Below are 57,671 nucleotides of genomic sequence, written 5' to 3' on the forward strand. Positions count from 1 at the left end.
GCATCGCCGCCAAGCTCAACGGGCGACCCCGCAAGACCCTGGGCTTCAAGACCCCAGCCGAGGTCCTCGCCCGACTACTCTCCGAACATCAACAAGCCGGTGTTGCGACGACCAGTTAAATCCGCCGGCTGCTTTTCCGCGGAAAAGCGGGGTCAGGAGGCGGCGGCGTCGCGGCCGAGGCGGCGCAGCATCTCGTCGGGCCGGTCGGTGATCACGGCGTCCACGCCGAGCTCGCGCACCAGGTCCATGTCGGCGGGGCGGTTGACCGTCCACACGTGCACCTGCTTGCCCGCCGCGTGCGCGTCGGCCACGAAGTCCGGGTCGGCGCGGATGATCCCGATCCCGGGGCCGACCGCCATCGCGTTGCCGAGCAGCACCTCCCGCCGCAGCGGCCGCAGCCGCTTGCCGATCAGCTGCACCGTGGGCACGCCCGGCGCGAGGTCGGCCATCCGGCGGACGGCGAGCTGGGAGAAGCTCATCATCCGGACGGCGGGCCGCCCGGCCCACTCGACGGGGCGCCCGTCGGTGAGCAGCCCGTACCGGCGCAGGCACTCGACCAGCGCCTCCTCGACCTTGCGGGTGTGCCGGGTCGGGTGCTTGGTCTCGATGGCCAGGCGCAGCGAGCCCGGCGAGGCGGTGATGTAGTCGAGCAGCCGGTCCAGCGTGAGCACCAGCCCGTTCTCGACGTCGGGCTCGTCGGTCACCGACACGATCTCGTCGTCGGCCCACGGGGTGCGGCCCCGCGGACGGCGCGGGCCGAACTGGTACTGCTCCAGCTCGGCGAGGTGCAGGGCGGAGACGACGCCGCGCCCGTTGGAGGTGCGCCGGATCTGCCGGTCGTGCACGCAGACCAGCACGCCGTCCCGGGTGAGCCGGACGTCGCACTCGACGGCGTCGGCACCGACCGCGGCCGCCTGGCGGTAGGCGGCCATCGTGTGCTCGGGCGCCTCGGCGGTGGCGCCGCGGTGGGCGACGACCTCGACGGCGGTCAACGGGGCGGGGCGGGACGAGCGACGAGCACGGGTCGATCCTGCCCCGAGCCCCGGCGGGCGCGCGACAGGGATCGCCGTCGGCAGCGAATCGGTCAGCCGGCGAGGTCGGCCGCGCGCGCCCGGTACTCGGGCACGGTGGCCATGGGCGGCCGCTCGTCGAGGGCGACGGCGGTGCTGCGCGGGACGAACCCGGTGCCGTCGTGGCGGAACTGGGTGAGCAGCCCACCTGCAACGGGCGAGGCGGCGCGGGCGAGCGCGGTGGCGACCACCTGCCCGGCCATCACCCCGAGGGCCTCCTGGCTCTGCGAGCTGTGCCGGCGGACGCCGAGGTCGACCTGGGCGAGCCCGCCGAGCCCGACCAGCTCCAGCAGGTCGATCAGCAGCCCGATCTCCACGCCGTAGGCCCCGGCGAAGGGCACCTGCTCCAGCACCGACCGGCGCCCGGCGTACTCACCGCCCAGCGGCTGCACGACGCCGGCCAGCTCGGGCCACAGCGCGTTGAGCAGGGGTCGGGCGGTCAGCTCGGTGACCCGGCCGCCACCGGAGGGGACGGTCACGCCGTCGATCTCCAGCGGCCGGGTGTAGCAGCCCTTCACGTACTGCACCTGCGGGTCGGTGAGCAGCGGTCCGAGCAGCCCGGGCACGTAGTGGCTGACGTCGCCGGTGAGGTCGGAGTCGAGGAAGACGACGACGTCGCCGGTGGTGGCGGCCAGCGACTTCCACAGCGCCTCGCCCTTGCCCGGCCGGCTGCCGTGCGCCGGCAGCACGTCGGAGGCGGCGACGACGTCGGCCCCCGCGGCGCGGGCCACCTCGGCGGTGGCGTCGGTGGAGTCGGAGTCGACGACGAGCAGCTCGTCGACCAGGTGCACGCGGTGCATCCAGCGCTCGACGACGTCGGCCACCAGCAGGCCCACCGTCTCCTGCTCGTCGCGGGCCGGCAGGACGACGCTCACGCTGGTGCCGCTGCGCCGCTTGGCCGCGATCAGCCCGTCGACGTCGATCGCGTCGAGGGAGCGGGCGGTGGTGGTCCGGCCGGAGAACCAGGCCCGGGCGTCGGGTCGCATCGCCACACTGTCGACCACGCGGGGGCTGCTCACCACCGTGCTGTGAGGGTGTTCACCCGGCCGTTCCGGTCCCGTCAGCCCGGCGTCACCGGCCCGGCGCGCGGGCTAGCGGCCCTGGCGTTCGCGGTAGCGGGCCGCCCGCTTGGCCGCGGCGGCCCGCCGGCGGACGCTGTCCTCGGCCTCGCGCACCCGGGCGGCCTCCTCGCGGACGGTCGTCGCCGTGCCCACCGGGTAGCCGGCCTGCTTGACCCGGTGCTCGGCGGCCTCGGGCATGTAGGCGACGGAGTAGAACATGCCGAGCAGCAGCCCCCCGAGCGCCGCCATCCCGCGGATCCAGAACTCGCCGGGCAGGAAGATCAGCACCGCGCCGATCGGCACCATCATCTGCACGAACGCCCGGGCCATGTGCCGCAGCACCCAGGTGCGGGTGGTGGTGTCGTGCAGCACCCAGGCGCTGTACCGCCGGGGCAGCCGTCCGCCGAGCGCGTACCAGAGCCAGCGCAGCGGGTCGGGACGGCGGAGCGTCGTCGGCTCGCCGCCGGCGGGCTGCTGCTCGGTCACCGTGCGTCTCCGTCCTGCAGGGCGCGCCGGGAGGCGCCGATCAGCTGGGTCAGTGCGGCGTGCAGGGCGGTGAGCTCGTCGAGGTCCATGTCCAGCCGCCCCACGATGCCCGCGGGGATGCGCTCGGCCCGGGCCCGGAGCGCCCGCCCCTCGTCGGTCAGCGCGATGGCCAGCAACCGCTCGTCCCGGGGATCGCGGTCCCGCCGGACGAACCCCGAGGCCTCCAGCCGCTTGACCAGCGGGGAGAGGGTTCCGGGGTCGAGCTGCAGCAGCTCGCTCAGGCGCTTCACCGACAGCGGCCCGTGCTGCCAGAGCGCCAGCATGACCAGGTACTGCGGGTGGGTCAGGCCCATCGGCTCGAGGAAGGACCGGTAGACGGCGACCACGTTGCGGGCGGCGACGGAGAGCGCGAAGCAGACCTGGTCCTCCAGCTGAAGGGTGCCGGGGGCCTCCGTGGTGCTGCTCATGGGTCCATCGTAGGCATCGATTGGGGCACCAATCGTCCGCAGCGCTCACAGGGAACGTGCGGCTGCCGTCCAGCTGCACGACGGGGTGGCGCTCCTACGGTCGCCCGCAGCCGACTTCGAGGAGCACCGCATGAACCGCATCCCCCGGCCCGGCGCCGGATCGACGTACGAGGGGCGCCCGCTGCCGCGGCCGGAGGAGGAGGTGGTCGATCAGGGCCTGCGCTTCGACGTCGAGACGCTGCTGAGCCGTCGGCGTCTGCTGGCCGTGCTGGGCATCGGCACCGCGACGGTGGGGCTGGCCGCCTGCGGGGGTGGCTCGAGCACCGCGGCGTCCTCGTCGTCCGCGTCGTCCTCGTCGACCGCGGCGTCCGCGGCGGCCGGCGAGATCCCCGACGAGACCGCCGGCCCCTATCCGGGCGATGGCTCCAACGGCCCGAACGTGCTGGACCAGAGCGGCATCGTGCGCAGCGACATCCGGTCCAGCTTCGGCGAGATGAGCGGCACCGCCGAGGGCGTGCCGATGACCCTGGAGCTCACCGTCGCCGACCTGGCCAATGGCGGGGTGCCGTTCGCGGGGGTCGCCGTCTACGTCTGGCACTGCACCCGCGAGGGCGGCTACTCGCTGTACTCCGACGGGATCACCGACCAGAACTTCCTGCGCGGCGTCCAGGTCGCCGACTCGGCCGGCAAGGTCTCGTTCACCAGCAACTTCCCGGCCTGCTACGACGGGCGGTGGCCGCACATCCACTTCGAGGTCTATCCCGACCAGGCGAGCATCACCGACTCGACGGCCGCGATCGCCACCTCGCAGGTCGCGCTGCCGAAGGACGTCTGCGACACCGTCTACGCGCAGGAGGGCTACGAGGCGTCGGTGTCCAACCTGTCCCAGGTGAGCCTGACCAGCGACAACGTCTTCGGCGACGACGGGGGTGCCAGCCAGCTGGCCACGGTGACCGGCGACGTGACGAACGGCTACACCGTCTCGCTGCCGGTGCGCATCGACACCACCACGACGCCGACCGGCGGCGGGATGGGCGGCCCCGGGGGTGGGCAGCCGCCGAGCCGGCCTACGTCCTGACGACGCCGGGAGCCGGCCGAGAGACCCTCGCCAGCGCGGTGGGGCTCTGCTCGCCGACGGCGGCGCCCTCGCCGGTGGGTTCGGGATGGCCCAGGTCGGTGAGCCAGCCGCGCAGCACCCGGTGCAGGTGCTCGGCGCCGACGACCGTCCCGGGCGGTGCCCAGGCGGCGGGATGGGCGAGGAAGCCGCGCTGCTGCGGCCCGCCGAGCCCGCCGTGCGAGCCCACGTGCGGCTCGAAGGCCGACGCCTCGTCGGTATCCGGGTCGTAGCGGCTGTTGATCACCAGGTCGGGGCAGTGCGGAAAGGTCGAGGTCCGGGCGACGAGGGCGGCCGCGTGCTCGCCGTAGGGCAGCAGCGGATCGGTGCCCAGCACCACGCCCGAGCGCAGCCGGTGCACGCCGTCGGAACCCAGGACGACGGGGCCGAACTCGGCGGAGTGCACCAGCACGAAGCCGACGCCGGCGTGGTCGACCAGCCCGGGGAGCAGGTGCGGCCAGCGCTGCTCGATCTCCTCCAGCGACGCGCGCCCCGGGATGCCCGGGAACGACACCGACGCGGCGTGCCCGGAGACCGCGCAGACGACGCCGGGCGCGACCTGGGGCACCGCCGACTCGCCGGGTGCCAGGGGCGCGGTGTGCCGGGAGGCGGCCTCCTCGGCGCGCTGCCGCAGCCGGCGGGCGATCGGCCCGCTGCCCTCGGCCATGCCCGCCCCGACCTGCCAGCCCTCGGTGGCCCGCCGGCTGTCCTTGGGGCCGGAGAGGTGGCGCTGCCGGCCCTCGACCGGGTGCCCGCACAGCGAGCCGACCAGCTCCTCGACGGAGTAGCCGAAGCGGTCGGCGAACGCCCAGCCCTGCGTCTGCCCGTGGTCGGAGAGCAGCACCAGCTCGTACGGCCGCGGGGCCAGGGCGCTCGCGCGGTGCAGCCGGCCGATCTGCTGGTCGATGCTGCGCAGCACCCCGAGGGTGTCGAAGCGCTCGATGCGGAGTGGTGGGACACCTCGTCGTAGCCCAGGAAGTCGGCGTAGACCACGGGGCGCCCGGCGAGCATGTCCTCCAGCAGCGCCGAGACGACGACGTCGCGCGCGAGCACCGTCGTCCCCGCGCGGGCCAGCGGGTACAGCCCGCCGCGCGGCACCCGCGGCCGGACGTCGGCGCGCCGCTGCCGGGAGGCGGCGGACAGCTCGCGGGCGACGTCCATCAGCGCGACGCCCAAGGTGCGGACGGCGTTGCCCGGGTTGGCGAAGTAGGCGTAGTAGCCGGCCCCCACGCGTTCGCGGTGCCGACGCCGCCGCCGCGACCCCGCCGGCACGACGTAGGACAGCGAGCTCATGGTGAGGCTGACGAAGCGGGCGTCGCCGGTGAACAGGTTGCCCCGGCCGGCGCCGTCGCCGGCGAGCAGGCCGCGCCCGTCGGAGTGCCGGCGCTCGATCTCGGCGGCGTCCCGGGGGTTGGACACCTGGACCAGCCGGTCGGTCTCCTTCTCGTACCAGCGGAAGGCGGGGACGTCGAAGTTCGAGCCGTGCAGGATCCCGCAGACGCTGGCGCCGGTCTGCGAGCTCCAGTCGGTGTGCCACGAGGTGAGCGTGTGGCTGCCCGACCGCAGCCAGGCCGCGAGCGTCGGCATCGAGCCGTCCCGCACGGCGCGGCGGGCGGTGTCGTGGCCCAGGCCGTCGATCTGCAGGAACAGCACGCCCGGCGGGAGCGGTTCGGCCGACGCGGTGACCGGCGCGCGGCGGCGGGCCCGGCGGAAGAAGATCTCGTCCTCGTCGACGGCGAGCAGGCTGTTGATGACGCCGGACACCCCGGCCATGGCCACGGCCACCACGACCGTCGTCGCGAAGCTGTAGACCTCGACGCCGGGGATCACGTCGAAGACGACGAGCACGCCGGCCCCGAGCAGCAGGAACCCGCCGATGCCGAGGGTGAAGAAGGCCAGCGGCAGCGCGACGCGGAGGACGAGCGGCCAGACGCCGGCGCTGAGCAGCCCCAGCAGCAGGGCGGCCACCGGTGGCTGCCACCACGAGCGCATGGCGAAGCCGTCCAGCCACCGGTCGAGGGCGATCAGGGCGCCGGTGGCCAGGGCCCAGGTGAGCAGGATGCGAGCGAGGGTCCGGCCGGCCCGCAGGACGCGCCCCCCGCCGGAGGGCGCGGTCACCGGGTCTCGCAGTGCTCGGGGTCCGGCTCGGCGTCCGGGGCCCGGCGGCGGCGGGCGGCGACGAGGTTGAGCACCGCGCCGACCACCAGCACGAGCACGGTGGCGAGGAGGACGGCGATCAGCGGGGAGTCGAAGATGCCGCCGCTGGCCACCCCGAGCAGCGCGTAGGCCACCGCCCACAGCAGCGCGGCGACGAACTGGGCGGGCACGAGCCGTCGCCACGGGTAGCTGAGGGCCCCCGCGGCCAGGAGCACCGGGATCCGCCCCGCGGGCAGCAGCCGGCCGGCGACGATGATCTGCCAGCCGTGCTGCCGGAACTGCCGGCGCACCTCCTCGAGCCGCTCGGTGTGCTGGCCGCGCGCCACCCAGCGCACCGCGGCCGGCCCGCCGGACCGGCAGACGGCGAAGGTGACCAGGTCGCCGAGCAGCGCGGCGAGCGTGGCGAGCGCCAGCACGGTGGGCAGCCCGAGCTCGTCGCTGCTGGTGGCGAAGGCCGCCGCGGCGCCGACGACCGCGCCGGTGGGCACGACCGGCACGACCGAGCCGAGCAGGACGCCGCCGAACAGCAGCGGATAGCCGACCGACGACGCCTCGACGGCGGCGTCCAGGCCGCTCACGGCGTCACCCACGGCTGCAGGGGCACCGGCTCGCCGGGCCGGGCGACGACGACGTCGGTGGGCAGCCCGCGGGCGGCCACCGCGCGGGCGAAGGTGAGCGGTGGCTCGACCAGCAGCCGGCGCATGCGGGCGCGCAGCGGAGTGGGCAGCCGGGTGGTACCGGCGGGCGCGAGCGTTCCCCAGTGCACCGGGACGGCGGTCCGCGGGCGCAGCCGGGCCACCGCCTCGGCGGCCTGCACCGGGTCGAGGTGGCCGGGGCCCAGGTCGATGCCCCACCCCCACACCGGCAGCACGGCGACGTCGAGGCCGCGCTCGCCGAGCAGGTGCATGCCGTCGTGCAGGGCGGTGTCGCCGCTGACGTACACCGTGCTGCCCCCGCCCTCGAGCAGGTGGCCCACCGCGCAGGCGTCCGGGCCGCCGGTGAAGCGCGGGCCCCAGCGGTGGCCGCTGTGCTCGGCGTGCACGGCGGTGATGCGCAGCGCGCCGTCGGCCAGCGTCTCGCCGGGCGCGAGCTCCTCGACGCGGCGGAACCCGCGCCGGCGCAGCCACCTCCCGGCACCGCGGGGGACGACGAAGCGGACGCCGGCGGGCAGCATCCGGAGCGAGCGCAGGTGCAGGTGGTCGGCGTGCAGGTGGCTGAGCAGGACGACGTCGACCCCTGCCCACAGCGCCGGATCGGGCACCGGCACCACGCGGCGCAGCGGGCCGACCGAGGCGGTGAGCAGGGGATCGGTCAGCACGGTGCGCCCGGCCAGCTCGACGCGCACCGTCGAGTGGCCGAGGAAGTGCAGCCCGGGTCTGCCCACCTGCCCAGTATTCGGGGCGACGGGGACGGAACACATGCGTGCGCGCCCCGAACGGGGGTGATCCCTGACGAGAACCGGGGCGAACCCCGAGCTCCGGGTCAGCGGACCGGCGGCGCCGGGTCCAGCGCGTCGGCGGCGAGCACGATGCCGCGGGCGAGCGCCTCGGCCTCGAGCGGGCGGCAGAGCAGGAAGCCCTGCAGGTAGCGGTGCCCCATGTCCCGCAGCAGCGTGAGGGTGGCGGCGGTGTTGACGCCCTCGACGATGACCGGCAGGCCGAGGCTCGAGCCGAGCTGCAGCACCGCCCGGCACATGGCGCGGCGGGCCGGGTCGTGCTCGACGTCGGCGAGGAAGTACTGATCCATCTTGAGGACGTCGACGGGCATGCCGACCAGGTAGGCCAGCGACGACCACCCGGTGCCGAAGTCGTCGACGGCGATGCGGACGCCCAGGCCGCGCAGGGCGGCGAGGTCGTCGATGACGTGGGCGTCGTCGAGCAGCACCGACTCGGTGATCTCGACGAGCAGGCGGGAGGGGTGCAGGGCGCTGTCGGCGAGCGCGGCCAGGACGTCGGGGACCAGCTCGCCGCTGCGCACCTGGCGGGCGGAGACGTTGACGGCGACGTTGAGCGCCTCGGTGCCGGGGCCGCCGCCGTCCAGTGCGGCGACGGTGCGGCACGCCTGGCCCAGCACCCAGCGGCCGACGTCGGTGATGAGCGCGGTCTCCTCGAGCAGCGGCACGAACTCGACGGGGGAGACCTCGCCGAACGCGGGGTGCCGCCAGCGCAGCAGGGCCTCGACCGTGACGGTGCGGTGCAGGACGGCGTCGACGACGGGCTGGAAGACCAGCCGCAGCTCGCCGCGGGCCAGGGCGCCGTCGAGGTCGGCGCGCAGGGCGGTGCGCCGGTCCTGCTCGGTGCGCAGCGCGTCGTCGTACCGGTGGACGGCGCCGGCGCCGGCGCGGTGGGCGCTGCGCAGGGCGAGGTCGGCGCGGCGCAGGGCCTCGCCGGGGTCGACGTCGGCCGACAGCTGGCTGACGCCGGCCGCCGCGGTGACCGGAAGGGTGCCGGTGGGGGTGGTGAGCGGGCCGACGGTGGCGATGAGGCGCTCGGCCACGGCCTCGGCGTCGGCGACGCTGCCCTGCACGAGGACGACGAAGTCGCCGTCGGAGCTGCGGGCCAGCCAGTCCTCACCGCGCAGGACGCGGGAGATGCGGGAGCTGAGCGCGCGCAGCACGGTCGCCTCCTCGCCGGGGGAGAGGACCTCGCTGCAGAGGACGCCGACGACCGCCATGGCGTAGGAGCGGTTGCGCGGGCCGCGCTGCACCGCGCCCAGGCGGCGCATGAGTGCCGTGCGGTTGGGCAGGCCGGTGACGGCGTCGGTGAGGGAGAGCTCGAGGGGCTCGGAGTCGGCGCCGGGGGCAGGGGCGCTCGGGCTCACGTCGCGGCAGTGCAGGACGAGCGCACCGATGTCGGGGTCGGCGCGCAGGTCGCGCACGGTGGTCTGGACCAGGCGCCACCCGCCGTCGGCGGAGCGGATCCGGGCGGTACGGACGGCGGCCTGGCCATCGCCGTCCAGGGGCCCGGCCAGACCGGAGCGGTCGTCGGGGTGGACGGTGTCGAAGACGTGCACGCCGACCAGGTCGGTGACGCCGAGGCCGAGCAACGAGCCGGCGGCCTCGGAGGCAAAGGTGATGCGGAGGGAGTCGTCGAGGATCACGACCGGGTCGACGCTGCTGCGCACGAGGGTGCGCAACGAGTCCTGGCTGCGGCGCAGGGCGCCGGAGAGCCGGTGCTGGCGCTGCCAGAGGGCGACCTGGAGGGTCAGGAGGGCGAGCAGGCCGCCGGTGGCGACGACGACGCCGTCGGGGGCGCCGATAGCAAGCAGAACGGTGACCAGCGCGGTAACGGTCAGGGCGGCGGCGAGCACGCCGAAGCCGGCGAGGCGCCCGTGGCGGGGCACGGCCGGGGACGGCTCCTGGCCGGGCGCGTAGCTCACCCCGTTGTCATCGGGAGCGGTGTGGTCGGGCTGCAGGGGGCAGGAGGGGCGCTCACCCGATGGAGGCAGTGCAGCCGTGGGCGTGACCTCCGGTCACGGTTTCTCGTTGGCCCCTGGCTGGTTCGGTGGCGCGCGATAAGAGCGCCTACGTCGTACAGGGAGGGCTCGGGCCGTGGTGAGCGACAAGGTCACGTGGGAGACGTGTCCGGCGTGCGAGGGCGCAGTGGCGCTCGGCTGGGTGGAGCACACGGTCACGGAGATCGATTGCGCAGCCGGATGCGAGCTGACCGACACGCACCGGGAGTCCGTCCGGCACTCCGCCACGCCGCCCGCCTGAGCCGTCGTCGCCCAGCACCCGGTTCCGGGCCGGGGCCTAGGGTTGCCCGCCGTGACCACCCCGCCCGTGCCGCGCATCCGCCCGGCCATCCCGGACGACGCCGCGGCGATCGCCGGCATCTACGCGCACTACGTCGAGCACAGCGTCGCCACGTTCGACCTGACGGCGCCCGACGTGGCCTTCTGGACGGCGAAGGTCGCGGACCTCGCCGGCGCCGGGTGGCCGTTCCTGGTCGCCGCCGACGAGGGCGGGATCGCCGGGTTCGCCTACGTGGCGCCGTGGCGGGTGAAGCCGGCCTACCGGCAGACCGTCGAAGACACCATCTATCTGGCGCCCGGGCGGACCGGCCGCGGCATCGGCCGCGCGCTGCTGGGTGCGCTGCTCGATGCGGCGCGCGCGGCCGGGGCGCGCCAGGTGATCGCGGTGGTCGCCGACGGCGGGGACGAGTCGTCGGTCCGGCTGCACGGTGCCTGCGGCTTCGTCGAGGCCGGGCGGCTGCGCGCGGTCGGGTTCAAGCACGGCCGGTGGCTGGACACCCTGCTGCTGCAGGCGGATCTGACCGACGCCTGACAAACCCCGGATCTTGCGGGTTCCTTGCGGAACCCTCGGGCTGCGCGTGCGGATCGGGCTCCATCGTCGAGGGCGACACAGGAGTGGAACGGCCGCTCCGTCAGCCCGGAGGAGTCCGAGCATGAGCACCACCACCAGCACCACCGGTCGGCGCAGCGCCGGCCGGGTGGTCGGTTCGATCGTCGTGGTCGGGGCGGCGGCGGCCGTCGCCGGCATGGGGACGTTCGGCTCGTTCACCGACAGCACCTCGGCGGTCGACGCCGCTGTGGACACCGGTGTCATGAACATCGACGTCACGTACGGCGGCACGACCGTGCCGGTTCCGGTCAGCACCGTCAACCTGCTGCCGGGGGACAAGGTCGCGGCTCCGCTGGACCTGCGCAACGCCGGCGACGTCGACCTGTCGTCGCTCACGCTCGACTCCTACGCCGTCGCCTCCAGCCTGCTGGACACCGACAGGGTGAACGGGCTGCAGCTGCGGCTCGAGTCCTGCGACTCGGCGTGGGTCCGCTCCGGTGCGGACTACTCCTGCGCCGGCGGGGCCGTGCCGCTCTACGCGGGTCCCGTGGTGGCCAAGAAGGAGCTGACGGGGCTGCGCAGCCAGACGGCCGGGAGCACCGACCGCCTGCTGGCCACCGTCTCCTTCCCGACCACCGGCGGTGACCTGATGCAGAACCAGCGCAGCTCGCTGGAGTTCGTCTTCACCGCTGCGCAGCGCGCCGGCGGCGCCCGCTGACCTGCGGGGAGCGCCGGTTGGGGGACAGGCGCTCCCCGCACACTCGCCAACCGTTCCCATCGGGGTGACCACGGGGTGCCCCGATGGGAACGGTGACGAGTCAGGTGCGGTCTGCACCTCGCGTCACATCCGCACCAGCCGCCGGGCGCGTCGCTCGCGGGAGCAATAACTTCGCCCCTTGCGAACGACGAAGGGGGTAGCCGTGGAGCAGGAACTGCAGCATCCGCCGGCCGAGGCCGTGCGCCGCTACCTCTCGATCGGCTTCTGGCTGATGGCCGCCGGCGCGGCCGCCGCCCTGGGGCTCGACCTGGACGGCGACGTCCTGGCTTGAGCCGCTACGACACAGAAGTCGTGGCCATTCGGGGCCCACGGTGGTTCGCCGGTATCCACTCGAATGTCTCGCTGCCAGAGGGTCTCGTAGGGCGCGTGAAGCGCCCCCTTTCGGCGAACTGTCAGTCGATCAGCGCTTCAGCTGAATCTGGTGCCACCATGGGCATCGATGTGATGACCAGCGGAAGGCGAGCGACTTCACGGCCAGCCACGCGGACGCGGACCCAGGAGCGCCCTTCGTCCCAGGCGTCGAGGGTGAGCTCCTGCCTGACCGTGATGGCCTGCACGCCACGACGGTGGTACGGATGCCCCGTCGCCGGTGGGGCAATGTCGAACCGGATGACGCCACCCTCGTCTCGAATCGCAGCAGTGGGGACAGGGCCGTCGGACAACAGGTCGATCTCGATCGTCCGGCTACGACCCACGTCACGCGGGCTCCGCAGCAGCCGGAGGACGACGTTCAACACTTCTGTGGCGGGCAGCTCAGCTTGGTTGATGCCAGACAACCCGACGAATTGGCCGTGCCACGGCTGCGCACCGCCGTGCCACTCGACGCGGTAGATCAGGTGGGCGTAATCGAGCCGGCCGCCTTCGGGCTCAACGTGCAGCTCCAGCCACTCCTCTGCGCGAGGTAGCGAGAGGAGGTCCTTGGCCACGGCGAGGACGAACGCTTCCGCCACGACGGGGGCGATGTCCTCGAGCATCGGCACGCTGTTGAGCTCCAGGAACACCTCGGCCGCCGCCCACGCGGTGCGCTTGTTGCCATCCTGAAAGCCCTGCGTTGACGACAGCCCATGTAGCAGGGCCGCTGCCTTGCTCAAGAGCGTGGGGAACGTCTCGACGTCGCCGAAGCCGGACTGGGCGCGGCCTACGGCGGCGTCAACCAAGCCCAAGTCTCGGACGCCGCCCTGCGCCCCGGTGACGACCGCGTTGAGCAGGACGACCTGCTGGGTCGTGAGGTAGCGCGTCATTCCGCCAGGCGGCGGAACAGCTCTTCCCGGCGTTGGGCGATTTCGCGGCCGAGACTCAGCACTTCCTCGTCGGTCACGGGCCGGTCCACGTCGACCGTGGAGGAGGCGCTGGCCGACCTACTGGTCTCGCCGTCGCGCATCGTCTGCCTGGCCATGCGAAGAAGCCTACGCACGATTGGGCGATACGGCCCCTGGCTCGCCCTTGCGGGTTACATAGCCGAGCCTCAGCGATGCTCTCGGGCGGCGAGCCTGAGGGGTGGTGTTGACCCGCGGCGACGCCTTTGGCCGTGGCGGCAGCTGCGACGTTGGCGGCACCCGGAAGGCCTCCCTTACGGCGGGCCTGCGTCGGTCGCCGCGGCCGGGGTGGCTGCGTCACTGAGCAGTTCTCGAACGAAGGGCTCGATCTGGTCGGCGAGGTAGGCGTGCCCGGCGTCGTTGGGGCTGATCAAATCAGGGCCGATCAGGCCGACGTCGTCGAAAAACCAACGCTCGGCGAGGGGGTCGACGAAAGTCACGCCAGCCGCCAGGGCGGCCTGACGGACGGCGTCACGCACCGGTGGCAGCTCCGGCGGCACGGCCGCATCGGTCCACGCCGGCCCGATGACCAGCAGCTGAGTGCCGGGCGCGTTCGCCCGGATGATGTCGAACGTGCGCGTCGCAGCAGCGGTGATGTCCGCTTGGGGCGCCTGGAAGTCGTTCCGGCTGCCGAAGACGATGGTGATGTCGGCGTCGGGCTCGGGTTGTTGCGCCGCGATGGCCTCGTAGGTGAGGCCGCCGAAGATGGACCCCGCCACGTAGCCGGTGTCGATGGCGCCGTGCGGCTCCGTCGCCTGCGCACCGAGCCGCTGGCTCACCAGGGCCGGCCAGCCGGTGGGCCCGAGGCCGCCCAGCTGGGTGCCGACGACGTACCGGTCGCCATAGAAGGCGAGCACCGGCGCATCTGCGGCGGCGGGGGAGGGAGCCGTCGTGCCGCCCGCGTCGGGAGGGGCCTCGAACTCCGGGATGTTGCGGTTGCTCGCGTACCAGGCCGCGAGACCGACGCCGATCGCCGTCACCAGCAGGAGAGCTGCGATGACGAGCCCCTCGGCGCGGCTGGGTAGCGGCAGGCTCCGGAAGAAGCCCGGCCGTTCCGGTGCTCGCGCCACGTCCGGGAAGGTACCGCCCGCTACGGCGCGCCGCCGCGCCGACGCGATCCGCATCCGGTGACGGTGTCGGCCCGTCCGACGAGCCGGACGGCGTCGCGGGTGGCAGAGTTCGCACGGTGAAGACCTGGCTCGACAGCTGGCCGGTGTACCGGCAGCTCACCGGTCCCGATCCGTTCGGGCGTGGCAAGGCCGCGCGCAGCAAGGGCACCGAGGCGACGGTGTCCCGCACCGCGACCGCCGACCGCGTCGTGAAGAGCGTCTGCCCGTACTGCGCCGTCGGCTGTTCGCAGAACGTCTACGTGAAGGACGAGAAGGTCGTCCAGATCGAGGGCAACCCGGACTCGCCGATCAACCGGGGCCGGCTGTGCCCCAAGGGCAGCGCCAGCAAGCAGCTGGTCACCAGCCCGACCCGGGTCACCACGGTCAAGTACCGCCGTCCGTACGGGACGGAATGGGAGGACCTGGACCTCGACACGGCCATGGAGATGATCGCCGACCGCGTCCTGGAGGCCCGGCGCAAGGGCTGGCAGGAGACCGCCGGATCGGCCGACGACCGGCGCCGGGTCAACCGGACCATGGGGATAGCGAGCCTCGGAGGGGCGACCCTCGACAACGAGGAGAACTACCTCATGAAGAAGCTCTACAGCGCCATGGGCGCTATCCAGATCGAGAACCAGGCGCGCATATAGCACTCCGCCACGGTGCCCGGTCTGGGTGCCTCGTTCGGTCGTGGCGGTGCCACGAACTTCCTGGAAGACCTGGCGAACTCCGACTGCATCGTCATCGAGGGTTCGAACATGGCCGAGTGCCACCCGGTGGGTTTCCAGTGGGTCGGTGAGGCCAAGGCGCGCGGCGCCAAGATCGTGCACATCGACCCGCGGTTCACCCGCACCAGCGCGATCGCCGACCTGCACGTGCCGCTGCGCATCGGCACCGACATCGCGTTCCTCGGCGGGCTGATCAACTACGTCCTCACCAACGAGCTGTACTTCAAGGAGTACGTCGCCGCGTACACCAACGCCGCGGCGCTGGTGGGCGAGGAGTTCGTCGACTCCGAGGACCTCGACGGCCTGTTCTCCGGCTTCGACCCCGAGCACCGGGTGTACGACGAGTCCAGCTGGCAGTACGAGCCGGAGGAGCCGCCGCACTCGGGCTCCGACCACCCGGAGGAGGCCGCGCAGCAGGAGAGCGCCGAGCAGCACCCCGACGTCAAGAAGTCCGACCGGGCCCAGGCGGCCGGCAGCGGCGGTCCGCCGATCGCGGCCAAGCCCAAGCGCGACGAGACGTTGCAGCACCCGCGCTCGGTGTTCCAGATCCTCAAGCGGCACTACGCCCGCTACACCCCGGAGATGGTGTCCGAGGTGTGCGGCGTCGAGCCGGAGGTGTTCGAGCAGGTCGCGAAGTGGGTCACCGAGAACAGCAACCGCGACCGGACGACGGCGTGGGTGTACTCGGTGGGCTGGACGCAGCACAGCGTGGGCGCGCAGTACATCCGCACCTGCTCGATCCTGCAGGCGCTGCTGGGCAACATCGGCCGGCCGGGCGGCGGGATCATGGCGCTGCGCGGGCACGCCAGCATCCAGGGCTCCACCGACGTCCCGACGCTGTTCAATCTGCTGCCCGGCTACCTGCCGATGCCGCACGCCTTGCAGCACCAGAGCCTCGACCAGTACGTGGCCGACGCCGCCGGCAAGGCCGGCTTCTGGGGCAACAAGCGCAACTACATGGTCAGCCTGCTCAAGGCCTGGTGGGGTGAGCACGCGACGGCGGAGAACGACTTCTGCTTCGACTACCTGCCCAAGATCGACGGCGACCACAGCTCGTACCAGACGATCGCGGCGATGATCCGCGGCGAGGTGTCGGGCTACTTCCTCGTCGGCGAGAACCCGGGCGTCGGGCACCCCAACAGCCGGATGAACCGGTTCGGGCTGGCCAACCTCGACTGGCTGGTCGTCCGCGACCTCCAGATGATCGAGTCGGCGACCTTCTGGAAGGAGGGCCCGGAGCACGAGACCGGGGAGCTCGCCCCGGAATCGATCGGCACCGAGGTCTTCTTCATGCCGGCGGCCACGCACGTGGAGAAGGACGGCACGTTCACGCAGACCCAGCGCGTGCTGCAGTGGCGGGACAAGGCGGTGGAGCCGCCGGACGACGCCCGCAGCGACCTGTGGTTCTACTTCCACCTCGGCCGGATCCTGCGCGAGCGGCTGGCGGGCTCGGACGACCCGCGGGACCGTCCGCTGCTCGACCTGACGTGGGACTACCCGACGCACGGCGAGACGCAGGACCCCGACGCCTCCTCGGTGCTGCGCGAGATCAACGGCACCGGCCCGGACGGCCGGGCGCTGTCGTCCTACCTGCAGATGAAGGACGACGGCTCGACGACGGGCGGCTGCTGGATCTACTGCGGCGTCTACGCAGACGAGGTCAACCAGGCGCGGCGGCGGAAGCCCGGCAAGGAGCAGGGCCCGGTCGCCTCCGAGTGGGGCTGGGCCTGGCCGCTCAACCGCCGGATGCTCTACAACCGCGCCTCGGCCGACCCCGACGGCAAGCCGTGGAGCGAGCGGAAGAAGTACGTGTGGTGGGACGAGGACGCCGGTGAGTGGACCGGCCTCGACATCCCCGACTTCGAGAAGAACAAGCGGCCGGACTACGTGCCGCCGGACGGCGCGAAGGCGCAGGACGCGTTGGCCGGCAACGACCCGTTCGTCATGCAGGGCGACGGCAAGGCATGGCTGTTCGCGCCGGCCGGCGTGGTCGACGGCCCGCTGCCCACGCACTACGAGCCGCTCGAGTCGGTGGTCGAGAACGGCCTATACAAGCAGCAGGCCAACCCGACCGTCGAGAAGATCGACGGCCCGTGGAACCGGGCGAACCCGGCGCGCAGCGACGTCTTCCCGTTCCAGGTGACCACCTACCGGCTGACCGAGCACCACACGGCCGGCGGGATGAGCCGCACGCTGCCCTACCTCGCCGAGCTCCAGCCGGAGTTCTTCGTCGAGGTGAGCCCCGAGCTGGCGAAGCTCCGCGGGCTGGCGAACAACGAGTACGCGACGCTGGTCAGCGCCCGCACCGCGGTGGAGGCCAAGGTGCTGGTGACCGAGCGGATGCGGCCGATCCGGCTGCGCGACGGCACCGTCGTCCACCAGATCGGCATGCCGTACCACTGGTCCTACGCCGGCATCTCCACCGGAGACGCGGCCAACGACCTGCTCGGCATCGTGATGGACCCCAACACGCACATCCAGGAGTCGAAGGTGAGCTCCTGCGACATCATCGCCGGGCGGCGTCCGCGCGGACCCGAGCTGCTCGAGTTCGTCGAGGGCTACCGGCAGCGGGCCGGCGTGGAGTCGGGCAAGGTCGGCCTCAACGGCCGCGACCCGGTGGCCGCCGAGGCCGGAGAGGGCTCGAACCTGTGACGACGATCAGCTCGGCGAGCGCGGCCTTCACCGGCCGCGATCCCGGCAACCGGCTGTACGGCCCGGTGCCCGACGTGACCGAGCAGGCGGGTTACGTCGAGGAGCACCCCAAGCGGGTCGGCTTCTTCACCGACACCTCGGTCTGCATCGGCTGCAAGGCCTGCGAGGTGGCGTGCAAGGAGTGGAACACGCTGCCGATGGACGACTCGCACGGCGTGCGGGACGCCATCGGGCTGTCGGGCATGTCGTTCGACAACACCGGGCAGCTCGGCGCCAACTCGTGGCGGCACGTGGCCTTCATCGAGCAGAGCCGCACCGTCGACCTGCCGATGCCGACGTTCGGCCGCCCCGGTGACGACCGGCACGACCACGGCCCGTCGGTGGCCGGCTCGGGGGACCACGACAGCCTGGCCACGGCACAGCAGAGCAGCGTGCTCAACGCCGAGGCGCTGAGCGAGTTCGATCCGCAGACCGGCCAGAGCGGGGCCGACAAGCAGGTGCGGTGGCTCATGAGCTCCGACGTCTGCAAGCACTGCACGCACGCCGGCTGCCTCGACGTCTGCCCCACCGGAGCGCTGTTCCGCACCGAGTTCGGCACCGTGGTGGTGCAGGGCGACATCTGCAACGGCTGCGGCTACTGCGTCGCCTCCTGCCCCTACGGCGTCATCGACCAACGCAAGGGCGATGGCCGGGTCTTCAAGTGCACGATGTGCTACGACCGGCTCACCGACGGGCTGATGCCCGCGTGCGCGACTGCCTGCCCCACCCAGTCGATCCAGTTCGGCGACCTGGACGAGCTGCAGGCCCGCGCCGACGCGCGGCTGGCGACGCTGCAGGGGCAGGGCGTGGAGACCGCGCGGCTCTACGGGCGCGACGAGAGCGACGGCGTCGGCGGCGTGGGGGCGTTCTTCCTGCTGCTCGACGAGCCGGAGGTCTACGGGCTGCCCCCGGACCCGATCGTGACCACCCGCGACCTGCCCGCCATGTGGAAGGCGGCCGGCAAGGCCGCCGCGATGATGGTCGGGGTCGCCATGACGGCGATCCTCGGCTCGCGGCGCTCATGACCGGCGGGATCACCACCCCGGGCGCCGGCTGGCGGCAGGCCGACCGCGGGCCGGCGACGCAGCGGACGACCACGAAGCGCCGCAAGCGCGGTGGCGGTCGGGGTCGCGGCGAGGTCTCGATGGTCGACGACGTCGAGTTCACCTCGTACTACGGCCGGCAGATCGTCAAGACGCCGGTGTGGAAGTCGCCCGACGTGCCGCTCTACCTGTTCCTCGGTGGCGCCGCAGGTTCCTCGTCGATCCTGGCGGCGCTGGCCGACCTGACGGACCGTCCGACGCTGACCCGGGTCGGCCGGATCACCGCCGGTGGTGGGGCGATCCTGTCGGTGGTCGCGCTGGTGCACGACCTGGGCCGGCCCGAGCGGTTCCTGCACATGCTGCGGGTGTTCAAGGTGACCTCGCCGCTGTCGGTGGGCACCTACATCCTCTCGCCGTTCAGCGCGGCGGCCGGCGCGACCGCGGCGGTGGAACTGCTGGGCTGGTTCCCGCGGCTCAAGCGGTTCGGGGGAGTGGTGGCCGCGATCTTCGGTGGCCCCCTGGCCACCTACACCGGCGTGCTGCTGGCCAACACGGCCGTGCCGTCGTGGCACGCGGCCCACAAGCAGCTGCCGTTCGTCTTCGGCGGCTCGGCCATGGCGGCCGGCGGCGGGATCTCGATGATCTTCACGCCGGTCGACGAGGCGGGTCCGGCCCGGAAGATGGCCGTCGCGGGCGCGGCGATCGAGCTGGCCGTGGTGAACAAGGTGGAGATCGACCACGGCATCCTCAGCGAGCCGTTCCACGAGGGGCAGCCGGGAAGGCTCATGCGCGCGGCCCGCGCGTGCACCGCGGCGGGGGCGGGACTCACCGTGCTGGCTGGGCGCAACCGGTGGGGAGCGGTTGCGTCAGGAACGCTATTGGCGGCCGGCTCGCTGCTGACCCGGTTCGGCGTCTTCGAGGCCGGCATCGCCAGCACCAAGGACCCGAAGTACGTCGTCGTCCCGCAGCGCGAGCGGCTGGCCGCGAGGGCGGCGAATGAGCTCAACGACCCGGGCGAGGCCCGCTCCATCACTCGCTGACCCACACGGATGGCCCTTGTGCCGTGAATGGGGTACTTGGCGGCGGTTCCCGTGAACCCTGCCCCAGGGGATTCTGGCTGCGGGCGGTCCGGTCCGCGGACGCCAATCGACGGGGACGGGCATGGACCTGCGGGGAATGGCACAGGACGCACGCCGGCTGGGCGCCGGGCTCGGGGCGAAGGCGACCAGCTCTGTGTCGGCGAGCCCGCTGGCCGGCGTGCTCGAACGGCATGGTCTACCGGACGCCCCGGCAGCCAGCGAGTGGGAGCTCTCCATCGGGTCGCTGGTTGCGGGCGCCGGTCGGGTAAACCCTGTCGCACGCCAGGCCCTGGATCTCTTGGACCGGTTCGGTCGCGTGGCCGTCGGGCCAGCATTCGTCGGGCTCGACAATGAGGACATTCCCTGGACAGCGGTCACCGGGCTTCGGGCGGCCACGGTGGCGCAGGTGCTCACCGAGAGCGCGCTCGATCGTGAGATGGACCGGCTGCGGGTAGTGCTCCCCCCGGTGCCGGGTCGCCGCTGGGTGCTGGGTCGGGTCGGTGACGTGGTCGGCAGCCTTCTGGACTGGGTCTTGTCCGACGAGGGGCGGCTGGGCGCCGAAATTGTGACGGCGGTGGACCACAAGAAGCGGCTGGGCCGTGCAACGACGTCCACCGTCGGTTTCTTCGGAGTGCTGCTCCTGACGGCGCTCCCGGACGTAAATCGGTCCATCTGGTCTACGGCCGCGGCTCGGGGCGCTACCGTCCCGCCCGCGCGGGCGCCTTCGTCCGATGCCGCGCCATTGCGAGCCGAGGCAGGGGACCGTCGAGCGGCGCTCGAGCGTCGTCTCACCGGGCTGTTCACTGAGCCCTAACCGGCCCAGGGAGGACAATCACGAGGAGCGTGGCATGCCGGAGTGGCGCGAGAGCTACCCCGAGCCCTCGGGTGACGTCCCCGATCGGGGGCCAGACCAGGCGGGACGACTGGACGGCTCGGAGAACCGCTCCGGGCGCCCGGACTTTCCCGGCGACCACTCGGCGGAGGGCGCGCAACGCGCACTCGGTTGGCTGGCGGTGCGTGATCAGGCCGAGGCTAAGGCGGACTGGTCGCCGGACGAGGTTCTGAACCTGACCCGGCCCGGTGCAGGGTGGGTGGACACCCGGGGCTGCGGGATTCACGACCTGGGCGGGGTCGCCGTGCGGGCTGCCGACGCCCAGCCCCCGCCCGGGGAGTCGGTTCGGCACGAGTGGGCCGAGCGGCAGCTGGCCGACCTGGACCTCGAGGCGTTGCGTAGGACGGGGATCGGCCCCGGCCGGTTCAGCGAGGCGCGGATTACGTGGGTCCCGGTCGACCTCATCGAAGCGACCGATGAGGTCCGAGGGGAGCCGTTCAAGGGCGGCGAGCCCACCAGTGGGTACGCCGCAGAGCTGGCGCGGCTGCACGCGGAACGCGAAGCTCGCTCGACGCTGGGCTCGGTGGATCCACGGCACGTGGGTGATCATCGGATCCGTCTCTGCGAGAACCCGGACACCGGCCTGCTGTCGGTCACCAACGGCCGCCACCGCGTCGAGGCGGCGCGGGAAGCCGGGATCCCCGCCGTGCTCGCCGAGGTGCTCGTCCTGCGTGAGACCGCTACACCTGACGACGGTGAACGGCAGCGCCGGCCGCCCGGCAACGGATGGAAGGCCGGGTGAGGGTCAGGACGGGTCGGTTGTCCGGCCCGCCGCGCGCCGGACGGCCTCGGCCAGCAGAGGTCGATTGTCGGATCCCTCGTCGATGAACGCCTGGTCGCGCACCGAGAGCTGCACCGCCGTGCAGTAGGCCAACGGGACATCACCACCGCTCTCGGCCACCACGACGTCCACGAGCTCGGGGACGGCACTGGACCCCTCGGCCACGGCGACCCGCCACGCGCGAGCAGCTTGGGACCCGATGCGGTCCGCCGCCCGTCCAGCCGCCCGTCGGAGCGTCGGTCGGCAGCCCTCCGTGCACACGGCGGTGCTGCACAGGCGATGGGGGAGCAGTCGAGCCACGTCGCCGCGGTAGCCGGCCATGGCGGCCTGAAGCACACCATCGTCGACCATCCGGCCGCTGTCGATCGAAGGGTCGGGCTGGATCCGCACCAGACCGGGTTCGTCCAGGGCGGGCCACCGGATCACGGCTTCACCGACGAAGAGGCTGGCCGCGGCCCTCCTCAGCGCCTCGTCCGCATCGATGTCGTCGAGCATGAGGGCCCGGTCCGCCGAGCTTTCCATCCGGTGCAGGATGCGGGTGCCGGTGTTCGCGACGGCCACCTCGGCCAGCGCTGACGGGCTCTGCGTGCTGAGCACGAACCCTTCGCCGAGGGCGCGCAGTTCCGCGATCGCCTCGCAGAAGGCCCGCACGGACTCCGCCCGGGCCTGGTCGCCGCTGGCCGCATCGCCGCTGTTCTGGCCGCTGCGCCCGAGCAGGCGGTGCGCTTCCTCGAGAACGGTGACGTGCCGAAGCCGACCGCCGGAGCTACCGCGGGCCTTGGCGGCGGCGCGCACCCGTTCGAGCACGAAGGCCGCCAGCACGGCGCGTTCGTCGACGTCGGCGATCTCGTTCAACTCGATGACGACGGGGGCGCGGAGCAGCTCGTCGAAGTCGACGGACTCGACGGTGTCCAACATCTTGCCGCGTCCCCCCTGGAGGAGGCTCTCCAACCGGACCTGGAATGCGAGGCCGATGTTCCGAGCCTCGCCCTGGTAGCCGATGTCGTCGAACACCTGGCGGAAGGAGCGGAGGAGGTCGCGCAGCGTCGGTGGCCGGATGCCGTCCTCGAGCACGGTGTCCTCATCCCACCCGGCAGCTGCGTAGGTGTGCGTCAGCGCCTGGGACAGGATCTGCGGCAGCGGGGGTGGCAGGGGCAGGGCGAGCTTCAGCGCCGCCAGCACCCCGCCCATGTGGACCTCGCAGCGCACGCCGGCCGGTGGGGCGAGCGGGTTGAGACGCAGCGGGGCGATGTTTTCGTTGCCCAGGGTCAGCACCCGCAGTCCCCCCAGGTCGGGGTGGCCGAGCATCGACCGGTACTCGGTGAGCACGGACTCCACGACGAGGAAAGGGATCCGGTGGTCGCGCCACAGCCCCAGGAGTAGGTGGAGCACCGTGCTGGTCTTCCCCGACCCTGGCGCGCCGACGACGAGGGTGTGCCGGTTCACCGCGGTCAGCGGCAGGACGACGTCGTCCCCCGTGGCACCGCGGTGGAGCGCGGCCCCGAGGCGCACGCCGTCGACTGGCGGGTCGTGGCGCACGGCGGCCCGGTGGGAGGCCGAGCGGCGGGCGCGGGCCAACCCGGGCACCCCGGCGTGGTCGGGCACCGGCAGCACGAGGAGCCCGCCGGCATCTTCTTCTGAGAAGAAGTGCGGCATTCGTTCGAGTGCGATCGGCGCCTGCTCGGGTGGGAGGTGCCAGACCGGGTGCCGCCCCCGAGGCAGGACCAGACCCAGGGTCGAGGTTTGCCACGCCTCGAAGTGGTCGACGTCGTCGACCAGGGTGAAGCGCGATGCGGTGTCGGACGCAACTATGTCCGAGCCCCCGGTGACGACGGCGCCAATCTGGGCGGCCAGACGGCGCACGTCGTCGGGAGAGCTGGCGATGCCGATCCGGGCGAGCAGGCCCTGGCGCCCCGGGAACCGACTCCAAGCCTCGACGACGTCCCGGGCTGCGGCATCGGCCGGGGTGGAGGTGGCGTTGCCGAAGAAGTCGTAGCCCTGCTGCGGCTCGGACAGGTGCCGGGTGAGCGTCAGGACGTGGTCGACGGCCAGCCGCTCGCGCTCGGTGAGGGCGGTGGGCACGAGCGCAATGCTGAGAAATCCAGGCGAGGTTGCCCGGGTGAGGACGTGCGGCAGCGTCGGCCACGCCGCTCCGTCCCCACCTAGCGGATGGACCAGGTAGTAGTAGTCGGCCAGCCCCGGGGGGACGAATGGGCCGGGGCTGCGCACTTCTTCGACTCGTTGAATCTCGGCCCAGGCGTCGATGTCGGAGGGCAAGTTTCGCTGGAGCGGCCCAAACTGGTAGCCCGCCGGGAATTGGTCGACGACGGTGTGCAGCAGGTGGCCCGCCCACTGCCGAGCGCTGTCCATGCTCCGACCAGCTGCGCGGGCGACGAGCAGCACGCGTAACTGCCCGACGGGGTCCCCCCACACATAGCGGAGCTCCAAGCTGCCGGCGTTGGTCCACGGCTGGAGGCTGCGGACGACGCGTCCGGCCAGCTGGCGGTGCTCGCGCGCCGTCGCTGCGGGGTCAGCGCTCTCGGGAAGACCGGGTGCGGCGATCAGCTCGGCGACCGCCGCGCCCCAACTGTGCTCGGGGGCTTCGAGTAAGGCGCCGTCACCGACCCACACCGGCGGGCGGTCCGGCCATTCCAGGCCGGCGATGCTGGCGGCGCGCTCCGCGGGCAGGCTCACGAGACATTCCGCTCACACGTTGTCGAACGGGTTGCTGATCCGAGAGCTCGGGGAGCCGGTGGCGGTCGGCGGAGCGACCTGCTGGGCCGGGTCGGCCGGTGCCGGGATGCGCTGCGCCGGCCCCCCAGAGCCGCCGATGATCCGGTCGGCGGCGGCCTGGCGCTCGTCCTCGGCCGCCGCGGCGGCCGAGCGGCCCGCGAAGTGGCGATACACGAAATAGGGCCACCCGAATCCGAGAATCATCGCGCGCAGTCGCCGCTCGAAAGGCGACATCGAACGGTTGGTGCGCTTGAACCAGAAATATGGCCAGGCGATGAGGAGGGCTCCCCAGAGGTAGACCCCACTGATGAAACCGAGAACCGCGGTCATCGCTCGTTCCTTTCGTGGAATGCGGTGGGGTCACACCCCGAAGAAGCCGCCGGACTGCTGATTGCCGTACTGGACGCTGTCGGCGAGTTGCTGGATCGCCGGCACGACTGCGTAGGTGTGCACGATCTGGACGATCGACATGACCTCGTCGACCTCCAGGTCGGAGGGGGCGCCGAAACTGAGGATGCCGATCTGGCGGCCACCCGCGCGTTCCCTGCCGACGAGGTGCCAGCCGACGCGAAGGCTGCCCCCGGATGGCACGGCATAGTGCGCCGTCTTGAAGGGGCGGAGTCGCGGTTCCGTCGGCTCGACGACGAGGCACTGGATCTGCTGCGCGCGGAAGCCGCCAGAGTGGAGCGTGTCGATGGCCATGCTGACCGGGGGCTCGTACTCCTGCACCCCCTGCGCGACGGCCCGCAGGTAGCTCTCGGCGTGCGCAGCCGCGCGCGGTACGACCTCTTCGAAGGACTGCAGCACGCTCGCGTCGTGGATGCTGATGGACACCGTGACTCCCTGGATCGCTCGAGCCATCGACCACGCAGGCCGACGACCGTCTTCGAGAGCCGAACGGTCGACCGATTCTCAGCAGTGGTGCGTCAAGCAAATCTTCCTGATTGCTGCGAGCAGAATCCCCCGTGCGGCGTGGTCAACAGTAAGAACGGATGCGCCGAGCGAAAAGGGCTGGAACGCACTGGGTGCGGCTGAGCGCGTCACGTGTCCGAGGTACACGGCAGGGGATGTTCTGCGCCGCCTCTCGTGCTATTAGCGTCCGCTCGTGGCGCTACGCGGACGTCAGCTTCCGCCGATCAAGGCGGGCATTGTCACTCGCAGACGGGGACGTCGAAGTCGGTGTTGTGGATGTACGGCCCGCCTGGTACATCGCCGTTCATGAAGCTGTTCGCAGGGGACCACAGGCCGTTCCACTCCGCCGTCTCGATCAGGTACCAGAACCCGTCAGGGGTGACGCTCGGGACGCTGGGCGCGTAGTAGCGGCACCGCACCTCTAGGACGGTGTTCGGCGGGATGGCGGGTCCGCCGCCCTCGAGCGTGCGCGGGTCGGCGTAGGTGTTGGCGCCGATGCTCCCGGCTTCCTCCTGCCGCAGCCGTCCGTCGCCGGTGCTCGGCAGCGGCAGGTTGACGAGCTCGTTGGCGGCCGCAGTCCCGTCGGGAGCAGCCGCGCTTTCCTCCTCGTCGACGACGAGCAGGGTTACCAGCACGGCGGCGCCAATGACGGACAGCTGGGCGGCGGCCATCAGCGCCCACCGGCGCCAGCGCCGGCTTGGGGGAGCGGTCGGCTCGTCAGGGACAGGTCGGATGACCTCGTCGGCGACGACTGGGCCACCGTTCCGGCTCGCGGGACCGCAGGACTCGATGAGGGAGGGGACGCCGGCCGCCGTCGGATAGCCGGGCAGCTGCGTCCGTGCCCACATGTCCAGCTCGCGCACCGCGCCGGTGACCTTGGTGCGGGGGTAGTTCCCTGCTGTCCAGTTGTCCAGGGTGCGGACGCTGACCAGCCCCCCGCTGCGCTGGGCCAGCTGCTCCTTGCCACCGGTGACCGCCACCAACCAGTTGACCTGGGCGACGAAGGCATCCCCCGGCACCACCGTCGAACCTGCAACGTCCGCCGTGTCCGTCATCGCAATCCCCGTGCTCCGTCGTCCCGAAGGTGGGGTATTTATCGCACGACATTGCGCTTTTCTGGACTGGTTGCGCGCGAGTGCGTCGTGACGCATGCGCCAACCTGCGGTGGCTAGCGCTGAACCTGCCTTGCCGCAGCCTGCCTGGCGCCACTTCAGTGGAGTTGCCGCCGAGCGATCCCGGGTGCTGCCTCTGCCCTGACCCCGCGAGGCCGTCCCACTTCTCATGGAGAGCTGATGCCACAGTGCCCGGACCGACTTGGCGGTTGCCCACTGCGAGACGGCCGGTCGCCCGCCCACTCAATGCCGACAACGCCGACGGCGGACGACACCCCGATGAGAGTGACCCTCGTCGGCGGAGACGAGGAGCAGCGACAACGACTGGCCGGCCTGCTCGCCCAGGTCGCCGGCGTCGAAGTGACGGGCTGGTCGGACACGCCTCGGTCGCTGACGGTCCTGAAGGCCATGTCGAGCGTCGACGTGTGCATCGACGCTCCTAGTTCGCCGCCGCTGGCGGAGCTGCGCAGACCGTATTTCGCACCGCGGCAGCTGCAGGTTCTCATCGCCTACTCGTCTGGTAACGAACTGCTCGAGGTAGCCGCGCGCCGAGCCGGGATGAATGCAGAGACGTTCAAGACGCACCTGCGCCGCATCCGAGCCAAGTATCGGGAGGTCGGGCGAGATGCTCCGACCCGACTGGACCTCTACGTGAGGGCCATCCAAGACGGATTCTTGTCGCCGCCGTCCTAAGAAGGGGCGGCCGACCCAGGGGGTCGCCGGCCAGTCATCCCGGCGTGCTGGCGGCTAACACCGCGGTGCCGTCGTCGCGAGTTCGTCGCAGTCCTGGACGACGGCAAGCGTGATGGCGACCGCCATGTCGGTAGCGATCGCGGCGGCGGCGGCGAGCAGGGCTACGAGGTTCGGAAACCAGGCCCGCGGGAACGTTCTCCCGGGCTCAGCCGCGGGGGCGGAGGGGCGACTAGCAGAGCCTCCACTGACTCGACGGCCTCGTCGACGGCGGCTGCCCGCGGAGGCCCGCAGGAGTCGATGAGCTGGGGTGCTCCGCCACCGGGAAAGCCCCGGGCCTACGCCGACGCCCAGCCGGTACAGGTCTCGGACAGCACCGGTGAGGCCTGCCCGGATAGGAGCTTCGGGCCGGGTTGGCGGGTTCGAACGCTCACTCGCCTGTCCAAGGCTCGGCACGAACTTTGTTGCCTCCAACGGTCTTAATCAATGGAGTGATCGGGCGAACTGTGGGACGGAACGTGCCGCTGAGCACGGCATTCGCGGGTTTGCGCAGGTTGCGCTGACTTGCGTTCCGGCCCATCTCGTGGCCGTGCGTCACGTTTATCTAACGCAGGATGACGGCTCGACGGTCTATCGCCCGATGAAGCGATCTGAGTCATCACGCAGCGTGATGAACCAAGAAGTGTGCCTTTCAAACACTGCCCAGTCCCATTACTCTCACACCTGCCTCGTGACGCGCTGTGACGTCCAGGCGGTGCGCGGACCGGACGATCGGAACGGTCTGCTTCTTGAGCGGGGGCTCCAGTTGGATCTAAAGGACGTGCTGCAGGCGGTGCGTTCTGGCTGGTGGTGGCTCGTCACCGGGCTGCTGGTCGGCCTTGCGGCGGCGGGACTGCTCAGCTGGCTGACCACGCCGCTCTACTCGTCGTCAACACAACTGTTCGTCGCCGTGGCCGGCTCGACGGACACTTCCGCGGCTCAGGCGGGCAACCTCTTCTCCCAGCAGCGAGTGACCTCCTACGTTCCGTTGCTCACCGGTAAGTCTCTCGCCGGCGAGGTCGTCGACGAACTAGACCTCGACCTGACGCCTGGGCAGGTGGCCGACAAGGTCTCGGCCGAGGTTCTGCCCGAATCGGTCGTCGTCCAGGTCACGGTCACCGACACGTCCGCGGAGCGCGCCCAAGCCATCGCTGCGGCGATGGGGCGACGTTTCAGCGAGCGGGTGACCGAACTGGAAGCCGACGTCACCGCCGTCCGGGTAACCACCACCGAGCAGGCCGAGGTCAACCCGGAACCGGTCAGCCCCGCGATGAACCGGAACCTTGCCCTCGGTGGCGTGCTGGGTCTCCTGATCGGGCTGGGTCTCACCCTGCTGCGCAGCCGGCTCGACAACACGGTGAAGACGGGCGACGACGTGCAGACGCTCACCGGGGCGGGCGTGATCGGCACTGTGCTCGAGGACCCGAAGCTCGACGACGAGCACGTCGTCACCGCGCGTGATGGACACTCGTTGTCCTCTGAGTCGTTTCGCGCCATCCGCACGAACCTGCAGTTCCTCAATGTCGACAGCCCGCCGAAGGTCATCGTCGTCACCAGCTCCGTGCCGGGTGAGGGCAAGTCGACGCTGGCGGTGAACCTCGGGACGGCGCTTGCGCAGTCGGGCAGCCGGGTGATCCTGGTGGAGGCGGACCTGCGCCGGCCCCGGGTGACCCGATACATGGGGTTGGTCAGCGGTGCCGGCCTAACCAACGTCCTGGCCGGCACTGCGGACCTCGCCGAGGTAACGCAGCCGTGGGGTGATGGAAAGCTGTCGGTGCTCGCGGCCGGACCGATGCCTCCCAATCCCAGCGAGCTCCTCGGCTCGGAGCACATGCGCGCCCTGCTGGAGGAGCTCCGCCAGGAGCACGACTTTGTCGTCATCGACACGCCGCCCTTGCTGCCGGTGACGGACGCAGCCGTGCTGAGCGTCGCCGCCGACGGCTGCCTAATCACCACGCGCCACGGCGTGACCCGGCGGGAGCAGCTCGCGGAGGCGTCCAGCGTGCTGGCCAGGATCGACGCGAGGCTGCTGGGCGTCGTGCTCAACCGGGTGCCGCAGTCGGCCGCCATCGCCCGCGGCTATGGCTACGGGTACGGCTATGCGCCCGACGCCGGGCGTATGTCCGTGGCGGAGCCGAGAGGGCGAGCCGCACGTCGGCGGGCCAGGGCTGTCGAGCCGCCTCCGTCTCAGCACGGGTCTGGCGGGGGTGCATCGTCCTGAGCCGCTCCAGTGCGACCGACGCCACCGTCACCCGAGCCACGCCGGTCCGTTGTCCTGACATCCCCGCTCGTCCCCGCCGGTGTGCTGTCGGCCTGAACCCGGACTGGAGACGCACACGGTGATGCCGCGATCTGGCGCCTTCTTCAAGCTCGCGCGCCTCGCGATGGTGGTGGCCGACCTGTTCTCGCTGCAGGCCGGGTTCGTCCTGGTGGTGGCAGCCAGGTACGACGGCGACCTCGACCGGGTTCGTTTCGCCGGTCTGCTCACCGTCACTGCGGTCGGGGGGCTTGCACTCGTCCTCGTCTCCTTCGCTCTGCGGCTGCACCAGGGGCGGTACGCGGTGGGCGGCGTGGACGAGTTCAAGGCGCTCGCGGCCGCGGTGGCAACGGCCGGGCTCGTCGCCTTTGGTGTCGCTCTGGCCGCGGGCTTGCCTCGGCTGGTACCGCTTTCGGTGCCGCTGATTGGCTCAATCGTCGCCCTTGTCGTGATGGCCACGTACCGGCTCGCGATCCGCAGCCAGCGGGAAGGGGCAGTGCGGCCACGCGAGGGCCAGCCGACGCTCGTTTTCGGCGCGGGCAACGCGGGCGACCAACTGATCCGATCCATGCTCGGCGACCCGGCGAGCCCCTACGTGCCGGTCGGTCTTCTGGACGACGACCCGGCCAAGCGGCATGCGCGGATCCGGGGCGTCCGCATGCTGGGCGGCCGTGACCAGATCGGTGCCGCAGCCATCGCCATGAACGCCGAGGTCCTGGTGCTGGCCTTGCCGTCTGCGGACTCGGCGCTGGTGCGCGATCTCTCGCAGCGGGCCACCGACGCCGGACTCACGGTCAAGGTGCTGCCCACGCTGTCCGATCTCCTGACCAGCCGCATCGGCATCCGCGACATCCGCGACATCGACATCGCCGACCTGCTCGGTCGGCACCAGATCGACACGAACATCGGCGAGATCGCGGGCTACCTCAAGGGCAAGCGCGTGCTGGTCACCGGCGCCGGAGGCTCGATCGGTTCGGAGCTGTGCCGCCAGATCCACCGGTTCGGTCCAGCCGAACTGATGATGCTTGACCGCGACGAGTCGGCCCTGCACGCAGTAAGCCTGAGCATCCACGGCGAGGCGCAGCTGCACTTGCCCGAAGTCATCTTGGCAGACATCCGCGACGCCGAGGCGCTGCGCGAGCTGTTCCTGCGGCGTATGCCGGACGTCATTTTCCATGCCGCCGCGCTCAAGCATGTCAACATGCTCGAGCAGTACCCGGGTGAGGGTTGGAAGACTAACGTGCTGGGCACCCGCAACGTGCTCGACGCAGCGGTCGCTGTCGGCGCGCGGCACTTCATCAACATCTCGACGGACAAGGCCGCCGATCCGGTGAACGTGCTGGGCCGCACCAAGCGGATGGCTGAGCGACTGACGGCCACCTACGCGCGGCGGAGCGAGGGCCGGTTCCTCTCGGTCCGCTTCGGGAACGTCCTGGGGAGCCGGGGCTCGGTGCTGGAAACCTTCGCCGCACAAATCGCGCGGGGCGGCCCGGTCACTGTTACCGACCCCGACGTGACGCGGTTCTTCATGACCATCCCCGAGGCCGTCGAATTGGTCATCCAAGCCGGCGCTATCGGCACCGGTGGGGAAGCGCTTGTCCTGGACATGGGCGAGCCCGTGCGAATCGCGGACGTGGCCACGCAGCTCATCGCCATGGAGGGCCGCCCGATCGAGATCCGGTACACCGGGCTACGGCCGGGAGAGAAGCTGCACGAGGAGCTGTTCGGCCGCGAGGAGCTGGACAGCCGGCCGGTGCACCCACTCATCAGCCACGTTCCTGTGCCTGCTGTCGAGGGCGATCTCCAGGCCTGGCTTGAGCGTCCCTTTCCGCCGCTGGAGGCGATCTTGCAGGTGGATGCCATCGAGACCCGGCTCGTCCAGTCAGCGGGGCAGCAGTGACGACGGACCGGGCTCTAGGCCGGGTGCTGCTCTCGCCGCCCGACGTCGGCCCACTCGAGGAGGAGATGGTCGTCGAGGCCGTGCGGTCGGGCTGGATCGCTCCGCTCGGGCCGATGGTCGAAGCCTTCGAGGCGGTCATCGCTGAGCGCTGCGGACGCCAGCACGCGGTGGCGCTCTCCTCGGGGACGGCGGCGCTGCATCTGGCGCTGCTCGAGGTCGGTGCCTGCGCGGGCACGGTCGTGCTCGTTCCGGCGCTGACCTTCGCCGCGACGGCGAACGCCGTCGTCTACACCGGCGCCGAGCCGGTGTTCGTCGACTGCGAGTCGAAGTCCGGCAACCTCGACCCCCACCTGCTCGAGAGCGCCCTGCGTCAGTTGCAGGGCGAGGGCGTGTTTGTGGCCGCCGTCGTGCCAGTGGATCTGCTTGGACGCTGCGCGGACTACACGCGGATCCTGCCGATCTGTGAGCGCTACGGAGTGCCGGTCGTGTCGGACGCCGCTGAATCGCTCGGGTCGAGCCACGAGGGCCGGCCCGCGGGCTCGTTCGGCCAGATGGCAGCCCTGTCGTTCAACGGCAACAAGATCATGACAACCAGCGGCGGCGGCATGCTCCTCACCGATGACGCCGCCACTGCCGACCGGATCCGCTACCTCAGCACCCAGGCGCGCCAGCCAACCGTGCACTACGAGCACACCGAGATCGGCTACAACTACCGGCTCAGCAACGTCCTCGCCGCCCTGGGGCTGGCCCAGCTGGAGCGGCTCGACGAGATGATCGGCCGCCGGCGAGCGCTACGACAGCAGTACGTGGACCTGTTTGCCGGGCAGCCCGGCGTCACCGTCTTTCAGCACCCCGGCGAGGAGGCGGACAACTGCTGGCTCACTGCGGTCTGCATCGAGCCGATGGAAGCCGGCTGGTCGGCCGACGACCTGCGGAAGGCCCTGGACGCGGTTGATATCGAGTCCCGACCAATCTGGAAGCCGATGCACCAGCAGCCTGTCTTCGCGGGCGCGCGTTCCTTCCTCAGCGGCGAGTCGGACCATGTTTTCGCGACGGGCCTCACGCTCCCGAGCGGCTCCGCCCTGAAGCCCAAGGATGTCGATCGGGTCGTGGCGACAGTCCGAAAGTTCCTGGGCGCATGACGCGCACCTCGGCATACCTGCCCGTCAAGCGGGCCTTCGACGTGGTGGTCTCGGGTGTCGCCCTGGCCGTGGGCGCACCGGTGATGGCCGCGGTGGCGGTCGCTGTTCGGCGGGATCTCGGCTCCCCGGTCCTGTTCAGGCAACAGAGACCGGGACGGCACGGCGAACCGTTCGACCTGGTCAAGTTCCGGACGATGCGTAGTCTCGGCAGCTCGGACAGCGTCGCCAACGACGCGGAGCGACTGACGTCTCTTGGACGCTGGCTGAGGAGCACGAGTCTCGACGAGTTGCCGACGCTCTGGAACGTGCTGCGGGGAGACATGAGTCTGGTGGGCCCCCGGCCGCTGCTCATCGAGTACCTCGAGCGCTACACGACCGAGCAGTACCGGCGGCACGAGGTGCGTCCGGGGGTGACCGGCCTGGCTCAGGTGCGCGGTCGCAATGCCTTGACGTGGGAAGAAAAGTTCGCCGCCGACGTCGAGTACGTAGATCGGATCAGCCCTCTCATGGACATGCGGGTTCTATGGGCCACGGTCACGGCGGTCCTGCGTCGCACAGGGATCTCCGCACCAGGTGTCGAGACGATGCCTGTCTTCCAGGGAGATCGGCGAGGCGCCGGATGACCGCCCCGACCCCCTTGGTAGTCATCGGAGCGGGAGGCTTCGGCAGAGAGGCCCTGGACGTCGTCGAGGCAGTGAACGCGGGCGACTCGCGACCCAGATTCGACGTCCGCGGGGTGCTGGATGACGCGCCAAGCGAAGTGAATCTGAGCCGCTTAGCAAGCCGTGGCGTCCCATACCTCGGGACCATCGCGGAGGCCCTGGCAGGTCGGCTGTACGGCGGCTCCTACGTACTCGGAGTTGGGAATCCAGCTGTGCGGGCGAAGCTGGACGATCTCTTTACCGCAGCAGGCCTAGAGTCGCCGCCTCTTGCTCATCCGGCAGCGGGGATAGGTTCAAATACCAGCATCGGTTACGGCTCGGTCGTCTGCGCTGGCGTTCAGGTGTCCACGAACGTTTCGATCGGACAATCTGTGCACCTCAATCCGAACGCAACGGTCGGTCATGATGCGGTGCTCGAGGACTACGTGTCGGTCAATCCAGGTGCCGTCATCAGCGGTGAGTGCCATATCGGCCGCGGCACCCTGGTGGGGGCTGCAGCGGTCGTCCTGCAAGGCGTGACCGTGGGAGGGGGTGCTCTAGTAGGGGCGGCCGCCTGTGTGACACGTGACGTCCCCCCCGGACTTACGGTCAAGGGGGTGCCCGCCCGGTGAACGAAAACTGCATGCCTTCTACCGCCGCTCAGCTTAGCGGGCCGGAACATTCCGACCGCAGAGATGTCATCCAAGGGCAAAGGAAAAGCCGGCCCTGTGCGGTGCCGCATGGGCCGAAGGTCAGCTTGCCGAGCGCGGCGCCTCGGTCTAGACCCACCTATTGGACGTCGGACACGTAGCGAACGGCGCGAACTCAACGCGCACACGCTGTGCATGCCTAATGCGATACGGAGGACATCAGTGGCAAGAACTGTGGTGACCGGGCACGCTGGATTCATAGGCTTCCACTTGGCTCAGAGACTGCTAAACCAAGGCAACGTCGTCCTCGGGATCGACGGAATGACGGACTACTACGATCCGCAATTGAAGCGCGACAGACTTGCTCAACTTCGGCGCACAGAAAACTTCACGCACGAAGAACGAATGCTGGAGCATAGGGACGAAATCGTTGCGCTGATATTGCGTTTTCAACCTGACGCGATAGTCCACCTCGCAGCCCAAGCCGGCGTGCGCTATAGCCTGGAGAACCCAGCCGCCTATATTGAGTCAAACGTCCTTGGCACGTTCACCGTCCTGGAGGCGGCTAGGCAGGCCAAGCCTAAGCACCTTTTGATGGCTTCCACCTCGTCCGTCTATGGTGGCAATCAGAAGGTTCCGTTCGCGGAGACCGATCGAACCGACGCCCCCATATCGCTGTACGCGGCCACCAAGAAAGCCGGGGAGGATCTGGCTCACTCGTATTCATCGCTTCACCAGTTGCCAACAACAGCCTTTCGCTTCTTCACGGTCTACGGCCCCTGGGGGCGTCCCGACATGGCTCTATTCAAGTTCGTCGACGCCATTCAGCATGGGCGGGCCATCGACGTGTACGGCAACGGCGAGATGCGCCGCGATTTCACATACATCGACGATCTGGTGGACGGGATCGTGGGGCTGCTCGATCGGCCACCGGCCCTTGGGCGTCCGGTGAGTCAGCTGGACTCACTTAGCGCGGTGGCCCCTTTCCGTTCGGTGAACATCGGCGGCGGTAACCCAGTTGGACTAATGGACTTTATTGCTGCAATTGAGGATTCGCTCGGGCAGAAGGCGCGGGCGAATCTCTTGCCGATGCAGACTGGCGACATGGTTGAGACGTATGCAGAGCCCGCACTTCTCGAAGCACTCATCGGCCGAGCGCCTCGCACTCCCCTGAGTCAGGGAGTTCGAGAGTTTGTGAATTGGTACAACAACTACTGCGCTGGTTTTCGGGAGGAGTGACCCGTCTTGAGCGCTAGACCTTGCATTCCGATATATCCGCTTCGGCAGGAAGGCGCGGCGTGGGCGGCGTAGCGGAACGAATGCGGTATTGGACGGCCGTCCTAGCCCGCCGATCGATGGTCGGCCTCGTGGCTATCAGGACGGCACGCAATCCGGCACGTACCCTGCAAATTCTCTCGAAGTGGGGGAGGGATAGGCGTTGCCTCCCCTTGCGCTTGCGCCCGCACCTTCTTGATTATATTGAGATCCACCATTTCATGGCGTCTCGTCTGGGGCGCTACCCAAACTTGCAGGCGCCTCGAGACTTTAACGACAAGATTCAATGGCTCAAACTGTTCGCGCGACAAGCCGGCATGGCCAAGCTGGTCGATAAAGTTGCTGTTCGCGAGTGGGTCGCCAACCGAATCGGACCCCAATACCTGATTCCACTTAGGGACACTGCTGAGAGGTGGTCGCGGCTCGATCCGAGTGCCCTCCGCGCTCCCTTCGTGGTCAAAACGGCGCACGATTCCGGCAGCACAGTCATTGTCACGTCTGATGATCCACATTCGATTCTTCGCGCCCGGACAGCGATTACACGCGCTCAGAGGCGGCGGTACGGGACAGTCGGCGCGGAATGGGCCTATCGCGACGTCCGCGCGCGAGTGCTAGTTGAGGAGATGATCGGCAACGGTACGGTTCCCCCTGCCGACTACAAATTCTTCTGCGTGCGCGGTGAAGTGAAACTTGTCCAGAAACTTTGGGGGCGATTCGAGGGCACATTGAAGGAGGCGACATTTGACGCGTCAGGCAGCAGCGCCGCCCTTCATGTAGATCCGACCAACGCACATGAGGATGGCGGACCCCTCCCAGGCAACTGGCAAGAAATGCTTTCCGTAGCCTCCGCTCTCTCGATGGACTTCGAGTTCGTACGCGTGGATTTATTCTCCATCGGGGGAAAAGTCTTCTTCGGAGAGCTGACCTTCTGGCCCTACAGCGGCTACTACCTCGGCGACCAGCGAGCGCTTGGCGGGCTGATTGAGGTCGACAACCAATTCACCGGTCGGACGGCGCCCGGAACATGACGACAACTCGTCCGGAGCGGAGACGCAACAGATCGGGCATGCTTCGCCAAGTGGGGGCTTCCGGCGCCGCGAGAGGATCGGCCGCCCTCGGTCAGGCGGCCTTGTTGATCCTTTTGGCGCGCGACGTTGGGCCAGCCATGTTTGGGACACTAGCGGTCTTCTTCTCGCTCCAGGCGGTCGTCTTCCCGATCGCGGGGATGAACACGCCCACATTCGTTGCGCGCGAATACGCGAAGGGATCCGTAGAAACCGCACTTGCGTCAATGCGCACAAATAGGGTTGTCGTCACCGCCGCTTTCGTACTCACCACACTCGTGACGGCCCCGCTCTGGGGTTCGGTGCAACCAGCCGCGGCTATTGCGGCTAACGGGTTGTCTGCGTCCGCCGACAACGTAAGCGACAACCGTCTCGCGGTGTCTTACGCCCAACGACGTGCCGCGCCGGCTGTTGTCGTGATCGTGGCTCGAAGCGTCGTCGCGCTCACGGTCTATCTAGTATTGCTGGCTATGTCTTGGGGAGCGCTCGAAGCGTTTTCCTTGGCGAAGGTGGCATCAGCGATCGTGAGCATTTCGCTCAGCCGCCTTACTGTGAAAACTGAACGGTTGAGACGGGTCACATCGACCCGTCAAATCCTCCGCCAGCAGTTCGGTATGGCGTCGGCATTGTGGGCCAGCTCGTTGCGGAACTTTGACGTGATTATCCTGTCCGCAGTTGCGGGCGTACACGCTGCCGGCCTTTATGCAGCAGCATCCCGCGCCATAACGCCGTTTTGGCTCGTCCCCGCCAGCATCAATCCTGTCTTGGTTCCTTCGGCCGTGGGCTGGCGTCCTGAAAAGGCGACAAAGCTGATACGCGACCTGTACGTTGGCTTGGTGCTCCTTAGTGTAGTGACCCTAGCGTTTGGTCCATTCGCGGAGCGCGGGGTCACCTTGGTCCTCGGAGCCGACTATGCAGGTGCAGGAATTCTGCTCATCCTTATATCACTCCGTATTGGGCCCGTCGCCGTGGGCCCGGTTATAGCCGGGGTCCTTCAAGCCCGGGGATTCGAGAAGTACGTCGGGAGAAACTCACTGATCGTCGCGCTCCTCACACTGATGGGGGCCTACATTGGCGCTCTGATAGGCGGAGCGGCGGGAGCGGCGGTTGTCATCGCAGTCGTTGCCCTATTCGGTTCCACGCGCCTGTGGCTAACAGGGCGGAAACTTCTCATGGGATCTTGACCGGCATCACTCGCCCTTGGCCATCGCAGCTGCATCGAATATTGGAAACTCTATACCGTGCAACGTATTGCAATCTTTCTTCCCTCCCTTAGCGGCGGGGGTGCTGAGCGAGTATTCGCGGACCTGGCAAACGCCCTCTGTCGCCAAGGGTATGAAATTGATCTTGTGCTGGCGCAGCGCACCGGTCCGTATTTAGCGGATCTGGATCCAGAAGTGCGCGTGTGCGACCTCGGGGCGTCTGGCGTAGTTGGTAGCCTCCGGCCGCTGGCGAGATACATACGAGACACTGACGCCGGTGTGTTAATTAGTGCGCTAAACCACGCAAACGTAATTGCTCTCAGCGCGAAAGCGTTGTCTGGATCGCAAATTCGAATGGTGGTGAGCGAACGAAACTCGCCAAAGGCCGAACTTCAGTCGAACTTGACGTCTCGCGCCATCCGTCTCTTGATGCGCGCACTCTATCGGCGTGCCGACGCAGTGGTGGCGGTTTCCGAGGGGATCGCCGACCAGTTGGTCGAACACTATGGAGTGAAGCGCGCTCAGATCGCCGTCATAAATAACCCGGTGGACACCGAGCGAATCGACCGGCTCGCCGGCGCGTCGATCGAGCATCCTTGGCTGCCATCCCCCGACGGCAGCAAGACCGTACTTGCTGTTGGTCGGCTCGAGCCTCAGAAGGACTATAAGACTCTCCTTCGGGCCGTCTCGTTGAGCGAACTTGGAGATGGACTCCGCCTCGTCGTGCTGGGGGAGGGAAGCCAGCGCTCAGCCTTGGAGCGACTGGCCGCAGAGCTAAATATCAGCGACCAGGTGGACTTCGCTGGCTGGGAGCCAAACCCGTTTGCGTATATGGCAAAGGCGTCCCTTTACGTCCTGAGCTCCAAATGGGAGGGGTTCCCCAACTCCCTGATCCAAGCGATGGGGTGTGGCGTGCCCGTTGTGAGTACCGACTGCGAGACGGGCCCCTCAGAGATCTTGGCCGGTGGGCGATGGGGGCGACTGGTGCCCGTGGGGGATGCGCAGGCGCTAGCCTCAGCCATCGACGCAACTCTCATTGATGGAACCGGACCAGACGTTCGCCGGCGAGCCGGAGACTTTCACCCCGAGGTCATCTTGGCGCAGTACCTCGCCGTGCTGCGGGGGGAGTAGACGAGACGGTATGCAGACTCCGCCTACTGCTACGGACACCGAGCCTGCAGGCGTGGGCCCGGGAATCCGACTAACGAGCGTCCCAGCGCAAACCTTCGTGGCCGGGACCGTGGCTCTTCTCCTTATCGCGATCCCGTGGCCAGACATCTGGCTGCGTACGTATGGGTACCCGATGATCGACCGGACCGCTTACCTCGAGCAAATGGCCGGACGTAACCTGCCGATCGACTACCTTCCTTACGATAGCTGGCTGTCCTATTACACCGACGAGTTTCTCTGGAGCTGGCTCCTCGCCGCGCTGACGCGCGACCTCGGAGTGGCGCCCGACACGGTACTCAACTGCGTAGCGTGGCTCACCTTATTCGTCTTCTCCCTGACCATTCTGCAGCGCACGTCGGTCTGGTACTTGTGTCTGTTGGCTAATCCTCTCGTGGTCGATTTCGCCTTCTCGCAGTCTAGATCAGCGCTAGCGATCTCTCTGCTGGGCATTGCCCTGCTCCTGGGTACTCGATTCACCTGGCTGAGGGTCCTATTAGCAGGTGCCGCGGTGCTGGTTCACTCCTCGATGCCTCTATTCCTGGCGTTCTACGCGCTAGCGCGGTTCGTCTTGCGCCATGAGCCTCGAACTGAAAAAGCAGCGGTCGGACAGGCGGCGGTGCTCATGACCGCTGGGGCAGTCGTAGCCCTGGCGACAGGTCCTCTTCGCGTGACTATCCTCAATGCACTGGGTGACCGCCGTGTCGAGTATCCGGAAAACACATCCTCTCTACTCTTTATGTCCTTTTGGGTCCTTCTCTTGGTGTGGCTACTCGTGGACTGGCGCGACAGCGTGAGGCGCATTGATGCGGCCATTATCGTTCCCGTCCTGACCGTCGCTGCGGTGAATATCCCTCTTCAGGGATACTCCACCAGATTCCTCGTAGCGCTGTTTCCGTTCATGATCGTGGCAATCGCCCGCCTCAATCGTCGCTGGTCCGGTCTGCCCGGCGTAATCTATGCGGCCTACACGGTTCTGCAGTGGGCGTATTGGTTGCGCTTCAACGAGACCTTCTGACGCGGTGGCGCTCGCAGTGACGATGTTCTTGCCGACGACGTAATGACCGGGACGGGGCTATGGATCAGTCAATGAAGATTCTGCACGTAATCAACGGCGTCGATGCTGGTGGCGCGCAGACGCTCCTTGAACAGCTGGGGGCTAACCCCGATCCTGCGTGGGAACTGCATCTTGTGGTCCTGCTCGGGCCCGGTGCCCTGTCCGAGCGGCTGGAACCACATTTTGCTAGCACGACGTATCTGGGTCTCGATCGCAGTTCGTGGCGTGTCGACGATCTCGTTCGGAAGGTAGCTGAGGCGTGTCGCGAGGTGGACCCTGACGTTATTCACTCCCACCTTGTGCAGGCGGACCTAGCGGTCGGTCTCGCTCCCCGACCGAGGCGGACCACCGGCAAAGTTACGACTGTGCATACCGCTGGGCTCTCCTTCGGAGAACCGCCGCGGACGCGTCTGCTTGCCTCAGGGTTAGGCCTTCTGGCGCACCGTTTCGATGCCGCCGTGGCCTGCACGCCTCGCGCTCTGCAGTATATGCATGGACGAGGTTACCCGCGGAGCCGTACTCACGTAATCACAAACGGTGTTGTAGTGCCGCCCAGGCAAGCCGAAAGTCGCCGCCCGGCGACGCTCGTCAGCCTAGCCCGATGGCACCCGATGAAGGACTTTCAAACGCTTCTAGAGGCGTTCCGGGAGGTGGTGACCGACATACCAGAGGCTCGGCTGGTTTGCGCAGGCTTTGGTGTTGACAAGTCCAACGATGAGCTGCGAAAACTTATCAATGAGCGGAGACTGGAAGACGCAGTATCAACGCTCGGACCGATCGATAACGTGGGAACGCTCTTACGCGCAGCCAAGGGGCTCGTGATCTCCAGTCGATACGGCGAAGCTCTACCGATGGCTGGCCTGGAGGCCTTAGCACTGGGGACGCCCGTCGTTACGACTGACGTCGGGGACACTGGGGAGTTGACCGTTGACCGATTCCAGCTTGTGCCGGCCGGCAACCCGGGGGCCTTAGCGCATGCCATGACTCTGTTGTTGACGGCCACGCAGGACGCTTACGAAGACCTGTCGAGCCGCAGCTATCTGCGTCTCTCGGCCAACTTTGATATCAGAGTAACGGTGGAAAGGTACGATGCTCTCTATCGCTCTGTTCGTGCCAGGCGGACAGGCGGGTGACGGCGCCGCCGCTGGGAGTCCTCTGAAGGTTCCGACTGGTCGGCCGCCCTCGTCTAGATAAGCCGTTCCAAGAGCTGGCCGATCTCTCGCGCAGCGATCTGCGGTGCTAGCTGGCTTCGTTCGGTCGGGACGTCGTGCAGCTTCCCGGTCCGATAATCGTTGGCTATCAGCGCTGCAAGGCCTCGCGTGTCGCGAAACGGGACCACCCTGGCCGCGGGGGTGTCGATGACGCCCTTAACCCGGTACCCGTACGTCCAGCGTCCTACGGCGGCCGCTTCTAACGCCACTCGTACAAGCCCTTCCCAGGCCGCTGTGTGGAGAAGCAGGTGACTTTCAGCTAGCAGTCGTGCGACGTTTCCTCGTCCGGGAAGCGCGACGTTGTGTGACAAGTTCCGGTCGACGACCTCCTCGCGCACATCCGCGTGAAGGGATCCAGTCCCGTACATGTCCAAGCGAACGTGCGGGAACTCTGATCGAAGATGGGCGACGACGTCTAGCGCATCGCTGGGCCGCTTGCGTTTGCTGAACTCGCCGGCCCACGCGAGACGAAGCGGCGGGATCGGGAACTGGTTCGCGCGAGGGAAATCAGCCAAGGGCACACCGACGCCGGCATTTAGGCGAAGTACTCTTTCGGGGGGCATGCGGCTTAAGAACCAGTCCTCGTCATGACTGTTGAGGACGATAGCTGCAGCAGTTCGATGGAGTAGTCCTCGTTCGATCGGCTCCCAAGCAATCCGCGACCGCATGTCGCGCCGGGAGGCCCAATGCAGTCCGTGGCAAAAGTAGACAATCGGGACAGTTGTCACCGCCGATCGGACAAGTGTGGAGGCTACGGCAGTGTTCGTTAGCACAATATCGAGGTGATTGTCTGCGACCCAATCCTGCAGTGTTCGTCTCGACCGAAGCGCCGCGAGCGAGGGTCGGCGTGTGACTCCGTCTAACACTGCCGTGCCGTCAAGGACGGCGGACGTGCCGCTGGCAGGAAAAACGGCATATCCGCGCCGCGTCCACTCCTCAACTAGAGGGGGGAAGAAGGCATCTAATGTTGTGCCGACGCTGGTCAATAGCCCTACGCGCAAGGTCTGCAACAGTCCCTTCGGCGTCGTAAAAAGTCGAGTCTCTTATGAGATGCCCGATTCAATATCCTGGATGCGGGGTCGGGGGGCAGCAGATGGACTGCTGACCAAGCCGGATGCTTGCCGTCGGCCTATGCCGCGAAAAGAGTATTTCACACTGTCGACTGGCGGCACACCGTTACGTCAACCAGAGATCCTGCCTACGGATGGCCCTTGAAGCAGGGCTCGGGACCGTTGCCTTCGGTTGGAAAGGTCCTACAGGGCTCATCGCCTGGATGTGAAGTCGGAGGTCAACCGCTACTGGGAGAGCGTCGATGTTGGTACTTGCGGCCTGGGCGCCATCGGCCTCAGTTGACCTCAGTTGGGCCGCAGCTCTTGGGCGGCGACGGACCGGAGGACATCGGAAGGGATGAAGTCAGGGGCGGAAGTCTGTGCCCGGATCGCCTCGTCGCGGCGATCAGCGAGCCGCATGCCTCGACCCATCAGCCAGCCGGCTGGGGCCGCCAGCCCCGTCCACGCTGCGGCGAGCAGCATCCAAGTCATGAGACATGTCTACGGTGCGCCGTGGCCTCATCACTATCTGCCACGCAGACACAATCTGCTGAAGGGAACGTCCCGTCACTGGTCACCCTGACGGGTTGGGGCCTGGTCTCGCGACCCTCTTGCCCGCTCACACTGGTCAGGTGAGCGCGTCGCTAGAGGATCCTTCGTTCCGGATCCTGTTCGTTTGCACCGGCAACATCTGCCGGTCGGCGTTCGCGCAGCGGCTCGGGCGCGAGTGGCTGCGTGAGGCCCTCGGTGAGAAGGCCGATGCATTCGACATCTCCAGCGCCGGCACGCGAGCCGTTGTCGGCTCGGCGATGCACCCCGACACCGCCCTCGCTCTGCGCGGGATCGGCGTGGAAGCCGGCGAGTTCCGGGCCCGCCAGCTCATTGCGGCGCACCCGGCCGTGTCCGATCTCGTCCTCACAATGACGCAGTCGCACCGCAGGCACGTCCTCGGCCTCGCCCCCCGCGCGCTCGCGCGAACGTTCACGCTCCGCGAGGCAGCGGCCCTGGTCGACCTCCTCGACGAGTCGCCGGCCGAGCCGAGCGACGACTTCGCCGGTCGCGCCCGCGACCTGGTCGCTGCGCTGGCCGATGCCCGCTCCCGTCGGGAAAGGGGCGGGGACGACGACGTCCCGGACCCGATCAACCAGGCCCCCGAGGTGCACGAGTATGCGGGCGAGTTGATCGTCGACGCGCTGCTCCCGCTGCTCCGCCGTCTGGTAGGCGAGCGCACGACTGCGTCCGCGGAGGCTGCTGTGCAGGATGCGACTGCGGGCGGCTGACGACCAGGCGCCAGGCGGCGTCTCATCCCCTCAGAAGAACCTGGCATGGCTTAATCACAACGGCGGTGCCCGCCGGCGTCGATGAGCTCGTCCTCGCCGCCGTTTCAGTGGGATGGAGCCTGGCACCGTCAGCGCGGAACGTCGGGCAGTGATTCGTCGCTGAACTCGTCGGCGTTGCGGGCCAGTGAGTCGCTGCGGAGGTACTCCCACATGCGCTCACCGGAGGTGTTGTCCAGGTAGACCACGCTGGCCGGCCCCTCCATCCCGGTGCCCAGCACGGGTGCGGTGAAGTACCCGACCTCATCAGGGGTCAGCCCGCGCAGGGAGTACGCCAAGCGCAACAGGTCGGTGTTGCTGAGGCTGTCGTCGATCGTCACCGCGCTGGTGACCGTCCGCATGGCGGAGTCGAGGCGTCCAGGGTCGGTGAACGTATCGGCGGTGAAGAGCTTGCTGAACATCGCCTTGAGGTACTGCTGCTGCCGCTTGACCCGGTCGAAGTCGCCACCGGGCAGGTTCTTGCGCTGCGCCAGGTAGACGCGAGCTTGCTCTCCGTCGAGATGGTTGACGCCGGCGGTGAAGGTGGAGTTCCCGTTGGTGGTTGTCTCGGCGACCACGACGTCGACACCGCCTAGGTCGTCGGTGACCTGAATCAGGCCCTCGAAGTCGATGACGACATAGTGATCGATACGCACCTGCGTCAGTTGCTCGACGGTCTCGATGAGTAGTGACGGACCCCCGAACGCATAGCTCGCGTTGATCTTGTTGAGGCCGCGTCCGGGGATGTCCACCCATGAGTCGCGGGGGATGGAGACCAGCTGGGCGTGCTCGCGGTCGGCGGAGAAGCGCGCGATCATGATCGCGTCCGAGCGACCCCCGGGATCCACACCCTGCTCGCCCTCGCTCCGCGTGTCCGAGCCGACCAGCAGAATGGTCACCGGGTCTCCGCTGCCGGTGGCGGGGGTGGCCGGAGCGGGACGCGCCTCGGCGTCGAGATCCTGGAAGACGTCCTCGACCCGATCGATGTTGCCCGCCCAGCGCTCGGTGAGAAACCAGAGGCCGCCGCCGACAGTCAAGGCGATGACCATGGCCAGGGTGCCGACGGCGATCAGAACCCGCTTCAGCGTCCGTAGCCGGTGTGGGGGAGCGGCCGGCTCGTCGTTGAATAGGGACGGCTCACTCAAGGATGCATCAGCGGCTTCGCCAGCATGCTCAGCTGCGCGATCGACCTCGGGCTCGGCGCCCGTGTGGCGCTCGCCGTCGTCTTCGGTGCTCACGCCGGACTCCCGTCGTCCCTGGTAGGAGACTTACGGTACGGCGGCGGGCCTACGAAAGGGGACCCCTCGCCACCCCAAGAGGGTGACGCACCGAGCCTGATTGACCTGCGTAACCGGCTTCTGTCCGGGCCTGTTCACGCTCGCCGTCTGCACCGGCTGGCCTTGTAGCGAGCGCACGCTCTACCGTCCGGTGAAACTTCGCAGAGCTGAGTCCTGCGTTTGCACCATGTCATCCGCGAACGGAGCACGAATGAAGATCTCGGTCATCGGCTGCGGCTACCTCGGTGCCGTGCACGCGGCCTCGATGGCCGAGCTTGGCCATGACGTCGTGGGCATCGACGTCGACGGTCCCAAGATCGAGTCGCTGTCTCAGGCCAAGGCCCCCTTTTACGAGCCCGGCTTCGAGGAGTTGCTCGACCGCACGCTGGAAACCGGGCGGCTGCGGTTCAGCACCGACTTCGGCGATGCTGCGGGCTCGTCGGTCCACTTCGTCTGCGTGGGCACCCCGCAGAAACGCGGGGAGTACGCGGCGGACATGCGCTACGTCCAGGGCGCGGTCGAGTCGCTGCTGGGCGTGCTCCGTCCGGGCGAGCTCGTCGTGGGCAAGTCCACGGTCCCGGTCGGCACCGCTGCAGTATTGGCGGAGCTGGTGACCAGCAAGATCCCGGGCGCCCTTCTTGCCTGGAACCCCGAGTTTCTTCGTGAGGGCTTTGCCGTCCAGGACACCTTGCAGCCCGACCGCCTCGTCTACGGGCTTCCTGCGGGCGAGGACGGGGCTACCGCGAGGGCGCTGCTCGACGAGGTCTACGCGAGCATCGTCGAGCGGGGAACGCCGAAGGTGGAGAGCGACTACGCCACCGCCGAGATGGTGAAGACAGCGGCCAACTCGTTCCTGGCCACCAAGATCTCGTTCATCAACGCGATGGCCGAGCTGTGCGAGGCGACCGGGGCAGATGTGAAGCTGCTGGCCGACGCCATCGGCTACGACGACCGGATCGGGCGAAAGTTCCTCAACGCCGGGCTCGGCTTCGGCGGGGGCTGCCTGCCCAAGGACATCCGGGCGTTCATGGCCCGCGCCGGGGAGCTGGGCGCGGATCAGGCGCTGACGTTCCTGCGTGAGGTGGACAACATCAACATGCGCCGCCGGATCCGCATGGTGGAGCTGGCGCGGGAGGTCTGCGACGGCTCGCTGCTGGGCAAGCGGGTGGCGGTGCTGGGGGCGGCGTTCAAGCCGGACAGCGACGACATCCGCGATTCGCCGGCGCTGAACGTCGCCGCGCAGCTGCAGCTGCAGGGCGCGGTCGTGCAGGTGACCGATCCGGCGGCAGGGGGCAACATCCGCCGCAGCTGGCCGCAGCTCGACGTCGTCGACACGGCCGAAGAGGCCGCACACCGGGCCGACGCGGTGCTGCTACTCACCGAGTGGAAGCAGTACCGCGAGCTCGACCCCGTCGCCTTCGGCGAGGTCGTAGCGCAGAAGCGGGTGCTCGACGGTCGCAACGCCCTCGATCGTGACGCCTGGACCGCTGCCGGCTGGAGCTACCGGGCGTTGGGCCGGCGCGCGGGCTGAGCGTCGCCGGGCGACAGCTCCGCCCAACACCCACCGAGCAGTTCGCCACTCTTTCGGTGTTGCAGCGACTCGGGAATCGGCGTTCGAATGGCTACATGGAGTGGGCGGTATGGGCGCTCGGGCTCCTCTTCGCCGCGGTTGCGGCCGGGCTCGCGCTTGGCCGTCTCCTGCGCCGGGCAGACCGCCGCGACCGACGGCGAGAGGGTGACTGACCCGCGGGCGACGGGATTCCCGCCTCGGGCATCTACGGTTAGCACGAGCACTCATCGCACCACGAGCGGGATGCCGGGCGGCGGCTCCGCGGGCGAGGTGCGCGACAAGGCGGAGGATCTCGAACGATGCGCATGCTCGTCACCGGAGGCGCCGGCTTCATCGGTGCCAACTTCGTGCACCAGACGCTGCGCGAGCACCCCGAGCACTCCGTGACCGTGCTCGACGCCCTGACCTACGCCGGCAACGAGGCCTCGCTGGCGCCGGTGCGCGGCGACATCGAGTTCGTCCACGGGTCCGTCGCCGACGCCGACCTGGTCGACCGGCTGGTCGCCCGCCACGACGTCGTCGTCCACTTCGCCGCCGAGTCGCACAACGACAACTCGCTGCGCGACCCCTCGCCGTTCCTGCAGACCAACCTGATCGGCACGTTCACGATCCTCGAGGCGGTGCGCACGCACGGCGTCCGGCTGCACCACATCTCCACCGACGAGGTCTACGGCGACCTCGAGCTCGACGACCCCGCCAAGTTCACCCCGGAGACCCCGTACAACCCGAGCAGCCCGTACTCGTCCACCAAGGCCGGCTCCGACCTGCTGGTGCGCGCCTGGGTGCGCTCGTTCGGCATCCACGCCACGATCTCCAACTGCTCGAACAACTACGGGCCGTACCAGCACGTCGAGAAGTTCATCCCGCGGCAGATCACCAACGTGCTCGCAGGTCTCCGCCCCAAGCTGTACGGCGCCGGCGAGAACGTCCGCGACTGGATCCACGTCGACGACCACAACGCCGCGGTGCACCTGATCCTCGAGAAGGGCCGGTCGGGGGAGACCTACCTGATCGGTGCCGACGGCGAGAAGAACAACCGCGAGGTGCTCGGCCTCATCCTGGAGCTGACCGGGCAGCCGGCGGACGCCTTCGACTCCGTCACCGACCGCGCCGGCCACGACCTCCGCTACGCCATCGACGCGTCCAAGCTGCGCGACGAGCTGGGCTGGGCCCCGCGCTACACCGACTTCCGGGACGGCCTGGCCGCCACCGTCGACTGGTACCGCGAGAACGAGGCGTGGTGGCGCCCGCTCAAGGGCGAGGTCGAGGCGCAGTACGCGGCCGCCGGCCAGTGACGACCCTCATCCTCGGCGCGAACGGCCAGCTCGGCCGGGCGCTGCAGCGGCAGTTCCCCGACGCCGTGGCCCTGGACCGGTCGCGGCTCGACGTCTCCGACCCCGCGGCCGTCCGCGACTTCCGCTGGGACGGCGTCGACGTCGTCCTCAACGCCGCGGCCTGGACGGCGGTCGACGCCGCCGAGGACCCGGCCAATCTCGCCGCCGTGCGCGCCGCCAACGCCGACGCCGTCGGCGCGCTGGCCCGCGCGGTGCGCACCTGCGGCGCCGTGCTCGTGCACGTCTCCAGCGAGTACGTGTTCGACGGGCTGCACGAGGGCCCGCACCCGGAGGACTGGCCGGCCCACCCGCTGAGCGTCTACGGGCAGAGCAAGGCCGACGGCGACACCTACGCCGGCCACGTGACCAAGCACTACCTGATCCGGACCACCTGGGTCGTGGGCGAGGGGAACAACTTCGTCCGCACGATGGCCGGCTTGGCCGACCGCGGGATCTCGCCCACCGTCGTCGACGACCAGATCGGCCGCCCGACGTTCACCCCCGACCTCGCCGCGGGCATCGACCACCTGCTGGCCACCCGCGCGCCCTACGGCACCTACAACCTGACCAACGCCGGCGAGCCCGCGTCCTGGGCCGACGTCGCGGCCGCGGTGTTCGAGGCGCGGGGCCGGTCCGCCGGCGACGTCGCGCGGACCAGTACCGAGAAGTACTTCGCGGACAAGCCGGATGCGGCGCCTCGCCCGCTCAACAGCGTGCTCGACCTGAGCAAGATCCAGGCCACGGGGTTCACGCCGCGCGACTGGCGGCCCGCGCTCACCGACTACCTGGCCGACCTCGAATGAACGCGCGCGGCGGGTCGGGTGAGGTCGCTGGGACGGAAACGCACTCATCCGTGACGGGCTAGTCACGTTCCGGTCCCCGCCTGACGATGATGATCTCGTGACGTGGGCATGGATTCTGGGCGGGCTGGCGCTGTGGCTGGTGGTCGCAGTCGCAGGTGGCATCGTGCTCGGCAAGGGCATGCGCCTGGCCGATCAGCACGCGCAGCACCCGTCGCTGCTCACCACGGCCAACTTGCCCGTCGCCGCCGCTCCGCGGGTGCCAGCTGCCCGCCGTCGCGCGATCCCGCTGCCGCCGGTCGGTATCGGCCTCGCGGCGCTCGCCGTGGCGCTGATGACGGCCGGGTACATCGTCCGGCTCACCGGCTCGACGGGGCCGGTGGCCCGAGCGCTGGACATGGACGCTCCCTACGCAGCGCCGCGCATGTTCGTCGCCGCACTCTTCGCCTTCGCCGCCGTCGCCGCCGTCGTCGGCGCCGCCCGCACGCCCACCCGACGCACCTGGTGGCTGGCCGTCTCTCTGGTTGCCGCGCTGATTGCCACGGTCAAGGTTGGCGGCACGGTGCACGTCGAGGGCATGCGGGTCCTGCGCGACGGACTCGGCGATGCGGGAGCTATCGCCGCCAGCGTACTGATTGCCGCAGCCGTCGTCGCCGGACTCTGGGTGCTTACCCGCACCGAGCGCCGTGACCGCCGCCGCGTGCTGGGCACGCTCGCCCTCTACGCCGGGGCTTCGGTCGGGCTGTCAGCCGTCTCGACGGTCGTGCCTGCCGGCTGGGCGGCCACCGCCACCTACCTTGAGGAGTCGGGCGAGGCGCTGGCTGCCGTCGCCTTCCTCGTCGGTGTCGTCGTCGGTGTCGCGCCGCGCCTGGTGCTGCCGGCGGCTTGGGCCCTGAGGCGGTCTACTGACGTCGAGACCGTGACCGTCAACGACGTGCTGCCCGGCCGCGCCGCCCCGCGCTGAGCTGCCGGTCCGGTCCAGAAGCGGGTGCTCGACGGCCGCAACGCCCTCGACCGCGACGCCTGGACCGCCGCCGGCTGGAGCTACCGGGCCCTGGGGCGCCGCGCGGGGTAGCGCGCCGCCGGCTCAGAAGGCCGCGAGCGCCCGCTGGGTCGGCGTGAACGCACGGGCGGCGAACCGGTCGTGCTCCAGCGGCGGCGCGAACGCGTAGCCCTGGCCCTGCTCCACCCCGTGGGCGAGGAGCCGCTCGTGCTGGACCGCGGTCTCGATGCCCTCCGCCAGCACCGTGATCCCGAGGCACCCGGCCATGAGCACGACGCCGCGCAGCAGGTCCGACGTCTCCTCGTGCCGCAGCTCCTCCACCAGCGAGCGGTCGATCTTCAGCGTGCTGATGGGGTAGCGGCGGACGTACTCGAGCGAGGTGTAGCCGACGCCGAAGTCGTCCAGGCTGACGTGCACGCCCATCGCCGCCAGCCGGGACAGCGGGGCGACCCCCGCGGTCGACGGCAGCTCCTCGTGCTCGGTGATCTCCAGGTGCAGCCGCGTGGGATCGATGCCCGAGGCGGCCAGGGCGGATCGCACGCGGTCGTCCAGCCCGGGGTCCAGCATGCTCGACCGGCCGAGGTTCACGCTCATGAACAGCCGCCGCGAGCTCGCCCGGTCCCACGTGGCGAGCTGGGCCAGCGCCGCGATCAGCACCTGCTCGTCGATCCGGGCGGCCAGCCCGTGCTCCTCGGCCAGGCCGAGGAAGGCGTCCGGCGCGAGCAGCCCGCGCTCGGGGTGGCGCCAGCGGACCAGCGCCTCGCAGCCGAGCACCGCGCCGTCGGCCAGGGCCACCAGCGGCTGGTAGCGCAGCTCCAGGCTCCCGGCGTCGGTGCCACCGGCCAGCAGCCGCCGCAGGTCCTCGGCGATGGACAGCCGGCCGAGGACGTCCTCGCGCATCCGCTGGGAGAAGCAGGCGACCGCAGCGCGGCCGGTGGTCTTGACCGAGTAGAGGGCGACGTCGGCGTCGGCCAGCGACTCGGTCAGCTGCGAGGCCGCGTGCAGCTCCGTCCAGCCCGCGCTCACCGTCACGGCCTGGGGGTGCCGCGCCAGCGGCGTCTCCAGGACGAAGGGCTCGCGGAACACCGCGTGCAGCAGCTCGTCCGGGCTCGGGGCTCCGGGGGTCAGGAGCAGGACGAACTCGTCGCCACCGGACCGCGCCACCGTGCCCCGCGCGCCGACGGCGGAACGCAGCCGCGTGCCGACGGCGACCAGCAGCCGGTCCCCGGTCTCGTGCCCGAACGTGTCGTTGACGTGCTTGAAGTGGTCGAGGTCCATCAGGCACACCCGCCCGACCGGCCCCGGCCCGGACGCCGAGCCCGCCAGCAGCGCGTCGAAGGCCTGGCTGAGTCCCCGGCGGTTGGCCAGGGAGGTCAGCGGGTCCTGCGTCGCCCGCCGCTCGCTGCTGCGCACGGCCTGGGCTCCGCGGAGGACGGCCAGCACACCGACCAGCGCGGCGACGGAGAGGTAGGCCCACGTCGGCAGGCGCTGGCCCAGCCCGGCCCCGCCGATCGCGTAGAGGGCGCCCGGGATGAGCGCCAGCGGCGCCAGGCCCAGCAGCCGCGCCGACTCGCTCCGGCGGTGCTGCAGCAGCGCGGGGGTGAAGACCACCGCCATGCTCGGCTGCACCGCGGCGCACGCGTAGAGCAGGGCCGCGGCGGTCCAGAGGACGGCGAGGCCGTCGTCGGGCAGGACGAAGCGGACGCCGTCCATGGTGCCCAGGGCGTCGCAGAGGGCGGTGGAGAGCGCCGCCGCGATCAGCAGGGCGCCGCTGGCGCCGAGGTGGTGCCGCGAGGCGGCGAACCGCAGGAGCAGGCAGGCGAGGACGACGTCGACCGGCGCGACGACCGCGGCCCAGGTGTGCGTCGGGTCGCCGAGACTCGCGGCGGTGGCGACGACCTGCGCGACGCCCAGGGCGACCACGGCGCCGACGACGTACTGGTCGGCCCGGCGTCCGAAGGCCTCGGCCCGGGTCCGCTGCGGTCGCGGCGCGCCGGCCGCCCGGCGACGGCGGACGAAGATCGAGGCGATGAGCCCGATCGCGACCACCAGGCCGCACTGGGTCAGCGCGGAGGCCGCGAGCTCGGCGCCGGGGTCGGCCACCAGGTCGAGCATGCCCGCGGCCCAGAACCCCAGCATCGCCGCCACCGCCAGCCACGGCAGCAGCGGGCGGGGACGGTGCACGACGATCCCCACGACGGGGACGACGACGGCGGCGACCGCCACCAGGACCACGGTCGGCACCCGGGTGGGGGCCGCGCTCGTCAGGGCGACGACGGTCAGCAGCACAGCGGCTGTGAGCCGGACGTCGAGCCGACGGTGCAGAGGCATGAGTTACGGAACGGCACGGGAACGCAGCTTCTTGACGGGTGTGCGGCGCGTGTCACCTGCAAGGATTAGATCGCACGCAATCGAAGGCACGGGCGGGTCGACGCCGGAGGCGCCACCGCGGGGCAGCGGTCAGCGCGGGGAGCCGGCGTACACGGCGACGAGCGCGGCGCGCTGGTCCGCCTCGGTGTTGCCCGCCAGGTGCGCCGACCACCGCGAGACGTTCGCCTTCGCCGCCGGCACGTCGGTCAGGCAGGCCAGGGCGCCCGCGACGTCGTCCGCACCCGTCAGGGTCAGTTCGGACGGCACGTCGGCGAAGCTCGGCAGCCGGCGCACCAGGGTGGGCACGCCCAGGGCGGTGGCCTCGGCGACCATCAGCGGGAAGCCCTCCCACAGCGCCGAGTGCAGGTACAGGTCCGCGGCCGCGAGCGCCGGCAGCGCCTCGGCGCGGGGCAGCCAGCCGGACACCGCCACGCCCCCCGCCTCCAGTGCGGCGCGGGCGGTCGGGTCGCCGTCGCCCAGCCAGACGGCGCGCAGCCGCGGCAGCCGGGTCCGCAGCAGCCCGACGAACCGCAGGAAGAAGTCGGGGTCCTTCTGCGCCGAGAGCCGGCCGCCACCGACCACCAGGAGGTCGCCGGGCTCGCGCTCCGCGCGTACGGGGACGACAGCGGGCGCGATGTTCGGCACCAGGTAGCGCGGGGCGCGGTGGGTCGGCCACGCCGAGAGCTCCTGCTCGCGGGGGGAGCAGGCCGCGAAGGCCGACGTGTTGACCGCCAGCAGCGCCTCGGCCAGCCAGAAGGCGCCGCGCACCGGCGCGGCGACGTCCCGGCGCTCGAAGGCGTAGCAGTGCGGGGTGTAGACGATGCGGTGCCGGGTGCGGGCCACGGCGAGCCGCGCGTACCCGCCCCCGTGGCTGGAGTGCGCGTGCACGACGTCCGGACGCAGCGCCCGCACCACCTCACGGACGCGCCGCACCTTGGCCCGGTGCGAGCCGGTCATCTCGGCGGTGCTCGCGAAGTCGGCCTGCTCGGCGAGGTCGCCCTCGCCGTCCACCGGGGTGCCCGAGAGCAGGTGGTGCTCCACCTCGGGCAGCGAGCGGGTGTACTGCGCGATCGCCGAGCCCACCCCGCTGCTGAACTTCTGCACGACGTGCAGCACCCGGGTGCCGGTGACGTCGTCCAGGGGCCCGGACGTCACCGGCCGGTGCCCCGGACGACCGAGCTGACCGTGCGCAGCAGGATCTTCACGTCCAGCCAGAGCGACCAGTTCTCGATGTAGTAGTTGTCGAAGCGCGCGCGGTCGGCGATCGAGGTGTCCCCGCGCAGCCCGTGCACCTGCGCCCAGCCGGTGAGCCCCGACGGCACCCGGTGGCGCGCCTCGTAGCTGGGGTAGCGGGTGCGGAACTGGCTGACGAAGTGCGGCCGCTCCGGGCGGGGCCCGACCAGGCTCATGTCGCCGCGCAGGATGTTGAACAGCTGCGGCAGCTCGTCCAGCGAGGTCTTCCGCAGGAACCGGCCGACCCGCGTCACCCGCGGGTCCTCGCCGATGTTCCACATCGTCTGCGACTCGGTCTCGGTGGCGGGGCGCAGCGAGCGGAACTTGAGCAGCTCGAAGTGGTGCCCGTCGACGCCGACGCGCTCCTGGCGGAACAGGATCCCGCCCTTCCCGTCGAGCCGGACCGCCAGTGCGACCAGCGCCAGCACCGGTGCGAGGAACACGATCGTCAGGCCCGAGACCAGGACGTCCATGGCCCGCTTCATCGCCCATGCCCGGCTGCGGTAGGTGGCCCGGCGCAGGCGCACGAGCGGGAACCCCCAGGCGGTGTCCATCGAGTTCTCCACCTGGTGCAGCTCGAACAGCCGGGGGACGACGAACAGCTCGCAGCTGAGCCGGTCGCAGGTGCGGATCAGGCTCACCATCTCCGATTCCTTCATGGAGGAGAAGGCGACGACCACGGTGCGCACCCCGCCCTGCACCAGCACGCGGGACAGGACCTCGGGACCGCCGAGCACGGGCAGGATGCGGGGCTGCGTGGTCTCCGGCGGGTCGGCGTCGAGGAAGCCGACCGGGCGCAGGCCGTACTCGGGGTGGGCGCGCAGCACCTCCGCGACCCGGTTGCCCACCCGGCCGGCGCCGAGGACGAGGGTGCGGTGGGCGACCAGCCCGTGGGCGCGCAGCCGGCGGACGACGGCGTAGCCGGCCGCCCGGAACAGCACGAGGGCGACGGTCACGGCGAGCGCGCCGCCGAGGGCGGGGAAGGACACCGTGTAGACGCCGGACGTCAGCTCCGCCCAGGCGATCTGCGTGACGGTGGAGAGGGCGGCGGCGGCGAGCGCCCGGCCGGCGAGCGCGGGCAGGTCGTCGAGGGCCGAGAGCGACAGCCGGGAGCGGTAGAGGCCGCCGGCCCACAGGCAGAGGAGGTAGAAGGCGCCGAAGACCAGCGTCTTGATCGCCGGGCCGGGAAGCTCCACGTCGCCGACGGCGAGCTGGAGCAGCGCGATGCCGACGACGACCGCGGCCACGTCGAGTGCCACCAGCAGCGGGCGGACGCTGAAGCGGGTGATCCGTGCCCAGCGTCGTCGGGCCGGCCGAGTGGACTCCCCCCGGGCGAGGGGCCGAACCGACGGCGGGGCGACGCGCGCGGGCGCCTCCGCCCCGGTCAGGGGGAAGGCCTCCACGCGGGGCTGCGGGGGCTTGAGGCTCTTGGTCATCTCAGGTGGTCCTCGGCATGGAGCGCTGGACGTGCTGGTGAGCCGGACGCGACGGTCCGGGGGAGGGCGCGCAGAGGTGCGCCACGAGGAGGTGCGGAGGTCCGGCGCGCGACGGGGCGCCGGTCAGGGCAGGACCGGGGTCAGTCCGGTCGGTCGCCGGGGTTGCCGGCACCGCCGGTGCCGGAACCCGCGCGGCCCGAGACGGCGCGGGCGGACTCGCGGGCCAGCGAGGCGGTGACCGCGTCCCCGAGCACGGCGAGCGGAGACGCGGCGTCGTCGTGGCTCCCGCCGGCGGAGTGCGCGCCGGCGGTGCCCGCCCCGCACGGGGCGGCAGGCGCGGGTGGGGCGGGCGACGCCGGCGCCGAGGGCACGACGGGTCGGGGCGGGTCGACCGGGTCCGCCGGCCGGCTCGGCCCCGCCTGGGCGGGGGAGGAGGACCCGTCGGTCGCCGGGACGGCCACGGAGCCGGCCGGGGCGTGCTCGCACAGCTCCTCGTCGGCGTGCGGAGCCCGGTCGGCACGAGGCGGGGCGTGCTGTGCCGGCGCGGGTGCCTTCGGTGCCGCGACCGGGGTCCCGGCCTCGTCGGACGCGTCCTCGGCGGGCGCCTTGCTCGTCGTCGACGGGGCATCCGGCGTCGTGGGCACGGCGCGGACGACCGAGCCGACGGAGGCCGGCTGGGCGGTGGTGACCGACAGCGGGAGGTCGCCGGTGATGACGGGCGGAGCGAGAGGCGGCAGCGGGAGGGGTGCGGCCACGTCGAGCACCGGCAGCACCGAGGGCTCGAACGGCCCGTTGCCACCCCCGTTGCCACCGCCGTTGCCGAGGCCCGCGCCGTTGCCGGGGTCGCCGCCCTGGCTCACGCCGTCGCCCGGGTCGCCGCTCCCGGGCAGGCCGTGGTCCTCGGCCTGCCCGGGGTCGCCGTCGCCGGAGGGCGGAGGGTCCTCGGGTCCGGCCGTCGCCCGAGCGTCCGGGCCAGGCTCCGCGGGTTTCTCCGCCGGATCGCCGGGAGACGGTGCGTTTGCGTGCGTCGCGCGGCCGGGCGCGCTGGACGAACTCCCGGGGGCCTCGCCGTCGGCCCGCGCCTCGGTCGACAGGGCGGTGAGGAGAACGGCAAAGCCCACGAGGGCGAGGACGGCGAGCACGAGCCGTATGGACCAGGACAGGCCGGCACCTCGTCGGCTGACGAGGGGAGCAGGGTGCGGCGACCGCGGAACCGAACCGCTGGTCATCGCACCCCCCGTTGTCCCGCGCCCCGCAGATGTCGTCTGACCTGCGTCTTTCGGTCATCATGACGGGCCGACGCCGCACGGTCGGGGTCTCGTGCCGCCGAGTGACCGACTACACCTCCGGTATAGCGGCTCTGCGGCTCGTCGTCACTCCGTGTGAGGGCGCATCATGCGGTCGCCTGTCACCCGTTCGTGCGCCGGGACCGGAGCCGAGGGGCCGCAGCCCTACGCTGGCCGGATGACGAGGAAGGGCGGCTCTCCGGCGCGGTCCGGGGCGACCCAGCAGATGGGCCCCTCGCACCCCGCGGCAGACCTCCGTACGGCGGCGCCTGCCCGGTGGTCCTCACGCAGGAGGGCATCCCGGGTGACGCACCTCGTGCTGCCGCTCGTCGGTGCCGTGGTGCTCGGGGGCGCGGCCTTCGTCTTCGAGGCCCAGCGTGCGCCGCAGTACACGTCCGAGGCACTGGTCGCCGTGCTGCCCGAGGACCCCGCCGACGAGGTGTCCATGCCCATCACCTCGATCTGGGCGGAGATCGCCGACTCCGACTCCGTGCGCGACCGCGTCGGCCAGACACTGGGCGTCAGCCGGGCCGAGCTCGAGGACGACCTGGTCGTCGCCGCGTCCGAGGACGCACCGCTGGTGTCGGTGCAGGCCACCACCGGGAACGCGGAGACCTCGGCCGCCTGGGCGAACGCCGCGGCCGGCGAGATCGTGGGCGAGGCGGACGGCGACCAGGTCCCCGGCTACGACCTGGCCCAGGTGACCGACGCCCGCCCCCGCAGCGAGACGGATCAGTTCCCCGCGCTCCCGCTGGTCGGCGGTGCTGCCGTCGTGGGCCTGCTCGCCGGTGCCGGTGCGGCGCAGCTGCTGGACCGCCGCGCCCGGCAGAGGGCGCAGCCGGCGTCGGCCTAGTCGCCGACGGGAGCGCGCCGCCGCCGGGTGCCTCCGGGCAACGTGGTGGCGAGGACCGTCGCGACGGCGACGCCGACGCCCGCGCCGCCGGCGGGCAGCAGCCAACCGGGCGTCGTCGGTTCCTCCGGCAGGAGCGCCGGGCCGATGGTGGTGACGTCGTAGGGGTCGAAGGCGTCGACCTCGACCAGCGCCCGGCTCACCACGTCCGCCGTCCGCTGCGCGGTGCGCGGATCGTCCGACGTCCCGGTGACGCTGATGATCGGTGCGTCCGGAGCGGCCTGGACGAGCACGAACATCCGGGGGTCGTCCGCCTGCTCGGCCAGACCGGCCTCGCGCAGCGGATCGGCGACGATGCCCGGCGCCGTCGCCAGCCGGGCGAGCGCCTGCGTGCTGCGCGCGACGCTGCTGGGATCGTCGACGTCCTCCGCCGTCACCGTCAGGTAGGCCGTCGACTCGTAGGTGGACGACTGCGCCACCCCGAGCCCGAGCCCCACGACCAGCCCCGAGACGGCGCCGGCCGGTACCCACCACCAGCGCCGGCGGGCCACCCCCGCGTCCGGCAGCCGCCCGCTCGTGCCGGGAACCGGGGTGCTCACGCGGGCACCTCCTCGAGCACCCGTTCCTGGGGTGCGGGGTCCGTGGCGGGCGCGCCGGCCCGGTCGTCGGGCAGGTCCTCGTCGGCCGCCGCCCAGCCCGCCAGGCCCAGCGCGACGGCCAGGAACAGCGAACCGGGCCCGCCGAGGTCCGCCGCCAGCATGCTCGTCAGGTAATAGGCCAGGACCCCGGTCCCGGCCAGCGCGAGCGCGGTGCTCAGGTCGGAACGGGGACGGGCCGAGCGGACGAGCCCGCGGGCCAGCAGGACCAGGAAGACGACGACGAACAGCCCGGCTGCCACCAGACCTCGCTCGCTGGCGACCAGGAGGTAGAAGTTGTGCGGCGACTCCAGGGCCACCTGCTCGAAGTCCCCACCGAAGGCGATGTCGCTCGACCCGAGCAGGGAGAGGTCGGCGTAGGCGTCGCGGTGCTCGACGAAGGCGCGCGGCCCGACCCCGGTCAGGGGGTGGTCGAACGCCATCTGACGGGCGGCCTTCCACAGAGCGAAGCGGTCGATCAGCGATTGGTCCGGCGTCCCGCTCACCACGCTCGTCACCCGGTCGGCGAGCTCGCCGCCGTGGGCCACGAGGACGGGCAGGACCCCTGCGGACACGACGGCCACGGCCGCCACGGCGCCGAGCATGCGCAGCGCTCTGCCGCGGCTGACCACGATCATCGCCGCCACGGCTGCCGCGACCCATGCCCCGCGGGTGAGCGACAGGGCCAGCGGGAGGGCGAGGAATGCTGCGCCGCCCAGGGCCCACCACCGCGACCGCCCGCTCAGCACCACGCCGAGGGCGAGGCACACGACGAGCCCGAGCGCGGTGATCTCGGCCATCGCGCTGATGTCGTAGGCACCGAACGTCCCGACGGCCCGGACGGCCTCGCCGTCGATGTCGGCCCCGGTGCCGGTTGCCGCCTGCACGATTCCGAGGCCGCCCTGCAGGAAGGCCAGCCCGAGCAGCCCGCCCAGCAGGATGTACGCGTCCGACCGGCTGCGCACCGCCAGCAGCACGGCGAGCGGCACGAGGCAGAAGAGCTGGACGAACCGCGCACCTCCCACCACGTTGTCGGGGAAGTCGTGCGCCGCCAGGGCGGTGAGCGCGCTGACCAGGCCCAGGGCCCAGAAGCCGATCGCCGGCACCGACCGGGCCGCCCCTCGCCCTTCGCCCCGCAGGAGCTCGCGCCCGGCCAGAGCCACTGCCACGGCGACGACGAGGTCGCTGACGGAGACCGGTGGGCCGTCCGGTCCTGACGCCGGCTGCAGCGACGTGCTGAGCAGCGCCGCGGCCAGCCAGGTGGCCGGGCGCGCGAGGAATCGGCGGGTCGGGGCCACGGTCGTCCCTCCTCCTCGCGACAGGTCGCAGCGGGGGCGACGGCGCCGCCTGGCGAACTGAGGTCATGATTGCAGTCCAGTCGCATC

General features: G+C 70.4%; 51 protein-coding genes and 2 pseudogenes. 29 read left to right on the top strand and 24 right to left on the bottom strand.

The window, feature by feature from the left end:
* Positions 1-152: 152 nt before the first annotated feature.
* The 4 genes from DQ239_RS18485 to DQ239_RS18500 form a co-directional block, all read right to left on the bottom strand.
* Positions 153-992, bottom strand: a complete 840-nt coding sequence (locus DQ239_RS18485) for a glycerophosphodiester phosphodiesterase family protein (RefSeq protein ID WP_113835891.1) — start codon at positions 990-992, stop codon at positions 153-155.
* 92 nt (positions 993-1,084) lie between these two features.
* Positions 1,085-2,056, bottom strand: a complete 972-nt coding sequence (locus DQ239_RS18490) for a glucosyl-3-phosphoglycerate synthase (RefSeq protein WP_113835957.1) — start codon at positions 2,054-2,056, stop codon at positions 1,085-1,087.
* A gap of 105 nt (positions 2,057-2,161) precedes the next feature.
* Positions 2,162-2,617, bottom strand: coding sequence for a DUF5313 family protein (locus DQ239_RS18495; protein ID WP_113835892.1), 456 nt, complete (start codon positions 2,615-2,617; stop codon positions 2,162-2,164).
* A complete protein-coding gene (locus tag DQ239_RS18500; protein WP_113835893.1) occupies positions 2,614-3,084 on the bottom strand; it encodes a MarR family transcriptional regulator in 471 nt (156 codons plus the stop codon). Before DQ239_RS18500 ends, DQ239_RS18495 begins: the two co-directional genes overlap by 4 nt.
* A 130-nt stretch (positions 3,085-3,214) precedes the next feature.
* Between DQ239_RS18500 and DQ239_RS18505 the strand changes: the two genes are divergently transcribed.
* Positions 3,215-4,162, top strand: coding sequence for an intradiol ring-cleavage dioxygenase (locus DQ239_RS18505; RefSeq protein WP_113835894.1), 948 nt, complete (start codon positions 3,215-3,217; stop codon positions 4,160-4,162).
* Here DQ239_RS18505 and DQ239_RS21070 read toward each other — a convergent pair.
* Entirely contained in the window at positions 4,152-5,117 is a 966-nt protein-coding gene (locus tag DQ239_RS21070; protein WP_233489489.1) for a hypothetical protein, read from the bottom strand. The genes DQ239_RS18505 and DQ239_RS21070 overlap by 11 nt on opposite strands.
* 90 nt (positions 5,118-5,207) lie before the next feature.
* Between DQ239_RS21070 and DQ239_RS21075 the strand changes: the two genes are divergently transcribed.
* Both DQ239_RS21075 and DQ239_RS21080 read left to right on the top strand, forming a co-directional pair.
* Positions 5,208-5,408, top strand: a complete 201-nt coding sequence (locus tag DQ239_RS21075) for a hypothetical protein (RefSeq protein ID WP_233489490.1) — start codon at positions 5,208-5,210, stop codon at positions 5,406-5,408.
* 81 nt (positions 5,409-5,489) lie between these two features.
* Positions 5,490-6,008 carry a hypothetical protein gene (locus tag DQ239_RS21080; RefSeq protein WP_233489491.1) on the top strand — a complete coding sequence of 173 codons (519 nt, stop codon included), beginning with the start codon at positions 5,490-5,492 and terminating at the stop codon, positions 6,006-6,008.
* Positions 6,009-6,013: 5 nt separating this feature from the next.
* Here the strand turns inward: DQ239_RS21080 and DQ239_RS21085 are convergent.
* The 4 genes and pseudogenes from DQ239_RS21085 to DQ239_RS18525 all read right to left on the bottom strand — a co-directional run.
* Positions 6,014-6,316: pseudogene (locus DQ239_RS21085) on the bottom strand (phage holin family protein); the annotation flags it as partial.
* Entirely contained in the window at positions 6,313-6,933 is a 621-nt protein-coding gene (locus DQ239_RS18515) for a VTT domain-containing protein (protein ID WP_113835958.1), read from the bottom strand. The pseudogene DQ239_RS21085 and the gene DQ239_RS18515, both read right to left, overlap by 4 nt.
* Positions 6,930-7,739: an MBL fold metallo-hydrolase gene (locus DQ239_RS18520; protein ID WP_233489481.1), complete on the bottom strand. Its 810-nt coding sequence runs from the start codon at positions 7,737-7,739 to the stop codon at positions 6,930-6,932. The genes DQ239_RS18515 and DQ239_RS18520 overlap by 4 nt, the downstream gene beginning before the upstream one ends.
* A 98-nt stretch (positions 7,740-7,837) precedes the next feature.
* On the bottom strand, positions 7,838-9,733 hold the full coding sequence (locus tag DQ239_RS18525; RefSeq protein ID WP_113835896.1) for a GGDEF domain-containing phosphodiesterase: 1,896 nt from the start codon (positions 9,731-9,733) through the stop codon (positions 7,838-7,840).
* Between the two features lie 388 nt (positions 9,734-10,121).
* On the opposite strand from DQ239_RS18525, the gene DQ239_RS18530 reads away from it, so the two are divergent.
* From DQ239_RS18530 to DQ239_RS21230, 3 genes are all read left to right on the top strand, one after another.
* On the top strand, positions 10,122-10,640 hold the full coding sequence (locus DQ239_RS18530; protein ID WP_113835897.1) for a GNAT family N-acetyltransferase: 519 nt from the start codon (positions 10,122-10,124) through the stop codon (positions 10,638-10,640).
* A 121-nt stretch (positions 10,641-10,761) separates the two neighbouring features.
* Entirely contained in the window at positions 10,762-11,376 is a 615-nt protein-coding gene (locus tag DQ239_RS18535) for a TasA family protein (protein ID WP_113835898.1), read from the top strand.
* A gap of 202 nt (positions 11,377-11,578) precedes the next feature.
* The gene (locus DQ239_RS21230; RefSeq protein WP_255411261.1) at positions 11,579-11,707 is read left to right on the top strand and encodes a hypothetical protein; all 129 of its coding nucleotides are present in this window, start codon (positions 11,579-11,581) and stop codon (positions 11,705-11,707) included.
* 121 nt (positions 11,708-11,828) lie between these two features.
* Here the strand turns inward: DQ239_RS21230 and DQ239_RS18540 are convergent, their stop codons facing one another.
* The 3 genes from DQ239_RS18540 to DQ239_RS18545 all read right to left on the bottom strand — a co-directional run bounded on the left by DQ239_RS18540 (position 11,829) and on the right by DQ239_RS18545 (position 13,822).
* Complete coding sequence (locus DQ239_RS18540; RefSeq protein ID WP_113835899.1) at positions 11,829-12,677, bottom strand: Fic family protein; 849 nt, start codon at positions 12,675-12,677, stop codon at positions 11,829-11,831.
* A complete protein-coding gene (locus DQ239_RS20490; protein WP_158544896.1) occupies positions 12,674-12,832 on the bottom strand; it encodes a hypothetical protein in 159 nt (52 codons plus the stop codon). Before DQ239_RS20490 ends, DQ239_RS18540 begins: the two co-directional genes overlap by 4 nt.
* Positions 12,833-13,006: 174 nt before the next feature.
* The gene (locus DQ239_RS18545) at positions 13,007-13,822 is read right to left on the bottom strand and encodes an SGNH/GDSL hydrolase family protein (RefSeq protein WP_158544897.1); all 816 of its coding nucleotides are present in this window, start codon (positions 13,820-13,822) and stop codon (positions 13,007-13,009) included.
* Between the two features lie 116 nt (positions 13,823-13,938).
* Here DQ239_RS18545 and fdh point away from each other — a divergent pair.
* The 5 genes and pseudogenes from fdh (at position 13,939) to DQ239_RS18575 (ending at position 21,036) form a co-directional block, all read left to right on the top strand.
* Positions 13,939-17,241 (top strand): annotated as a pseudogene (fdh, locus tag DQ239_RS18555) (formate dehydrogenase).
* On the top strand, positions 17,238-18,305 hold the full coding sequence (locus DQ239_RS18560; protein ID WP_113835903.1) for a 4Fe-4S dicluster domain-containing protein: 1,068 nt from the start codon (positions 17,238-17,240) through the stop codon (positions 18,303-18,305). The pseudogene fdh and the gene DQ239_RS18560 overlap by 4 nt, the downstream one beginning before the upstream one ends.
* Positions 18,302-19,363, top strand: coding sequence for an NrfD/PsrC family molybdoenzyme membrane anchor subunit (gene nrfD / locus DQ239_RS18565; RefSeq protein WP_113835904.1), 1,062 nt, complete (start codon positions 18,302-18,304; stop codon positions 19,361-19,363). The genes DQ239_RS18560 and nrfD overlap by 4 nt, the downstream gene beginning before the upstream one ends.
* 121 nt (positions 19,364-19,484) lie before the next feature.
* Positions 19,485-20,216 (top strand): hypothetical protein, encoded by a 732-nt coding sequence (locus tag DQ239_RS18570; RefSeq protein WP_113835905.1) that lies wholly within the window; start codon positions 19,485-19,487, stop codon positions 20,214-20,216.
* 34 nt (positions 20,217-20,250) lie between these two features.
* Positions 20,251-21,036: a hypothetical protein gene (locus tag DQ239_RS18575; protein ID WP_113835906.1), complete on the top strand. Its 786-nt coding sequence runs from the start codon at positions 20,251-20,253 to the stop codon at positions 21,034-21,036.
* A 3-nt stretch (positions 21,037-21,039) separates the two neighbouring features.
* Here DQ239_RS18575 and DQ239_RS18580 read toward each other — a convergent pair whose 3' ends face one another.
* From DQ239_RS18580 to DQ239_RS18595, 4 genes are all read right to left on the bottom strand, one after another.
* Positions 21,040-23,769: an ATP-binding protein gene (locus DQ239_RS18580; RefSeq protein WP_113835907.1), complete on the bottom strand. Its 2,730-nt coding sequence runs from the start codon at positions 23,767-23,769 to the stop codon at positions 21,040-21,042.
* A gap of 12 nt (positions 23,770-23,781) precedes the next feature.
* Positions 23,782-24,138, bottom strand: a complete 357-nt coding sequence (locus DQ239_RS18585) for a hypothetical protein (protein ID WP_113835908.1) — start codon at positions 24,136-24,138, stop codon at positions 23,782-23,784.
* Positions 24,139-24,168: 30 nt separating this feature from the next.
* The gene (locus DQ239_RS18590) at positions 24,169-24,642 is read right to left on the bottom strand and encodes a hypothetical protein (protein WP_113835909.1); all 474 of its coding nucleotides are present in this window, start codon (positions 24,640-24,642) and stop codon (positions 24,169-24,171) included.
* A 317-nt stretch (positions 24,643-24,959) separates the two neighbouring features.
* Positions 24,960-25,775 (bottom strand): hypothetical protein, encoded by an 816-nt coding sequence (locus tag DQ239_RS18595; protein WP_147252166.1) that lies wholly within the window; start codon positions 25,773-25,775, stop codon positions 24,960-24,962.
* A 342-nt stretch (positions 25,776-26,117) separates the two neighbouring features.
* Between DQ239_RS18595 and DQ239_RS18600 the strand changes: the two genes are divergently transcribed.
* The 11 genes from DQ239_RS18600 (at position 26,118) to DQ239_RS18645 (ending at position 38,877) form a co-directional block, all read left to right on the top strand.
* Complete coding sequence (locus DQ239_RS18600) at positions 26,118-26,525, top strand: helix-turn-helix transcriptional regulator (RefSeq protein WP_147252167.1); 408 nt, start codon at positions 26,118-26,120, stop codon at positions 26,523-26,525.
* Between the two features lie 637 nt (positions 26,526-27,162).
* Complete coding sequence (locus DQ239_RS18605) at positions 27,163-28,782, top strand: polysaccharide biosynthesis tyrosine autokinase (protein ID WP_113835912.1); 1,620 nt, start codon at positions 27,163-27,165, stop codon at positions 28,780-28,782.
* A gap of 121 nt (positions 28,783-28,903) precedes the next feature.
* On the top strand, positions 28,904-30,718 hold the full coding sequence (locus DQ239_RS18610) for a nucleoside-diphosphate sugar epimerase/dehydratase (protein ID WP_113835959.1): 1,815 nt from the start codon (positions 28,904-28,906) through the stop codon (positions 30,716-30,718).
* Between the two features lie 23 nt (positions 30,719-30,741).
* Entirely contained in the window at positions 30,742-31,860 is a 1,119-nt protein-coding gene (locus tag DQ239_RS18615) for an aminotransferase class I/II-fold pyridoxal phosphate-dependent enzyme (RefSeq protein ID WP_233489482.1), read from the top strand.
* A complete protein-coding gene (locus tag DQ239_RS18620; RefSeq protein WP_113835913.1) occupies positions 31,857-32,483 on the top strand; it encodes a sugar transferase in 627 nt (208 codons plus the stop codon). The genes DQ239_RS18615 and DQ239_RS18620 overlap by 4 nt, the downstream gene beginning before the upstream one ends.
* The gene (locus DQ239_RS18625) at positions 32,480-33,133 is read left to right on the top strand and encodes a NeuD/PglB/VioB family sugar acetyltransferase (RefSeq protein WP_113835914.1); all 654 of its coding nucleotides are present in this window, start codon (positions 32,480-32,482) and stop codon (positions 33,131-33,133) included. The genes DQ239_RS18620 and DQ239_RS18625 overlap by 4 nt, the downstream gene beginning before the upstream one ends.
* A 213-nt stretch (positions 33,134-33,346) precedes the next feature.
* A complete protein-coding gene (locus DQ239_RS18630) occupies positions 33,347-34,390 on the top strand; it encodes an NAD-dependent epimerase/dehydratase family protein (RefSeq protein WP_113835915.1) in 1,044 nt (347 codons plus the stop codon).
* A gap of 116 nt (positions 34,391-34,506) precedes the next feature.
* A complete protein-coding gene (locus DQ239_RS18635; protein ID WP_158544898.1) occupies positions 34,507-35,454 on the top strand; it encodes an ATP-grasp fold amidoligase family protein in 948 nt (315 codons plus the stop codon).
* A gap of 50 nt (positions 35,455-35,504) precedes the next feature.
* A complete protein-coding gene (locus DQ239_RS20175; RefSeq protein ID WP_147252169.1) occupies positions 35,505-36,674 on the top strand; it encodes a hypothetical protein in 1,170 nt (389 codons plus the stop codon).
* Positions 36,675-36,731: 57 nt separating this feature from the next.
* The gene (locus tag DQ239_RS18640; protein WP_199583167.1) at positions 36,732-37,823 is read left to right on the top strand and encodes a glycosyltransferase; all 1,092 of its coding nucleotides are present in this window, start codon (positions 36,732-36,734) and stop codon (positions 37,821-37,823) included.
* A gap of 172 nt (positions 37,824-37,995) precedes the next feature.
* Positions 37,996-38,877, top strand: a complete 882-nt coding sequence (locus DQ239_RS18645) for a hypothetical protein (RefSeq protein ID WP_147252170.1) — start codon at positions 37,996-37,998, stop codon at positions 38,875-38,877.
* Positions 38,878-38,945: 68 nt separating this feature from the next.
* Here the strand turns inward: DQ239_RS18645 and DQ239_RS21090 are convergent, their stop codons facing one another.
* Positions 38,946-39,206 (bottom strand): hypothetical protein, encoded by a 261-nt coding sequence (locus DQ239_RS21090; RefSeq protein ID WP_233489483.1) that lies wholly within the window; start codon positions 39,204-39,206, stop codon positions 38,946-38,948.
* A gap of 198 nt (positions 39,207-39,404) precedes the next feature.
* Here DQ239_RS21090 and DQ239_RS21095 point away from each other — a divergent pair, with 198 nt between their 5' ends.
* Together DQ239_RS21095 and DQ239_RS18665 are read left to right on the top strand one after the other, a co-directional pair.
* The gene (locus tag DQ239_RS21095) at positions 39,405-40,049 is read left to right on the top strand and encodes a glycosyltransferase (protein ID WP_255411262.1); all 645 of its coding nucleotides are present in this window, start codon (positions 39,405-39,407) and stop codon (positions 40,047-40,049) included.
* 1,759 nt (positions 40,050-41,808) lie between these two features.
* Positions 41,809-42,456 (top strand): hypothetical protein, encoded by a 648-nt coding sequence (locus tag DQ239_RS18665; RefSeq protein ID WP_199583169.1) that lies wholly within the window; start codon positions 41,809-41,811, stop codon positions 42,454-42,456.
* Between the two features lie 128 nt (positions 42,457-42,584).
* Here the strand turns inward: DQ239_RS18665 and DQ239_RS18670 are convergent, their stop codons facing one another.
* Positions 42,585-43,730 (bottom strand): LCP family protein, encoded by a 1,146-nt coding sequence (locus DQ239_RS18670; protein WP_233489485.1) that lies wholly within the window; start codon positions 43,728-43,730, stop codon positions 42,585-42,587.
* 250 nt (positions 43,731-43,980) lie between these two features.
* On the opposite strand from DQ239_RS18670, the gene DQ239_RS18675 reads away from it, so the two are divergent.
* From DQ239_RS18675 to DQ239_RS20180, 4 genes are all read left to right on the top strand, one after another.
* On the top strand, positions 43,981-45,300 hold the full coding sequence (locus DQ239_RS18675) for a UDP-glucose/GDP-mannose dehydrogenase family protein (protein WP_113835921.1): 1,320 nt from the start codon (positions 43,981-43,983) through the stop codon (positions 45,298-45,300).
* 338 nt (positions 45,301-45,638) lie between these two features.
* Positions 45,639-46,634 carry a dTDP-glucose 4,6-dehydratase gene (rfbB, locus tag DQ239_RS18680; RefSeq protein WP_113835922.1) on the top strand — a complete coding sequence of 332 codons (996 nt, stop codon included), beginning with the start codon at positions 45,639-45,641 and terminating at the stop codon, positions 46,632-46,634.
* Complete coding sequence (locus DQ239_RS18685; protein ID WP_158544901.1) at positions 46,631-47,476, top strand: NAD(P)-dependent oxidoreductase; 846 nt, start codon at positions 46,631-46,633, stop codon at positions 47,474-47,476. The genes rfbB and DQ239_RS18685 overlap by 4 nt, the downstream gene beginning before the upstream one ends.
* A 97-nt stretch (positions 47,477-47,573) precedes the next feature.
* Positions 47,574-48,437: a hypothetical protein gene (locus DQ239_RS20180; RefSeq protein WP_147252172.1), complete on the top strand. Its 864-nt coding sequence runs from the start codon at positions 47,574-47,576 to the stop codon at positions 48,435-48,437.
* A gap of 123 nt (positions 48,438-48,560) precedes the next feature.
* Here the strand turns inward: DQ239_RS20180 and DQ239_RS18695 are convergent, their stop codons facing one another.
* The 4 genes from DQ239_RS18695 to DQ239_RS18710 all read right to left on the bottom strand — a co-directional run bounded on the left by DQ239_RS18695 (position 48,561) and on the right by DQ239_RS18710 (position 54,375).
* The gene (locus DQ239_RS18695; RefSeq protein ID WP_147252173.1) at positions 48,561-50,807 is read right to left on the bottom strand and encodes a bifunctional diguanylate cyclase/phosphodiesterase; all 2,247 of its coding nucleotides are present in this window, start codon (positions 50,805-50,807) and stop codon (positions 48,561-48,563) included.
* 129 nt (positions 50,808-50,936) lie between these two features.
* Positions 50,937-52,001, bottom strand: coding sequence for a glycosyltransferase (locus DQ239_RS18700; protein ID WP_113835926.1), 1,065 nt, complete (start codon positions 51,999-52,001; stop codon positions 50,937-50,939).
* Positions 51,998-53,515, bottom strand: coding sequence for a sugar transferase (locus tag DQ239_RS18705; protein WP_113835927.1), 1,518 nt, complete (start codon positions 53,513-53,515; stop codon positions 51,998-52,000). The genes DQ239_RS18700 and DQ239_RS18705 overlap by 4 nt, the downstream gene beginning before the upstream one ends.
* 140 nt (positions 53,516-53,655) lie before the next feature.
* Entirely contained in the window at positions 53,656-54,375 is a 720-nt protein-coding gene (locus DQ239_RS18710) for a hypothetical protein (protein WP_147252174.1), read from the bottom strand.
* 730 nt (positions 54,376-55,105) lie between these two features.
* Here DQ239_RS18710 and DQ239_RS18715 point away from each other — a divergent pair.
* Positions 55,106-55,654, top strand: coding sequence for a hypothetical protein (locus DQ239_RS18715; protein ID WP_113835929.1), 549 nt, complete (start codon positions 55,106-55,108; stop codon positions 55,652-55,654).
* On the opposite strand, the gene DQ239_RS18720 is transcribed toward DQ239_RS18715, so the two are convergent.
* Positions 55,651-56,250, bottom strand: coding sequence for a hypothetical protein (locus DQ239_RS18720; RefSeq protein ID WP_113835930.1), 600 nt, complete (start codon positions 56,248-56,250; stop codon positions 55,651-55,653). The genes DQ239_RS18715 and DQ239_RS18720 overlap by 4 nt on opposite strands.
* A complete protein-coding gene (locus DQ239_RS18725) occupies positions 56,247-57,584 on the bottom strand; it encodes an O-antigen ligase family protein (RefSeq protein WP_113835931.1) in 1,338 nt (445 codons plus the stop codon). Before DQ239_RS18725 ends, DQ239_RS18720 begins: the two co-directional genes overlap by 4 nt.
* Positions 57,585-57,671 lie beyond the last annotated feature (87 nt).

The sequence above is a fragment of the Blastococcus sp. TF02-09 genome (genome assembly GCF_003319105.1).
Classification (GTDB): Bacteria; Actinomycetota; Actinomycetes; order Mycobacteriales; family Geodermatophilaceae; genus Blastococcus.

What these genes read in the sequence shown, in the direction of transcription:
- DQ239_RS18490 (WP_113835957.1), bottom strand. Translation starts at nt 2,056, where the DNA reads ATGCGACCCGACGCCCGGGCCTGGTTCTCCGGCCGGACCACCACCGCC.
- DQ239_RS18500 (WP_113835893.1), bottom strand. Translation starts at nt 3,084, where the DNA reads ATGAGCAGCACCACGGAGGCCCCCGGCACCCTTCAGCTGGAGGACCAG.
- DQ239_RS18505 (WP_113835894.1), top strand. Translation starts at nt 3,215, where the DNA reads ATGAACCGCATCCCCCGGCCCGGCGCCGGATCGACGTACGAGGGGCGC.
- DQ239_RS21075 (WP_233489490.1), top strand. Translation starts at nt 5,208, where the DNA reads ATGTCCTCCAGCAGCGCCGAGACGACGACGTCGCGCGCGAGCACCGTC.
- DQ239_RS21080 (WP_233489491.1), top strand. Translation starts at nt 5,490, where the DNA reads ATGGTGAGGCTGACGAAGCGGGCGTCGCCGGTGAACAGGTTGCCCCGG.
- DQ239_RS18535 (WP_113835898.1), top strand. Translation starts at nt 10,762, where the DNA reads ATGAGCACCACCACCAGCACCACCGGTCGGCGCAGCGCCGGCCGGGTG.
- DQ239_RS18540 (WP_113835899.1), bottom strand. Translation starts at nt 12,677, where the DNA reads ATGACGCGCTACCTCACGACCCAGCAGGTCGTCCTGCTCAACGCGGTC.
- DQ239_RS20490 (WP_158544896.1), bottom strand. Translation starts at nt 12,832, where the DNA reads ATGGCCAGGCAGACGATGCGCGACGGCGAGACCAGTAGGTCGGCCAGC.
- nrfD (WP_113835904.1), top strand. Translation starts at nt 18,302, where the DNA reads ATGACCGGCGGGATCACCACCCCGGGCGCCGGCTGGCGGCAGGCCGAC.
- DQ239_RS18570 (WP_113835905.1), top strand. Translation starts at nt 19,485, where the DNA reads ATGGACCTGCGGGGAATGGCACAGGACGCACGCCGGCTGGGCGCCGGG.
- DQ239_RS18575 (WP_113835906.1), top strand. Translation starts at nt 20,251, where the DNA reads ATGCCGGAGTGGCGCGAGAGCTACCCCGAGCCCTCGGGTGACGTCCCC.
- DQ239_RS18585 (WP_113835908.1), bottom strand. Translation starts at nt 24,138, where the DNA reads ATGACCGCGGTTCTCGGTTTCATCAGTGGGGTCTACCTCTGGGGAGCC.
- DQ239_RS18595 (WP_147252166.1), bottom strand. Translation starts at nt 25,775, where the DNA reads ATGACGGACACGGCGGACGTTGCAGGTTCGACGGTGGTGCCGGGGGAT.
- DQ239_RS18605 (WP_113835912.1), top strand. Translation starts at nt 27,163, where the DNA reads ATGAAGCGATCTGAGTCATCACGCAGCGTGATGAACCAAGAAGTGTGC.
- DQ239_RS18610 (WP_113835959.1), top strand. Translation starts at nt 28,904, where the DNA reads ATGCCGCGATCTGGCGCCTTCTTCAAGCTCGCGCGCCTCGCGATGGTG.
- DQ239_RS18620 (WP_113835913.1), top strand. Translation starts at nt 31,857, where the DNA reads ATGACGCGCACCTCGGCATACCTGCCCGTCAAGCGGGCCTTCGACGTG.
- DQ239_RS18625 (WP_113835914.1), top strand. Translation starts at nt 32,480, where the DNA reads ATGACCGCCCCGACCCCCTTGGTAGTCATCGGAGCGGGAGGCTTCGGC.
- DQ239_RS18630 (WP_113835915.1), top strand. Translation starts at nt 33,347, where the DNA reads ATGCCTAATGCGATACGGAGGACATCAGTGGCAAGAACTGTGGTGACC.
- DQ239_RS18635 (WP_158544898.1), top strand. Translation starts at nt 34,507, where the DNA reads ATGGTCGGCCTCGTGGCTATCAGGACGGCACGCAATCCGGCACGTACC.
- DQ239_RS18645 (WP_147252170.1), top strand. Translation starts at nt 37,996, where the DNA reads ATGATCGACCGGACCGCTTACCTCGAGCAAATGGCCGGACGTAACCTG.
- DQ239_RS21095 (WP_255411262.1), top strand. Translation starts at nt 39,405, where the DNA reads ATGCATGGACGAGGTTACCCGCGGAGCCGTACTCACGTAATCACAAAC.
- DQ239_RS18675 (WP_113835921.1), top strand. Translation starts at nt 43,981, where the DNA reads ATGAAGATCTCGGTCATCGGCTGCGGCTACCTCGGTGCCGTGCACGCG.
- rfbB (WP_113835922.1), top strand. Translation starts at nt 45,639, where the DNA reads ATGCGCATGCTCGTCACCGGAGGCGCCGGCTTCATCGGTGCCAACTTC.
- DQ239_RS18695 (WP_147252173.1), bottom strand. Translation starts at nt 50,807, where the DNA reads ATGCCTCTGCACCGTCGGCTCGACGTCCGGCTCACAGCCGCTGTGCTG.
- DQ239_RS18705 (WP_113835927.1), bottom strand. Translation starts at nt 53,515, where the DNA reads ATGACCAAGAGCCTCAAGCCCCCGCAGCCCCGCGTGGAGGCCTTCCCC.